The sequence below is a fragment of the Hydrogenophaga sp. IBVHS2 genome (assembly GCF_002127215.1).
In the GTDB taxonomy this organism is placed as follows: domain Bacteria; phylum Pseudomonadota; class Gammaproteobacteria; order Burkholderiales; family Burkholderiaceae_C; genus Hydrogenophaga.
The window spans coordinates 110,592-168,262 of sequence record NZ_NFUT01000004.1 but is presented as its reverse complement, the minus strand read 5'-3'; the positions used below and the strand labels follow the sequence as shown (position 1 = coordinate 168,262).

Genomic DNA, 57,671 nt, shown 5'->3' with positions numbered 1-57,671 from the left:
CATCAGCGTGGGCCAGACCCGGTCCGGTTGCGCCTGCAGGAAAGGGCGGATGGCGAACTCGGCGGTGGACCGCTGGGTGAGCGCGTGCAGACAGGCCAGGGCGCGCGGCCACAGCGCGGCATCCAGCGGCACACCGACCCGGGCCACCCATTCCCCCAGTGCCCAGATGCTCCAGCCGGCCAGCCCGCCGGCGTGCAGGGCCGAACCGGCCGTGACCGGCTCGCCGTGCTCGTCCAGTGGCAGGGGCGGGGCCAGCGCAGCCTCCACCGCATCGCAGGCCGTGCTGAAGTCGGGCGGCAGCGTGGCGGTCAGGGCATCCGCGATACGCAGGATGCGGGCCTTGAGTTCCAGCTCGTGCTGCTGGTGCAGGGCCAGGGCCTGGAAGCGCTCGGCATCGAAGCCGGGCGTGGCGCGGCCCAGGTGCTGCGCCATGTGCTGCACCGTGGCCGGCGAGATGAGGTTCTTGAACGGCTCGGCCATGGGATCAGCCGGCGGCGGTCAGCCCAGGCGGTGCAGCAGACCGGCCAGGGCATGGGCCACCGTGGCCTGCCGCACGGCGGCGCGGTCGCCGTCGAAGCTCACACATTCCGTCTCCACGCCCTGCGGGGTGGCCCAGCCGAACCAGACCGTGCCCACCGGCTTGGCCGCGCTGCCGCCGCCGGGGCCGGCCACGCCGGTCACGGCCACCGACACCTGCACCGGTGCATGGGCCCGTGCCCCGGCGGCCATGGCGCGCGCCACCGGCTCGCTCACGGCCCCGTGGGCGGCAATGAGATCGGCCGGCACGCCCAGCAGTTCGGTCTTGGCGGCGTTGGAATAGGTGACGAAGCCACGCTCGAACCAGTCGCTCGATCCGGCGCGGTCGGTGCAGGCCCCGGCGATGCGTCCACCGGTGCAGCTCTCGGCCGTGGCCATCATCCAGCCGCGTGCCGTCAGGGCCTGTGCCAGGCGTTCGACCAGGAGGGCGGTGTCGTGCGGCATGGTGGCGTGGGGTGCGGCGTCAGAAGCGCCAGAGCGCGATCACCAGCAGGGTGCAGAAGGCGGCAGCAAAGTCGTCGAGCAGGATGCCGAAGCCGCCCCGGGGTCCGAAGCCCTTGAAGGTCCGGTCGGCCCAGGCCATGGGGCCGACCTTGACCGCATCGAACAGACGGAACAGCGCAAAAGCCGCCAGCTGGCCCCAGAAGCCCGCCGGCATCACCAGCCACAGCACCAGCCAGAAGGCGACCACCTCGTCCCACACGATGTGGCCCGAATCGGCCAGGCCCATGTGGCGGGCGGTGACGGTGCAGGCCCACCAGCCCACCAGCGTGGCCAGGCCGATCAGCACACCCCAGCCCAGGGCCGACAGGTACGGGTCGAGCACCAGAAACGCCACCCAGGCCCACAGCGTGCCGGCGGTGCCGGGTGCCAGCCGCGACAGGCCGGCGCCGGCGCCCAGGGCAATGAAGTGCGCCGGATGGGCCAGCAGGAAGGCCAGGGTCGGACGCAGCACGGGTGGCTGAACGGCGGCAGGCGCCGGGGGCGGGTCGATGGGGCTGGCGTCGGGAAAGGGCATGGCCGGATTATCCGGAGGCGGCAGCACCGGGGTCCGACGGCCCGGCGCCGAAATGGTCGAAGCCACGCAGCGGCCAGTCCTGCAGCCGGCCGTCGGTGGTCTGCAGGCGCAGGCCGGGCGCGGCCTCCAGGCGGCCGATGCGGGTGACCGGCGTCCCGCTGCTCCGGGCCGCGGCCTCCACCTCGGCGCGGCGGGTCGGGTCGGCGGTGAACAGCAGTTCGTAGTCGTCGCCACCGTGCAGCAGGCATTCGCGGCGGTGGTCGGCATGAAGGCGGGCCAGGGGCGGTGCCATCGGCAGCATCGCTTCGTCGATGCAGGCGCCCACGCGGCTGGCGGCAAGCACATGGCCCAGATCGCCCGTCAGGCCGTCGCTCACATCGAGCGCGGCGCGTGCCACGCCGGCCAGCGCGCGGCCCAGCGCCAGGCGGGGTTCGGGCCGGTGCAGCCGGGTCTGCAGGTCGGCATCCTCGGCACCGGACAGCGCCAGCGCGGTGGCCCAGGGCCTGCCGAACTGCCGCTCCAGCGCCAGCCGGGCTTCACCGGTGCGGCCGGAGAGCCAGAGGTCGTCGCCGGCCTGCGCGGCATCGCGCCGCAGCGCCCGGCCCGGGGCCACGCTGCCGAACACGGTGATGCACAGGTTCAACGGCCCGGCGGTGGTGTCGCCGCCCACCAGCGGGCAGGCGTGCTGCTGCGCCAGGGCCAGCAGGCCGGCGGAGAAGGCGGCCAGCCAGGCGTCGTCCACCGCCGGCAGCGAGAGCGCCAGCGTGAAGCCCAGCGGGCACGCGCCCATGGCCGCCAGGTCGCTCAGGTTCACCGCCAGCGCCTTGTGGCCCAGGGCCTGCGGATCGGTGCCGGCCACGAAGTGCCGCCCCTCGACCAGCATGTCGCTGGAGATGGCCAGCAGCTCGCCCGGCGGGGGCTGCAGCAGGGCGCAGTCGTCGCCCACGCCCAGCACCACGGCACTGCCGGCCGGCGCTGCGCGCTGGAAGTGGCGCCGGATCAGCTCGAATTCACCCATGCGGCTGGCGTGGGGCATCGGCCGGGTCGGCGGGCTCGTCATCCTCGGGCGGGTTGGCCGGCGGCACCAGGAAGCTCATCGGGGCCACCCGCAGGCGCCGCCACAGCGCCGCGCGGATCAGCGCCCGGTTGACCTGGCTGACGTTCTGCGAACGCAGGGCGAGCTGGAAGGCCAGGTAGAAGCTGACCGTGAGGTTGATCGGACCGACCAGGACCACCGCCGCCACGGCCGACCAGAAGGCCGGCTCGGTCAGGACGTCCAGCCCCAGCGCGAAGCCGGCCGCCGTGATCTGCCCGGCCGACAGCGTGACGTGGCGTACGTCCAGCCCCAGACCGAAGAACTGGGCGAAGGCCGGTGTGAGGCCCAGCATGAAGCCCAGCGAGATGTTGGCCGTCAGCCCCGAGATGTTGCGCCGCATGAAGCCGGCCCAGCGGCCAGCCCGCTCGCGCCCCAGCACCCGGGTGAAGCGCGGGTTGTGGGCCATGGCCGAATCGAGCTTGTGCAGCACGAACCAGTTTTCCACCCAGCCGGCCACGATGCTGGAGGCGAACAGCAGCACGCCAGTGAAGGCCGCAAAGAACAGCGTGGGGCCCAGGATGCCCAGCCCGTGCAGCGTGTGTTCGGCCTTGTCCGCATCGATCATGGCGGTGCCGGTGCTGAAGTGCAGCAGCGCGCTGATCAGCAGCACCACCGGGATCACCAGGCCGATGTTGCCCAGGATGGCGGCCACCTGCGAGCGGAACAGGTTCGCCACCTCGTCGACGAAGCGGCGCACCGCGCCGGTGGCCTTGATGTCGCGCAGCTTGGCCACCATGGCCGGGGCCGTCACCGCGGGCTGCTTGGTGGCCACGGTGAAGTGCAGCAGCATGATCAGCACGAACGACGCCGCGTAGTTCAGGCCGGCGGCAAAGCCTGCCCAGAAGGCCGAGAGCGTGAGGCCGTACAGGCTGAACTTGATCCAGGTGGTGAACCCCAGCACCGCGCCACCCCCGGCCGCCTTGCCCAGCATGTCGCGGTACTCGGCCCGGTTGCGGGTGATGTAGTGCTCGCCGCTCTCGGCGCTGCGTTCGGCCACCTTGGCGGCGGTGAGGTGGGAGCTGGCGGCGATCAGGGCGCGGATGCTGCGGCTGTCCAGCCCCACCTGCACCAGGTCGGCCAGGAGCGCGGCGGTGGCCCGGCCGGGCTTGTCGCTCTGCAGGCAGTCCAGCAGCACCTTGATGCGCACGATGCGCTCGCGCAGCTGGCGCAGCCGGAACACGATGCCGACCGACACGCCGTGGTCTTCCAGGTGGGCATACACGGTGTAGGCCGCATGGCGGCAGGCGTCGAGCTGGCGATTGAGTTCCTCGGCCGCCTGCACCGCCTCGGCGCTGCGCGGCCCATGCTGCCGCACCGCCTGCCGCAGTGCCTCCAGCGTGGCCGGCAGGGCATGGAAGGCCCGCTCGCGTTGGGCCTGCGGCGACATGCGCACCCGCACCTCCGAGGCGAAGCCGGTGGCGCTGACCTGGCTCACGCAATAGGTCAGGGCGTCCATCAGCTCGGCGGTCCAGCGCGCGCTGTCGTAGGACTCCAGCAGCACGTCCTGCATGCGCTGCAGGGTGGCGGAATCGAGCGCCTTGATCCACTGCACATCGAACGGGGTGGGCAGCAGCAGGTTGAACAGCTCGGCCAGGTCGGTGGTCTCGGGCGTGCCGGGCAGCAGCTTGCGCCGCACCCGGTGGCCGAACTCGCTGAGGAAGGCGGTGCGCGGTGCGAAGCCATGGTCGGCCAGCAGCGGCGTGATGTCGACCGTCTCGTGGAACACGCGCCACCAGGCCCTCCAGCGCTGGCGCAGGGCAGGGTCGGCGTCCAGTGCATCCACCAGGGCACGCAGGCGCGCCACCGCGCCGATCACGTCGGATGCATCGCCACGCACCCAGCGCAGCGTGTCCATGAGCCAGAGATGGCGTTGCGCCAGCGGCGCTTCGGCGTCGAGGGTCTCGAGCAGGGTCTGAGGGGTCATGCGGTCAGGGGCGGTCGGAAGGGGGTTGCGCAGGCCGCCAGCGCAGATGAACGCTGCTCAGTGCAGCACGCGCGCAGGGACTTCGCCGGGGCCGGCGCCGTCGGCGCGCAGCGCGAACTCGGGCACCGGGGCCTCGAAACGTTCACCGTCTTCGGCCACACACAGGAAGCTGCCCCGCATGCTGCCGGTGGGCGTGGCCAGCCGCGTGCCGCTGGTGTACTGGAACGATTCGCCCGGCCGCAGCAGCGGCTGGTGCCCCACCACGCCCAGGCCCTTGACCTGCTCGGTGTGGCCGCGTGCATCGTCGATGATCCAGTGGCGCGCGATCAGCTGCGCCGGCACCTCGCCGGTGTTGGTGATGGTGATGGTGTAGGCGAACGCGTACTGGTCTTCCTCGGGCGCCGACTGCTCGCTCAGGTACTGCGGCTCGGCCTCGACGGTGAACAGGTATTTGGGCATGGCCGGCATGTTAACGCGCCACCGCAAGTCCCCGTAAGCCCTGCGAAAATGCGCCTTTTCCGGCCCGAAGGCCGGTCATCCATCAGGAAATGTCCATGTCCGCCCCCACCTACCGAATTGCCCCGTCCATCCTGTCCGCCGACTTTGCCCGCCTGGGCGAGGAGGTGCGCCACGTGGTGGCCGCCGGCGCCGACTGGATCCATTTCGACGTGATGGACAACCATTACGTGCCCAACCTCACCTTCGGCCCCATGGTGTGCCAGGCGCTCAAGCCGCACGCGAAGAAACCCGATGGCACGCCGGTGCCCATCGACGTGCACCTCATGATCCAGCCGGTCGATGCCCTGGCCGGCGCCTTCATCGAGGCCGGCGCCGACCTGGTCAGCTTCCACCCCGAAGCCAGCGCCCACCCGCACCGCAGCGTGCAGGCCATCAAGGCCCGGGGCTGCAAGGCCGGTCTCACCTTCAACCCGGCCACGCCGCTGGACGTGCTGGACTGGCTGATCGACGACATCGACCTCATCCTGATCATGAGCGTCAACCCCGGTTTCGGCGGCCAGAGCTTCATCGACTCGGCGCTGCGCAAGATCGAGCAGGCCCGCCGCCGCATCGAGGCCACCGGCCGCGACATCCGCCTGGAGGTGGACGGCGGCATCAAGCCCGACAACATCCGCCGCGTGGCCGATGCCGGCGCCGACACCTTCGTGGCCGGCAGCGCCATCTTCGGCAAGCCGGACTACAAGGCCGTGATCGACCAGATGCGGGCGGCGCTGGCGTGAGCGGGGGGCAGCGACCCGCGCAGCGGTGGAGCGTGGGGGCCGTCATCATCGATCTCGATGGCACCATGGTCGACACCCTGGGCGACTTCGATGTCGCCCTCAATGCCACCCTGAGCGACCTGGGCCGTCCCGGCGTCACCCGCGCCGACATCGAGCGCATGGTGGGCAAGGGCTCGGCCCACCTCATCCGTTCGGCCCTGCGCCACGGCGGGCTGGACGAGGCCGGCGCGGCTGCCCTGCAGGACGGCGCCTGGGCGCGCTACCAGGCGCACTACCGTGCCATCAATGGCGCGCACAGCGCGGTCTACCCTGGCGTGGAAGACGGCCTGCGGGCGTTGCGGGATAGGGGGCTGCCCCTGGCCTGCCTGACCAACAAGCCGCTGGCCTTCGCCCGTGACCTGTTGCAGGCCAAGGGTCTGGACCGCTACTTTGCCCAGGTGTTCGGTGGCGACAGCTTCGAGCGGGTCAAGCCCGACCCGCTGCCCCTGATCAAGACCTGTGAGGCCCTGGGCACACGGCCCGCGGCCACCCTCATGGTGGGCGATTCGCAGAACGATGCGCTGGCCGCCCGCGCGGCCGGTTGCCCGGTGGTGCTGGTGACCTACGGCTACAACCATGGCGAACCCATCGCCAGCGCACCGCACGATGCGCTGGTGGACTCGCTGGCCTCAGTTGCGGCGCTGCTGGCCTGACTTCTGCTGGCCCAGCAGCGCGTCCTTGAGCAGGTTGTCGGCCGGCTTGGGGCCCAGCCAGATCCGCATGAGCGCCTGGTGGAACTCCGGTTCCTTGAACGGCTCGCCCTCCACCTGGCCCTTGATGGTCAGCACCGTGCCGGTGCCGGGAATCCAGTCGATGTGGAAGGTGTCGCCGGCCACCAGCTTCTTGTGCCTGCTGAACACCTCGCTCATGCGCAGAACGCCGGGGATCAGGCGCGAGAAGGCGGCGCGCTCCATGTTGTCTTCCATGCCGCGCGAGAACAGCTTGCCGAGTTCGCCCGAGTCGATGTCGCGCAGCATGGTGATGGTCATGCGCTTGGGTCCGGGGGCGCTGAGCACCTCGTCCGGCGTGGTGGCCTTGCGCTCCAGGTACAGCCCGGCGGTGTAGACCTGGAACACCGCCTTGTAGCGGATGCCCGCGCCATTGAGCAGCAGCGGCGAGCCGGACAGCGTGATGCGGTCTTCCAGCTTCACGCCCGCCAGGTCGATGGTGGCGGCCTGGGCGCCCGCCAGGGCGGAGGCCAGCCCGAGGGCGATGAGGGGGCGCGCCAGCCGGCGCAGGTCGGACAGTTTCATGGCGAAAATCGAACGGTTGTGCTTTTTCAATTGTCTCTGTCGCCGCCGCCCTGCGGCACCGGGTTGCGCCTTAAGACAAAAGCATGGCCCGAGCAGACGCCGGAATGGCGTTTGATATAGTGCGCCGATCATGTCCAGCGCCTTCAAGTTCCTCTGCAGCGAGCTGCCGCGCCGCCCCGGCCGGGGAGCCTGGCCCTGGCGCAAGCCAGCCTGAACGCCCTTCCCCCTCTCGCGGGATGCCCCGGCCACCGGCCCGGCATCCGCCGCCCCGGCCCTGGGCCGGATTTCCCGGATCACCGCACCGCCCGCCACCGACCGCTGCGGCGGTGCCGCAGAAGAACCCGACATGATCACCGAACTCGAATTCAAGAGCCTGGCCCAGCAGGGCTACAACCGCATCCCCTTGATGGTCGAGGCGTTTGCCGACCTCGAAACCCCGCTCTCCCTCTACCTCAAGCTGGCCCATGGCCGGGGCGACGGTGCCCACAGCTTCCTGCTGGAGTCGGTGGTGGGCGGCGAACGCTTCGGCCGCTACAGCTTCATCGGCCTGCCGGCCCGCACCCTGCTGCGCGCCAGCGGTTTCGGTGACCAGGCGCGGACCGAGGTGGTGCGCGATGGTGTGGTGGTGGAGACGAACCACGGCAATCCGCTGGATTTCATTGCCGCCTACCAGCAGCGCTTCAAGGTCGCGCTGCGCCCCGGGTTGCCGCGCTTCTGCGGCGGCCTGGCCGGCTACTTCGGTTACGACGCGGTGCGCTACATCGAGAGGAAGCTCGAAGCGACCTGCCCGCCCGACACCCTGGGCACGCCCGACATCCTGCTGCTGCAGTGCGAGGAGCTGGCGGTCATCGACAATCTCTCGGGCAAGCTCTACCTCATCGTCTATGCCGACCCGGCGCAGCCCGAGGCCTACGCCGGCGCCAAGAAGCGCCTGCGCGACCTGAAGGAGGCGCTGAAGTACTCGGTGGCCGCCCCGGTGGTCAAGGCCAGCCAGGGGCATCCTGCCGAGCGCAGCTTCGCCAAGGCCGACTACCTGGCCGCGGTGGACCGTGCCAAGGACCTGATCGCCGCCGGCGACTTCATGCAGGTGCAGGTGGGCCAGCGCATCAGCAAGCGTTACACCGAGAGCCCGTTGTCGCTCTATCGCGCGCTGCGCTCGCTCAACCCGTCGCCGTACATGTACTACTACCACTTCGGCGACTTCCATGTGGTGGGGGCTTCGCCCGAAATCCTGGTGCGCCAGGAGCACACCGACGAGGGCGAGAAGGTCACCATCCGGCCGCTGGCCGGCACCCGCCCGCGCGGCGCCACGCCCGAGAAGGACAAGGCCACCGAAGCCGAGCTGCTGGCCGATCCCAAGGAACGCGCCGAGCATGTGATGCTGATCGACCTGGCGCGCAACGACATCGGGCGCATCGCCAAGGTGGGCAGCGTGAAGGTGACCGAGGCCTTCGTGGTGGAGCGATACAGCCACGTGATGCACATCGTGAGCAACGTCGAGGGCATCCTCAACGATGGCATGACCAACATGGACGTGCTCAAGGCCACCTTTCCGGCCGGCACCCTGACCGGCGCACCCAAGGTGCACGCCATGGAACTGATCGACCAGCTCGAGCCGGTCAAGCGCGGCATCTACGGCGGCGCCTGCGGCTACCTCAGCTATGCGGGCGACATGGATGTGGCTATTGCCATCCGCACCGCCGTCATCAAGGACCAGACGCTGCATGTGCAGGCGGCCGCCGGCGTGGTGGCCGACTCGGTGCCCGAGATGGAATGGCGCGAGACCGAACACAAGGCGCGCGCCCTGCTGCGCGCTGCCGAACTGGTGGAGGAGGGACTGGAATGAGCGCCCGAATGCAAGTCCTCATGGTGGACAACTACGACTCGTTCACCTTCAACATCGTCCAGTACCTGGGCGAACTCGGCGCCGAGGTGACCGTGGTACGCAACGACGAGGTCACGGTGGACGAGCTTCAGGCCCGGCTGGACGCCGGCCGCATGGACCGGCTGGTGATCTCGCCCGGCCCGTGCTCCCCGGCCGAGGCCGGCATTTCGGTGCCCGCCATCCGCCACTTTGCCGGCCGCCTGCCCATCCTGGGCGTGTGCCTGGGCCACCAGAGCATCGGTGCGGCGTTCGGCGGCACCATCGTGCGCGCGCAGGAACTCATGCACGGCAAGACCAGCGAGATCACCACCACCCAGCAGGGCGTGTTCGCGAACCTGCCGGCGCGCTTCACCGTCAACCGCTACCACTCGCTGGCCATCCGCCGCAGCGACTGCCCGGCCGAGCTGGAAGTGACCGCCTGGACCGACGACGGCGAGATCATGGGCGTGCGCCACAAGACCCTGCCCATCCAGGGCGTGCAGTTCCACCCCGAAAGCATCCTGACCGAGCACGGCCACGCCATGCTCAAGAACTTCCTGGAGCAGGCATGAAGACGGTCGATCTGCGCAGCGACACCGTCACCCAGCCCACGCCGGCCATGCGCGAAGCCATGATGACCGCGCCCCTGGGCGACGATGTCTTCGGCGACGACCCCACCGTCAATGCGCTGCAGGAACAGCTGGCCGCGCTCACCGGCAAGGAAGCCGCGCTGTTCATGGCCAGCGGCACCCAGAGCAACCTGTGCGGCATCATGGCCCACTGCGGCCGGGGCGACGAATACATCGTCGGCCAGAACGCCCACACCTACCGCTACGAGGGCGGCGGTGCGGCGGTGCTGGGCAGCATCCAGCCGCAGCCGCTGGTGCAGGACGCGCAGGGTCGCATGCAGCTGGCCGACATCGCCGCCGCCATCAAGCCCGACGATCCGCACTTCGCCCGCACCCGGTTGCTGTGCCTGGAGAACACCTGGAACGGCCATCCCATGCCGCAGGACTACCTGCAGCAGGCCACCGATCTGGCGCGTCAGCACGGGCTGGCCACCCACCTGGACGGCGCGCGCGTCTTCAACGCGGCGGTCTCGGATGCCGGCCCCGGCGGTGACGTGAGCGCTGCGCTGCGCCGTATCGTCGACCGCTTCGACAGCGTGTCGGTCTGCTTCAGCAAGGGCCTGGGTGCGCCGGTGGGCTCGGCCCTGTGCGGATCGCGCGAGCTCATCGACCGCGCCCGCCGCTGGCGCAAGATGGTCGGTGGCGGTCTGCGCCAGTCTGGCCTGCTGGCGGCAGCCGCCCGCCATGCGCTGGACCACCATGTGCAGCGCCTGGCCGACGACCATGCCCTGGCGCAACGCCTGGCCCAGGGCCTGCAGGGCATCGAGGGACTGCGGGTGCGTTCGGCCCAGACCAACATCGTGTTCGTCGATGTGGACGGTGGCCGCGGCCCCGACCTGCTGGCCCATCTGGCCCGCGACGGCGTGCTGGCCACCGGCCTGATCGGCCTGCGCTTCGTGACCCACCTCGATGTGGGCGCCGACGGCATCGACCGGGCCATCGCCAGCGTGCGTCGATTCTTCGACGCCGCCGTTCCGGCGTCATCCGGGGCGGCTGCCAGCGCCCCGGCGGTCTACTGAAAGCGGTTCCCATGCCCGACCTGCCGCAGCTGCTGTTGTTCATCGTGGCCGGCTGGCTGCTCAACCTCACGCCCGGCCCGGACGTGCTGCTCATCGTCAGCACCTCGCTGCGCCAGGGTGCGCGCGCCGGCATGGTGGCGGCGCTGGGCATCTTCGCCGGCTGCTTCGTGCACGTGGCGGTGGCCACCGTGGGGCTGGGCGCGCTGCTGGCGGCGTCTGCCACTGCCTTCACCGTGGTCAAGGTGATCGGTGCGGGCTACCTGGTGTGGATGGGCTGGCGTCTGCTGCGTTCGGCGCCCGGACAGTGGAGCCCGGACGCGTCTGCCGATTCGGTGCCGCTGAGCCGCGTGTTCTGGCGCGGATTCCTCACCAATGTGCTCAATCCCAAAGTGGCGCTGTTCTTCCTGGCCTTCCTGCCGCAGTTCATCGCCCCCGATGCCGCCGACAAGACGCTGGCCTTCCTGGCCCTGGGCCTGCTGTTCAGCGTCAATGCGCTGCCGGTCACGCTGGGCTACGCCTGGCTGGCGGCCTGGGCCGCGCGCCGCATGGACGGGGTGCGCCGTGCCATGCGCGTGATGGACCGTGCCAGCGGCGTGCTGTTCATCGGCTTCGGCGTGCGCCTGGCCCTGACTGATTCCCCTGCCTCATAACAGACCCCCTCCGGAGACCGCCCCATGCACAGCCACAAGATCACGCCGCAGGAAGCCCTGCAGCGCACCATCGAGCACCGCGAGATCTTCCACGACGAGATGCTCCACCTCATGCGCATGATCATGGGCGGCGAGATGTCGCCGGTCATGATGGCTGCCCTCATCACCGGCCTGCGCGTCAAGAAGGAAACCATCGGCGAGATCACGGCGGCCGCGCAGGTGATGCGCGAGTTCTCGACCAAGGTCAACGTGGCCGACAAGACGCACCTGGTGGACATCGTGGGCACTGGCGGCGACGGCTCGCACACCTTCAACATCAGCACCTGCAGCATGTTCGTGGCGGCGGCGGCCGGCGCCCGCGTGAGCAAGCACGGCGGACGCAGCGTTTCCAGCAAGAGCGGCAGCGCCGACGTGCTGGAGAGCCTGGGTGCGAACATCAACATGAGCCCCGAGGCCATCGCGCGCTGCATCGAGCAGGTCGGGGTGGGCTTCATGTTCGCGCCCAACCACCACCCCGCCATGAAGAACGTGGCCCCGGTGCGCAAGGAACTGGGCATCAAGACCATCTTCAACATCCTGGGGCCGCTGACCAACCCGGCCGGTGCGCCCAACATCCTCATGGGCGTGTTCCATCCCGATCTGGTCGGCATCCAGGTGCGTGCCTTGCAGCGCCTGGGCGCCGAGCATGCGGTGGTGGTGTATGGCCGTGACGGCATGGACGAGGTGTCGCTGGGGGCGGCCACGCTGGTGGGCGAGCTGCGCCACGGCGAGATCAGCGAGTACGAGATCCATCCCGAGGACTTCGGCCTGACCATGGCCAGCAACCGCGCGCTGCGGGTGGACACGCCCGAGGCTTCGCGCGGCATGCTCCTGGGCGTGCTGGAACGCCGGCCCGACCCGGCCCTGAAGGCCGCCACCGACATCGTCTGTCTCAACGCCGGCGTGGCGCTGTACGCCGCCAACGTGGCGCCCGACATGAAGGCCGGCATCGCGCTGGCCCGCCAGACCCTGGACAGCGGCGCCGCCCTGGCCAAGCTCGAACAACTCAAGGCCTTTGCCGCCTGAGAGGACCTGACATGAGCGACATCCTCAACCGCATCGTGGCGGTCAAGCACGAAGAGATCGCCGCCGCCCGCAGGAAGAAGCCGCTGGAACTGGTGCGTGCCGATGCCGAGAGCCGCGTGCTCACCCGCGACTTCGAAGGCGCGCTGCGCCAGCGCATCGCGCGCGGCCAGCCGGCCGTGATCGCCGAGATCAAGAAGGCCAGCCCCAGCAAGGGCGTGCTGCGCGAGGACTTCATCCCGGCCGATATCGCGCAGAGCTATGCCGAAGGCGACGGCACGCTGGGTGCGGCCTGTCTGTCGGTGCTGACCGATCGGCAGTTTTTCCAGGGCAGTTCGGATTACCTCAAGCAGGCCCGCGCCAGCTGCGACCTGCCGGTGCTGCGCAAGGACTTCATGGTGGATGCCTACCAGGTGTTCGAGGCCCGCGCCATGGGTGCGGATGCCATCCTGCTGATCGCGGCCTGCCTGGACGATGCGCAGATGGCCGATCTGGAGGCCATCGCCCGCAGCCTGCACATGGCGGTGCTGGTCGAGGTGCACGACCGGCCCGAGCTGGAACGGGCGCTGAAGCTCAGGACGCCGCTGGTGGGCATCAACAACCGCAACCTGCGCAGCTTCGAGGTCTCGCTGCAGACCACGCTGTCGATGAAGGCCGACGTGCCGGCCGACCGGCTGCTGATCACCGAATCCGGCATCCTCTCGCGCACTGACGTGCAGACCATGCGCGACGCCGATGTGCACGCCTTCCTGGTGGGCGAGGCCTTCATGCGGGCTCCGGAGCCCGGCCTGGCGCTGGCCGAGCTGTTCGCCTGATCGGCCCCGTGTTCCACGACCGGCTCATCGATGCCGATCTGGCGCACTGGCCGGTCGACCCGGGCTGGGCACCGCTGCGGGATGCTTTCGTCCGTTCGGCCGAGGGGCGGTCGCTGGTCAGCCACCTCACCGACCGGCTGCAGGCCGGTGCCGTGGTCTATCCGCCGCATCCCCTGCGCGCCCTCGCGCTGACACCGCCCGAGCAGGTGAGGGTGGTCATCCTGGGACAGGACCCGTACCACGGGCCGGGTCAGGCCGAGGGTCTGGCCTTCTCCGTGGCCCCGGGTGTCAAACCGCCGCCCAGCCTGCGCAACATCTTTCAGGAACTGCAGCGCGATGCCGGATCGGCGCCGCCCGCCAACGGGTCGCTGGTCCGCTGGGCCGGGCAGGGCGTGCTGCTGCTCAACACCTGCCTCACCGTGGAAGATGGCCAACCGGCCAGCCACGCCTGCCGAGGCTGGGAGGTGTTCACCGATGCGCTCATCCGCCACTGCAGCCAGACCGGCCCGGCCAAGGCCTTTCTGCTGTGGGGCGCCCATGCGCAGAAAAAGCGCGGCCTGATCGACACGGCCCGGCATGCTGTGCTGGAGGCCAACCATCCCTCGCCACTGTCGGCGCGTCGTCCCCCGGTGCCGTTTCTGGGTTGCGGGCACTTCTCGGCAGCCAACCGCTGGCTGCTGGCGCAGGGTCGCCCCCCCATCGCCTGGTGACTTGACCCCGGGATGTTCACGGGGGCTGCACGGCGTCAAAAAACCGTGGCATAATCAAAGGCTTCGCGACGGAGGGGTGCCCGAGTGGCTAAAGGGGGCAGACTGTAAATCTGTTGGCTTACGCCTACGCTGGTTCGAATCCAGCCTCCTCCACCAGCGACGAATCAGAAGATTGAGCAGAGATTGTTTGCCAGCGGTTGGTGCAACTGACAGCGCGGCGGGAGTAGTTCAATGGTAGAACCCCAGCCTTCCAAGCTGATGACGCGGGTTCGATTCCCGTCTCCCGCTCCAGTCTGCCGGATCGGCTGGCGTTGATTTTCAGATGACGGCGGCACTGCCGACGTCCTCGCCCATGTGGCTCAGTGGTAGAGCACTCCCTTGGTAAGGGAGAGGTCGCGGGTCCGATTCCCGCCATGGGCACCAAGTTTTCCTTTCCAGGTTCCTGTTTAGGTTTTGGTGTTTCGGCAAATTCGTTTTTGGAGCTGAAAGATGGCAAAAGAGAAATTCGAGCGGACCAAGCCGCACGTTAACGTGGGCACCATTGGTCACGTGGATCATGGCAAGACGACCCTGACGGCGGCCATCACCACCGTGCTGGCGGCCAAGTTCGGTGGCGCGGCCAAGGCGTACGACCAGATCGACGCGGCTCCGGAAGAGAAGGCCCGCGGCATCACCATCAACACCGCCCACGTCGAGTACGAGACGGCCAATCGCCACTACGCTCACGTGGACTGCCCGGGTCACGCCGACTACGTCAAGAACATGATCACCGGTGCTGCCCAGATGGACGGCGCCATCCTGGTGTGCTCGGCCGCTGACGGCCCGATGCCCCAGACCCGCGAGCACATCCTGCTGGCGCGTCAGGTGGGCGTGCCCTACATCATCGTGTTCCTGAACAAGTGCGACATGGTCGACGACGCCGAGCTGCTCGAGCTCGTCGAGATGGAAGTGCGCGAGCTGCTGTCCAAGTACGACTTCCCCGGCGACGACACCCCGATCGTCAAGGGCTCGGCCAAGCTGGCCCTGGAAGGCGACAAGGGCGATCTGGGCGAGCAGGCCATCATGCGCCTGGCCGATGCGCTGGACAGCTACATCCCCACCCCGGAGCGTGCCGTGGACGGCGCCTTCCTGATGCCGGTGGAAGACGTCTTCTCGATCTCGGGTCGCGGCACCGTGGTGACCGGCCGTATCGAGCGTGGTGTGGTCAAGGTCGGCGAGGAAATCGAGATCGTCGGCATCGCTGCGACCCAGAAGACCACCTGCACCGGCGTGGAGATGTTCCGCAAGCTGCTGGACCAGGGCCAGGCCGGCGACAACGTGGGCATCCTGCTGCGCGGCACCAAGCGCGAGGAAGTGCAGCGCGGCCAGGTGCTGTGCAAGCCCGGCTCCATCAAGCCGCACACCCACTTCACCGGTGAGGTGTACGTGCTGTCCAAGGACGAAGGTGGTCGTCACACCCCGTTCTTCAACAACTACCGTCCGCAGTTCTACTTCCGCACGACCGACGTGACCGGCTCCATCGAGCTGCCCAAGGACAAGGAAATGGTCATGCCGGGCGACAACGTGTCGATCACCGTCAAGCTGATCGCCCCGATCGCCATGGAAGAAGGCCTGCGCTTTGCCATCCGCGAAGGCGGCCGTACCGTCGGCGCCGGCGTCGTGGCCAAGATCATCGAGTAATTGCCGCCCGCAAGGGGCATCCGGCCAGTAGGGGTATAGCTCAATTGGCAGAGCGTCGGTCTCCAAAACCGAAGGTTGTAGGTTCGATTCCTACTGCCCCTGCCACCTGACGGTGATGTCGCAGAACTCAGGTTCTGCGCACCTTCAAGTGGTTCAACAAGCCCACCGAAGTCCGCGTGACCTCTGGTGGGCTTGCGTGTCTCAAGGTTTGACCTTTCCGGCACGCCGAGCGCCTCATATTTTTCTGGATCCACATGGCCACTTCCGAAGTTCAAACCGTACAGTCCGGCGCCGACAAGGCCAAGGTCGCTGCGGCCGTCGCCCTGCTGCTGGCCGGTTTCGTCGGCTTCTACCTGCTGACGGGTCAGGCGGCCTGGGTGCGCTGGATCGCGCTGCTGGCCGGTGTGGTCGCGGCGGTGGTCGTGTTCGGCGTGTCCGAGCCGGGTCGACAGCTGGTGGCTTTCGGCCGGGATTCGTGGCGCGAGGTCAAGAAGGTGGTCTGGCCGGCCCGCAAGGAAGCCATGCAGATGACCGCGTACGTGTTTGCGTTCGTGGTGGTCATGGCCCTGTTCCTGTGGCTGACCGACAAGACCCTGGAATGGGTGTTCTACGACCTGATCCTGGGCTGGAGAAAATGATGACCGAACAACAGAGCCCCGTGACCCCCGCCGAAGGCATGCGCTGGTATGTGGTGCATGCCTATTCCGGCATGGAGAAGGCCGCCGAGCGCAACATCATCGAGCGCATCAACCGCGCCGGCATGCAGGACAAGTTCGGCCGCATCCTCGTCCCCACCGAAGAGGTGGTCGAGATGAAGAACGGCCAGAAGCGCACCACCGAGCGCAAGTTCTTCCCGGGCTACGTGCTCGTCGAAATGGTGATGGACGACGACACCTGGCACCTGGTGAAGCACACCAACAAGGTGACCGGCTTCGTGGGCGGTGCCAAGAACCGCCCGGCCCCCATCTCCGAGGAAGACGTCCAGAAGATCGTCAACCAGATGCAGGAAGGCACCGACAAGCCCCGCCACAAGGTGGAGTTCGTGGTCGGGGAATACGTCCGCGTCAAGGAAGGCCCGTTCACCGACTTCAACGGCACGGTCGAGGAAGTCAACTACGAGAAGAACAAGATGCGGGTGTCGGTGACCATCTTCGGTCGCGCCACGCCGGTCGAGCTCGAATTCAGCCAGGTCGAAAAGACCTGATCCTTTCGGCTGCAGGCGGGTCGACCCGGCGCCTGCGGCCTTGATTCCATCCGGGTTTCAACCGCGAGGAGGTTGTCGTTCAGGCAACCGTCTGCACTCGCAGGAGCTGCATCATGGCGAAAAAAATCGTCGGCTTCATCAAGCTGCAAGTGCCAGCTGGTAAGGCCAACCCCTCCCCCCCGATCGGTCCGGCGCTGGGTCAGCGCGGCCTGAACATCATGGAGTTCTGCAAGGCGTTCAACGCCCAGACCCAGGGCGTCGAGCCCGGTCTGCCGCTGCCGGTGGTGATCACCGCGTTTGCGGACAAGAGCTTCACCTTCATCATCAAGACCCCGCCGGCCACGACCCTCATCAAGAAGGCCATCAAGCTGGACAAGGGCTCGCCGGTGGCGAACAAGCAGAAGGTCGGCAAGATCACCCGGGCCCAGCTCGAGGAAATCGCCAAGACCAAGATGAAGGACATGACCGCTGCCGATCTGGACGCCGCTGTGCGCACCATCGCCGGTTCGGCCCGTTCCATGGGCGTGATTGTGGAGGGCGTGTAAATGGCCAAGCTGACCAAGAAACAGAAAGCCTTCGAAGGCAAGGTTGACAGCAACAAGCTGTACCCGCTGGGCGACGCCCTGGCCATCGTCAAGGAATGCGCCAACGCCAAGTTCGATGAGTCCATCGACGTGGCCATCCAGCTGGGCGTGGACGCCAAGAAGTCCGACCAGGTGGTGCGCGGCGCCGTCGTGATGCCCAACGGCACCGGTAAGACCAAGCGCGTGGCCGTGTTCGCCCAGGGCGCCAAGGCCGAGGAAGCCAAGGCCGCCGGCGCCGACGTGGTCGGCATGGACGACCTGGCCGCCGACGTGAAGGCCGGCAAGATGGACTTCGACGTGGTGATCGCCTCGCCGGACGCCATGCGCGTCGTGGGTACCCTGGGCCAGATCCTGGGCCCGCGCGGCCTGATGCCCAACCCGAAGGTCGGTACCGTGACCCCGGACGTGGCCACCGCCGTGAAGAACGCCAAGGCCGGTCAGGTGCAGTTCCGCGTCGACAAGGCCGGCATCGTGCACGGCACCATCGGCCGCCGCTCGTTCAATGCCGAGCAGCTGCAGGGCAACCTGGCTGCGCTGATCGATGCACTGAACAAGGCCAAGCCGGCCACCAGCAAGGGTGTGTACCTGCGCAAGGTGGCCGTGTCCTCGACCATGGGCGTGGGCGTTCGCGTCGACACCCAGACCATCTCGGCGTGATCGCCTGAGAAGGTGAACGAATTCGGACCCCTCGGGGTCCGGGTGTGGTGGGCCCCGGGGCAGCGCAAGCCGCCCGGGGGGCCATCCAAGACCGTTGGTGCTGGCGCGAGCCGGCTTAATTGTGAAATGCCAACGCAGATGGCGATCCCGCTGCAGATGGAATCGGTTGATTTCTGAACACAGTTGGTCGCTGCAACGAGGCGTGTTCCGGGTCCTGCCCGAAACACATTGAAGGAGTAGACCTTGAGTCTGAATCGCAGTGAGAAAGAAGCGGTCATTTCCGAAGTGACCAGCCTCGCCGCAAAAGCTCAAACGCTCGTGATCGCGGAGTACCGCGGCATCACGGTGGCGTCCATGGACAAACTGCGCGTGACCGCCCGCAGCAATGGCGTGAGCCTGAGTGTTCTGAAGAACACCCTGGCCCGCCGTGCAGTGGCCGGCAGCCCGTTTGAAGTGGCCTCCGCCCAGATGACCGGCCCGCTCGTCTATGGCTTCTCCGAAGACGCTGTGGCCGCCGCCAAGGTGGTGGCCGAATTCGCGAAAACCAACGACAAGCTGGTGATCCGCGCAGGCGTTTACGGTGGCAAGGTCCTGGACGTCGACGGCGTCAAGCAACTGGCCAGCATCCCCTCCAAGGAAGTGCTGCTGTCCCAGCTGTGTGGCTTGCTCAAGTCGCCGATCTCCCGCACCGCTGTGGTGCTGGGTGCCCTGGCGGCCAAAAAAGGCGAAGGCGCTGCCGAACCGGCAGCCGAGGCGGCTGCAGCCTGATCGGCGCGGCACGTTCCCCCAACCGAAGTTTTTAGGAAATCAAAATGGCATTCGATAAAGACGCATTTCTGACGGCCCTCGACAGCATGACCGTCATGGAACTCAACGACCTGGTGAAAGCCATCGAAGAGAAGTTCGGCGTGTCCGCCGCCGCCATGGCCGCTCCGGCCGCCGGTGGTGCTGCTGGCGGTGGCGCTGCCGCCGCTGAAGAGAAGACCGAGTTCAACGTCGTCCTGACCGACGCCGGCGCCAACAAGGTGTCCGTCATCAAGGCCGTGCGCGAGATCACCGGTCTGGGTCTGAAGGAAGCCAAGGACCTGGTCGACGGCGCCCCGAAGAACGTGAAGGAAGGCATTGCCAAGGCCGACGCCGAAGCTGCCGTGAAGAAGCTGGTGGAAGCCGGCGCCAAGGCCGAACTGAAGTAATTCGGTTCCCGGCAGGGGCTGGAGTGCCTGAAAGGGCCTCCAGCCTTTGGTGCTTTCAGGACACCGATAAGCTGGTTCCCCGGAGCCGCCTTATCCGTGTCTTCTGACCCCGACTGCAGAAGACCACTTGGTTCGGGCCCGCGTGCAACGCGCGGGCCGTCCGCCAACGGCAGGTAGTGGCCTGCCGCCAAGAACGCCGCCGCGTGCCGCCCTGCGCACGGTCGTGCCGACAGTCGCCGAAGACCTCAAGCCCGGAGATCTCATGGCCACCGCATCGAAATACTCATACACCGAACGCAAGCGCATCCGAAAGAGCTTCGGCACGCGCGAAAACGTGCTGACGATCCCCTACCTGCTGCAGATGCAGAAGGATGCCTACACCGCCTTCCTGCAGGCCGATGTGGCTCCCAAGCAGCGCACCAACGAGGGTCTGCAGGCCGCCTTCCAGGCCGCCTTCCCCATCGTCTCGCACAACGGCTTCGTGGAGATGAAGTTCGTCGAATACAACCTGGCCAAGCCGGCGTTCGACGTGCGCGAGTGCCAGACCCGCGGCCTGACCTTCGCATCGGCCGTGCGCGCCCGCGTGCAGCTGATCATCTATGACCGCGAGTCCTCGACCGCGCAGTCCAAGGTGGTCAAGGAAGTCAAGGAGCAGGAGGTCTACATGGGCGAAGTGCCGCTCATGACCGACAAGGGTTCCTTCATCATCAACGGCACCGAGCGCGTGATCGTCTCGCAGCTGCACCGCTCGCCGGGTGTCTTCTTCGAGCACGACAAGGGCAAGACGCACAGCTCGGGCAAGCTGCTGTTCTCGGCCCGCATCATTCCCTACCGCGGTTCGTGGCTGGACTTCGAATTCGACCCGAAGGACGTGCTGTTCTTCCGCGTCGACCGCCGCCGCAAGATGCCGGTGACCATCCTGCTCAAGGCCATCGGCCTGACGCCGGAAACCATCCTGGCCAACTTCTTCGTCAACGACCACTTCCGCCTGATGGACAGCGGCGCCCAGATGGCCTTCGTGGCCGAGCGCCTGCGCGGCGAGGTGGCCCGCTTCGACATCACCGACAAGTCGGGCAAGGTGGTGGTGGCCAAGGACAAGCGCATCACCGCGCGCCACACCCGTGAGCTGGAGCAGTCGGGCACCACCCACATCAGCGTGCCGGAAGACTTCCTGATCGGCCGTGTCGTGGCCAAGAACGTGGTCGATCCCGACACCGGCGAGATCATTGCCAAAGCCAACGACGAACTGACCGAAGCGCTGCTGAAGAAGCTGCGCTCGGCCGGCGTGCAGGACCTGCAGTGCATCTACACCAACGAACTCGACCAGGGCGCCTACATCAGCCAGACCCTGCGCATCGACGAGACGGTGGACGAGTTCGCCGCCCGTGTGGCCATCTACCGCATGATGCGCCCCGGCGAGCCGCCGACCGAAGACGCGGTGCAGGCCCTGTTCCACCGCCTGTTCTACAACCCGGACACCTACGACCTCTCGCGCGTGGGCCGCATGAAGTTCAACGCCCGTGTGGGCCGCGACGACGCCACCGGCCCGATGGTGCTGTCCAACGACGATATCCTGGCCGTGGTGAAGATCCTGGTGGACCTGCGCAACGGCCGTGGCGAGGTGGACGACATCGACCACCTGGGCAACCGCCGCGTGCGTTGCGTCGGCGAACTCGCCGAGAACCAGTACCGCACCGGTCTGGCCCGCATCGAGAAGGCCGTGAAGGAGCGTCTGGGCCAGGCCGAGCAAGAGCCGCTGATGCCGCACGACCTGATCAACTCCAAGCCGATCTCTGCGGCGCTCAAGGAGTTCTTCGGTGCGTCCCAGCTGTCCCAGTTCATGGACCAGACCAACCCGCTGGCCGAGATCACCCACAAGCGCCGCGTGTCGGCCCTGGGCCCGGGCGGTCTGACCCGCGAGCGCGCCGGCTTCGAGGTGCGTGACGTGCACGTCACCCACTACGGCCGCGTGTGCCCGATCGAGACCCCGGAAGGTCCGAACATCGGCCTGATCAACTCGCTGGCCCTGTACGCCCGCCTCAACGAGTACGGCTTCATCGAGACCCCGTACCGCCGCGTGGTGGACGGCAAGGTCACCAACCAGATCGACTACCTGTCGGCCATCGAGGAAGGCAAGTACGTCATCGCCCAGGCCAACGCGGCCCTGGATGCCGATGGCCGCCTGACCGAGGAGCTGGTGTCGGCCCGTGAGAAGGGCGAATCCATCCTGACCTCGCCCGACACCATCCAGTACATGGACGTGTCGCCGGCGCAGATCGTCTCGGTGGCCGCCTCGCTGGTGCCGTTCCTGGAGCACGACGACGCCAACCGCGCGCTGATGGGCGCCAACATGTCGCGCCAGGCCGTGCCGGTGCTGCGTCCCGAGAAGCCGCTGGTGGGTACCGGCATCGAGCGCGTGGCCGCGATCGACTCCGGCACCGTGGTCACCGCCAAGCGCGGCGGCGTGGTGGACTATGTCGACGCCACCCGGATCGTGATCCGCGTGAACGACGCCGAGGCCGTGGCCGGCGAAGTGGGCGTGGACATCTACAACCTGATCAAGTACCAGCGTTCCAACCAGAACACCAACATCCACCAGCGCCCCATCGTCAAGAAGGGCGACATGCTGGCCAAGGGTGACGTGATCGCCGACGGTGCCTCCACCGACCTGGGCGAGATCTCGATCGGCCAGAACATGCTGATCGCCTTCATGCCCTGGAACGGCTACAACTTCGAGGACTCCATCCTCATCTCCGAGCGCGTGGTGGCCGACGACCGCTACACCAGCATCCACATCGAGGAGCTGGTGGTCATGGCCCGCGACACCAAGCTGGGCGCCGAGGAAATCACCCGCGACATCCCCAACCTGGCCGAGCAGCAGCTCAACCGCCTGGACGACTCCGGCATCATCTACGTGGGCGCCGAAGTGCTGCCGGGCGACGTGCTGGTGGGCAAGGTCACGCCCAAGGGCGAGACCACCCTCACGCCGGAAGAAAAGCTGCTGCGCGCCATCTTCGGCGAGAAGGCGTCCGACGTGAAGGACACCTCGCTGCGCGTGGACCAGGGCTCGCAGGGCACCGTGATCGACGTGCAGGTCTTCACCCGTGAAGGCATCACGCGCGACAAGCGCGCCCAGCAGATCATCGACGACGAGCTCAAGCGCTTCCGCCTCGACCTGAACGACCAGCTGCGCATCGTCGAGGCCGACGCCTTCGACCGGATCGAGAAGCTGCTGACCGGCAAGGTCGCCAACGGCGGGCCGAAGAAGCTGGCCAAGGGCACGACCATCGACAAGGCCTATCTGGCCGACGTCGAGAAGTACCACTGGTTCGACATCCGCCCGGCCGACGAGAGCGTGGCTGCCCAGCTGGAGTCCATCAAGAACTCCATGGAGCAGACCCGCCACAGCTTCGACCTGGCCTTTGAGGAAAAGCGCAAGAAGCTCACCCAGGGTGACGAGCTGCCGGCCGGCGTGCTCAAGATGGTCAAGGTGTACCTGGCCGTCAAGCGCCGCCTGCAGCCCGGCGACAAGATGGCCGGCCGCCACGGCAACAAGGGCGTGGTGTCCAAGATCGTTCCGGTCGAGGACATGCCCTACATGGCCGACGGCACCCCCGCCGACATCGTGCTCAACCCGCTGGGCGTGCCCTCGCGGATGAACGTGGGTCAGGTGCTGGAAGTCCACCTGGGCTGGGCCGCCAAGGGCCTGGGCCAGCGCATCGGTGACCTGCTGCAGCAGGAAGCCAAGGCCACCGAGATCCGCCAGTTCCTGGAGACCGTCTACAACCACGCCGGCAAGAAGGAAGACCTCTCGAACCTGTCGGACGCCGACGTGATCGAGATGGCCGAGAACCTGCAGACCGGCGTGCCGTTCGCCACTCCGGTGTTCGACGGTGCCTCGGAAGACGAGATCCGCGCCATGCTCAAGCTGGCCTACCCGGACGACATCGCCGAGCTCAAGGGCCTGACCGCCACCCGCACCCAGGCGCAGCTGTACGACGGCCGCACCGGTGACGCTTTCGAGCGCAAGACCACCGTGGGCTACATGCACTTCCTGAAGCTGCACCACCTGGTCGACGACAAGATGCACGCCCGTTCCACCGGCCCGTACTCGCTGGTCACCCAGCAGCCGCTGGGCGGCAAGGCGCAGTTCGGTGGCCAGCGTTTCGGCGAGATGGAGGTGTGGGCGCTGGAAGCCTACGGCGCCTCCTACATCCTGCAGGAAATGCTCACCGTCAAGTCCGACGACGTGCAGGGTCGCACCAAGGTGTACGAGTCCATCGTCAAGGGCGAGCACACGATCGACGCCGGCATGCCCGAGTCGTTCAACGTGCTGGTCAAGGAAATCCGTTCGCTCGGCATCGACATCGAGCTCGAGCGTTCGTGATTCACTGAAAAGGAAACTGACCCATGAAATCCTTGCTCGACCTGTTCAAGCAGTTCACGCCCGACGAGCACTTCGATGCGATCCGCATCGGCCTGGCTTCGCCGGAAAAAATCCGTTCCTGGTCCTTCGGTGAAGTCAAGAAGCCCGAGACCATCAACTACCGCACCTTCAAGCCCGAGCGTGACGGCCTGTTCTGCGCCAAGATCTTCGGCCCCATCAAGGACTACGAGTGCCTGTGCGGCAAGTACAAGCGCCTGAAGCACCGTGGCGTGATCTGCGAGAAGTGCGGCGTCGAAGTGACCCAGACCAAGGTGCGCCGCGAGCGCATGGGCCACATCGATCTGGCCGCGCCCTGCGCCCACATCTGGTTCCTGAAGTCGCTGCCCTCGCGTCTGGGCCTGATCCTGGACATGACCCTGCGCGACATCGAGCGGGTGCTGTACTTCGAAGCCTATGTGGTGGTCGACCCGGGCATGACCCCGCTGAAGAAGTTCAGCATCATGTCGGAGGACGATTTCGACGCCAAGAAGCGCGAGTTCGGTGACGAGTTCGTGGCCAAGATGGGCGCCGAAGGCATCAAGGAGCTGCTGCAGAACATCGATCTGGACATCGAGATCGAGAAGCTGCGCAACGACCTGACCGGCTCCGAGCTCAAGATCAAGAAGAACGCCAAGCGCCTCAAGGTGCTGGAAGCCTTCAAGAAGTCCGGCATCAAGCCCGAGTGGATGGTGCTGGAGGTGCTGCCCGTGCTGCCGCCGGACCTGCGCCCGCTGGTGCCGCTGGACGGCGGCCGCTTCGCGACCTCCGACCTGAACGACCTGTACCGCCGCGTCATCAACCGCAACAGCCGTCTGCGTCGCCTGCTGGAGCTGAAGGCTCCGGAAATCATCGCGCGCAACGAGAAGCGCATGCTGCAGGAAGCGGTGGACTCGCTGCTGGACAACGGCCGCCGTGGCAAGGCCATGACGGGCGCCAACAAGCGCGCTCTCAAGTCCCTGGCCGACATGATCAAGGGCAAGAGCGGTCGTTTCCGCCAGAACCTGCTGGGCAAGCGCGTCGACTACTCGGGCCGTTCGGTCATCGTGGTGGGCCCGACCCTCAAGCTGCACCAGTGCGGCCTGCCCAAGCTGATGGCCCTGGAGCTGTTCAAGCCCTTCATCTTCTCGCGCCTGGAAGCCATGGGCATCGCCACCACCATCAAGGCGGCGAAGAAGGAAGTGGAAACCGGCACGCCGGTGGTGTGGGACATCCTGGAAGAGGTGATCAAGGAGCACCCGGTGCTGCTGAACCGCGCACCGACGCTGCACCGCCTGGGCATCCAGGCCTTCGAGCCCATCCTGATCGAAGGCAAGGCCATCCAGCTGCACCCGCTGGTCTGCGCTGCGTTCAACGCCGACTTTGACGGTGACCAGATGGCCGTTCACGTGCCGTTGTCGGTGGAAGCGCAGATTGAAGCGCGCACCCTGATGCTGGCCTCGAACAACATCCTGTTCCCGGCCAACGGCGAACCCTCCATCGTGCCGTCGCAAGACGTGGTGCTGGGTCTGTACTACGCCACCCGTGAGCGCATCAACGCCAAGGGCGAGGGCATGATCTTTGCCGATCTGTCCGAGCTGCAGCGCGCGCTGGACAACGCCGTGGTGGAAATCACCGCCAGGATCAGTGTGCGCCTGACCCAGCAGTCGCTGGACAAGGCCACGGGCGAATGGGTGCCGTCGACCACGCTGGTGGACACCACCGTGGGCCGTGCGCTGCTCTCCGAGATCCTGCCCAAGGGCTTGCCTTTCGACGTGCTGAACAAGGCGCTGAAGAAGAAGGAAATCTCGCGCCTGATCAACACCTCGTTCCGCAAGTGCGGCCTGAAGGAAACCGTGGTGTTCGCCGACAAGTTGCTGCAAAACGGCTTCCGTCTGGCCACGCGCGCCGGTATCTCGATCGCCGTGGACGACATGCTGGTGCCCAAGGAGAAGCCGGCCATCATCGACCGCGCCGAAAACGAGGTGAAGGAAATCGCCCAGCAGTACGCTTCCGGTCTGGTGACCGCGGGCGAGCGCTACAACAAGGTGGTGGACATCTGGGGCAAGGCCGGTGACGAGATCTCCAAGGTCATGATGGCCCAGCTGGCCAAGCAGAAGACCATCGACCGCCACGGCAAGGAAGTGGACCAGGAGTCGTTCAACTCCATCTACATGATGGCCGACTCGGGTGCGCGTGGCTCCGCTGCGCAGATCCGCCAGCTTGCCGGCATGCGAGGCCTGATGGCCAAGCCTGACGGCTCCATCATCGAGACCCCCATCACGGCGAACTTCCGTGAAGGTCTGAACGTGCTGCAGTACTTCATCTCCACGCACGGCGCCCGAAAGGGTCTGGCCGACACGGCGCTGAAGACGGCCAACTCCGGCTACCTGACCCGCCGTCTGGTGGACGTGACCCAGGACCTGGTGGTCAACCAGCACGACTGCGGCACCTCCAACGGCACGCTGATGCGCGCCATCGTCGAGGGCGGCGAGGTGATCGAATCGCTGCGCGACCGCGTGCTGGGCCGTGTGACCGCCGAAGAGGTGATCCACCCCGAGACCCGCAAGACCCTGGTGCCGGCCGGCGAGATGCTGGACGAGGACCTGCTGGACGAGCTGGAAGCCGCCGGTGTCGACGAGGTCAAGGTGCGCACCGCGCTGACCTGCGAGACCCGCTTCGGCATCTGCGCCAAGTGCTACGGCCGCGACCTGGGTCGTGGCGGCTTGGTGAACATCGGCGAGGCGGTGGGCGTGATTGCCGCCCAGTCGATCGGCGAGCCCGGCACCCAGCTGACCATGCGCACCTTCCACATCGGTGGTGCCGCATCGCGTGCAGCGGTGGCCTCCAGCGTGGAAGCAAAGTCCAGCGGCGTGATCGGCTTCAACGCCACCATGCGCTATGTGTCCAACACCAAGGGCGAGCTGGTGGTGATCGCACGTTCGGGCGAGATCATCATCTCCGACGAGCATGGCCGCGAGCGCGAGCGTCACAAGGTGCCGTACGGCGCCATCCTGACCATCAAGCCCGACCAGTCCATCAAGGCCGGCACCATCCTGGCCAACTGGGACCCGCTGACCCGACCCATCATCACGGAATTCGCCGGTCAGGTGAAGTTCGAGAACGTGGAAGAGGGCCTGACCGTGGCCAAGCAGGTGGACGACGTCACCGGCCTGTCCACGCTGGTGGTGATCGATCCCAAGCGCCGCGGCGCCACCAAGGTGGTGCGTCCGCAGGTCAAGCTGGTCGATGCCAAGGGCCAGGAAGTCAAGATCCCCGGCACCGACCACTCGGTGACCATCGGCTTCCAGGTCGGCGCCCTGATCCAGGTGCGCGACGGCCAGGACGTGGGCCCCGGCGAAGTGCTGGCCCGTATCCCGATCGAAGGCCAGAAGACCCGCGACATCACCGGCGGTCTGCCGCGTGTGGCCGAGCTGTTCGAAGCCCGCAGCCCGAAGGACAAGGGTATGCTGGCCGAGATGACCGGCACCGTGTCGTTCGGCAAGGAGACCAAAGGCAAGGTTCGCCTGCAGATCACCGACCCCGAAGGCAAGGTGTGGGACGAGCTCATTCCCAAGGAGAAGAACATCCTGGTGCACGAAGGCCAGGTGGTCAACAAGGGCGAGAGCGTGGTGGACGGCCCGGCCGATCCGCAAGACATCCTGCGCCTCCTGGGCATGGAAGAGCTGGCCCGCTACATCGTTGACGAAGTGCAGGACGTCTACCGCCTGCAGGGCGTGAAGATCAACGACAAGCACATCGAGGTGATCGTTCGCCAGATGCTGCGCCGTGTGGTCGTGGACAGCGTGGGTGATTCGAGCTACATCGCCGGTGAGCAGGTCGAGCGTTCGGAGATCCTCAACACCAACGACGCACTGCGTGCCGAAGGCAAGCTGCCCGCGGTGTTCAGCAACATCCTGCTGGGTATCACCAAGGCGTCGCTGTCGACCGACTCGTTCATCTCGGCGGCCTCCTTCCAGGAAACCACCCGGGTGCTGACCGAGGCGGCCATCATGGGCAAGCGCGACGAACTGCGTGGTCTGAAGGAAAACGTGATCGTGGGTCGTCTGATCCCGGCCGGTACCGGCATGGCCTACCACGAGGCGCGCAAGGTCAAGGAGAAGATGGACGACGAGGAACGCCGTGCCATCGCCGAGGCCGACGCCCTGTCGCTGGCGGCCGACCAGGCCGACGCATCCAGCGCCAGCGAAGCCGCCGAGTGATCGTCGCATCCGCTGTCTGATCCGCTGACGCTCCAGGAGCCCCCGGCCGCAAGGCCGGGGGCTTTTTTGTGGCCGCAGCGGCCATGTCCCTGCGCTATATTGGCCCGCACCTTGTACCTACCCTTCGGGAGTTGTCCATGTCGATCACCCAATGGATCCTGCTGGCCGCAGGCCTTCTCGTGCTGTTCTGGGCGGTGGGCGCCTACAACCGCCTGGTGACCCTCAAGAACGCGATCGCCAACGCCTTCGGCCAGATCGACGTGCAGCTCAAGCGCCGGCACGACCTCATTCCCAACCTGGTGGAGGTGGCCCGCCAGTACCTGGTGCACGAGTCGCAGACGCTGGAGGCGGTGATTGCCGCCCGCAACCAGGCCCGCAGTGCCGAACAGACCGCCGCCGCCAGCCCGCTCAGTGCACAGGCGCTGGCCGCACTGGCGGGTGCGGAGCAGACCCTGGGTGCGGCCCTGTCCCGCCTGATGGTGGTGGTGGAGGACTACCCCGAGCTCAAGGCCGATCAGAACCTGCGTGAACTGAGCGAGGAACTGGCCAGCACCGAAAACCGCATCGGTTTTGCCCGCCAGGCCTACAACGACCAGGTGCTGCAGTTCAACGACGCCGCCAGCCAGTTCCCCACGCTGATCGTGGCCCGCATCTTCGGCCTGCTGCCGCAGGCCATGCTGGCGTCCACCACCAGCGAGGCCGAACGCCAGCCGGTCAAGGTTCAGTTCTGAGTCCGGCCGGATGCGGTTTTTCGAGTCCCAGGCCGAAGCCCGGCGCCAGACCCGCCGGCTGCTGGTGTGGTTCGCGCTCACCGTGCTGCTGCTGGTGGTGGCGGTCAATGCGGCCCTGGCGCTGGCCTGGGGACTGAGCTGGGGCTTCTGGATGCCCGGCCCGTTCACGCTGCCGGCGCGCTTCATCGAGATCAACACGGCGGTGGTGCTGCTCTTCGTGCTGGGCGGCTGGTGGCTGGAGACCTCGCGCCTGCAGGGCGCGGGCGGGGTCGCCCTGGCCCGCCAGATCGGCGCCCGCGAGGCGCGGCCCTCGGGTGACCTGCGCGAGCAGCGCTATGTGAACATCGTCGATGAAATGGCGATCGCCTCCGGTCTGCCCGTTCCGGCTGCGCTGGTGCTGCCGCGCGAAGGCGCCATCAATGCCCTGGCCGCCGGCTGGGACCCGGCCGATGCCGCCATTGCCGTCACGCAGGGCGCCCTGGACCACCTGACCCGGGAAGAGATGCAGGGCCTGGTGGCGCACGAGCTCAGCCACATCGGCGAAGGCGACACCCGCCTGAACATGCGCCTGTGCGGCATGGTGTTCGGTCTGGAGATGGTCTACCGGATGGGGCAGGACCTGTGGGAGGCGGACGACGAGGGTCGCCGCCACGCAGCGGCCCTGGCAGGCCTGGCCCTCATGGCCGCCGGCTGGCCGGGCTGGATGGCGGGCCATGCCCTGCAGGCCGCCGTGGCCCGCCAGCGCGAGTACCTGGCCGATGCCCGCGCCGTGCAATGGACCCGCAGCCGCGATGCCCTGGGCGGCGTGCTGCGCAAGGCCCTGGCCCAGCGCCAGCGCGGCGATGCCGACCGCACCGGGTCGGCCCAGGTCCAGCACATGCTGCTGCTGGGCAGCGAGGCCGGCGGTCTGCGCCACTGGTTCGATGCCCATCCGCCGCTGGTCCAGCGCATCCGCCGCATCTATGGTCGGCCCATGTCCCCGCTGCCACTGGCCGCGGACCCAGGCCGTACCGTCACCGACCCCACCGCATGACCGATTCACCCGTCAAGGCCCCGGGCACCGCGCCCGGGTTGTCCGTGCTGCTGCAGCACACCGCCGAGGCCGTCCGCCAGGTCCAGCAGGGCCGCTCGCTGGCCGAGGGCCTGCCCGACGTCCCGGCGCCCCTGCGTCCGGCCGTGCAGGCCCTGACCTTTCACGCCCTGCGCCACCTGGGCCTGGCCCGGGCCCTGGTGGATCGCCTGGCCGACCGCAGCCCCGAGCCGGTCGTGCAGGCCCTGCTGGTGGCCGCCGTGGCCCTGTTGGTCGCGCCGGCCGACGGCGTGCGGTATGCACCCCATACCGTGGTCAACCAGGCGGTCGAGGCGGCGCGCCAGCAGCGTCGCCTGCAGCGGCAGGCGGGCTTCATCAACGCCTGCCTGCGCCGCCTGCTGCGGGAGCAGACCGACCTGATGGCCGAGGTGGCCGATGACCCGCCGGCCCGCCACCACCACCCCCGCTGGTGGATCGACCGGGTCCGCCGGGACCATCCTCAGGACTGGGCGGCGGTGCTGCAGGCCAGCCAGGAGCCGGGCCCCATGACCCTGCGCGTCAACCGCCGCCGCATCGACCGCAGTGCCTATGCCCTGCGTCTGGCCGAGGCGGGCATGGCCAGCCTGCCCACCGGCGAGGACGGCCTGGTGCTGGCCCGGCCCTGTGCCGTGGACAGCCTGCCGGGCTGGACCGACGGACTGGTCTCGGTGCAGGATGCCGCGGCCCAGATGGCGGCCGGGCTGCTGCTGCAGGGGCAGGACTGGGGGCCGCAGCACCGCGTGCTCGACGCCTGCGCCGCCCCCGGCGGCAAGACCGCCCACCTGCTGGAGCGGGCCGATGTGCAGGTGCTCGCACTCGATGCCGACGCCGACCGGGCTCGCCGCATCGGCGACACCCTGCAGCGCCTGCAGCTGCAGGCCCGGGCGCAGGTGAAGGTGGCCGACGCTGCCGACACAGCCGCCTGGTGGGATGGCCAGCCCTTCGATGCCATCCTGCTGGATGCGCCCTGCACCGCCTCCGGCATCGTGCGACGGCACCCGGACGTGCGCTGGCTGCGTCGCGAGGCCGACGTGGCGGCGCTTGCCGCCCAGCAGCGCCGCCTGCTGGAGGCGCTGTGGCCCCTGCTCAGACCGGGTGGCCGGCTGCTGTACGCCACCTGCTCGGTGTTCCGGGCCGAAGGCGAGGACCAGGTGCAGGCGTTTCTTGCGCGCCACACCGACGCCCGGCAACACCCCTCGGCCGGCCATTTGCTCCCCGGTGCCGGCAGGCCGGTCGGGCAGTTCAACGACAATCCGCCGGGTGGACATGACGGTTTCTTCTACGCCCGGCTCGACAAGCCCGCTGCCTGAGGGCTGGCGGGTCCTCATCCGGGCGTGGTGCAGGGCCTCGGGGCGTGCCAGAGCCACTTTCTGGGCGGTGCTCGTCGGTCTGTGCCTGCTGGCCGACGCCCGCGCCAATCCGCAGGTCCAGCAGATGGCGCTGGAGCGCACCGCAGAAGGCCTCTACCTCAATGCCCGTCTGGGCCTGACCGCCACGCCGGTGGTGGAAGACGCGCTGGTGCGGGGCGTGCCGCTGTACTTCGTGTGGCAGGTCGATGTCAGCCGGTCGCGCTGGTACTGGTCCGACAAGCGTCTGGTCACGGCGGTGCGGGTGCTGCGCCTGGCCTACCAGCCCCTGACCCGACGCTGGCGCGTGAGCCTCTCCACCGATGGCGGTGGGGCGGGCGGCGGTGCCGGACTCCAGTACGCCGCCCACCAGAACCACGACTCGCTGGCCGACGCTCTGGCCAGCATCGGCCGGCCCGGGCGCTGGCGCCTGCTCGATGCCGCGCAGATCGAGACCGGCGAGACACACCGGGTGGAGGTGGCCTTCCGGCTCGATCTCAGCCTGCTGCCCCGTCCGTTCCAGATCGGGCTGGGCAACGACCCGGACTGGTCGGTGCAGTTCCTGCAGCGTCTGACCGTGCCCGACATGGTCGACGCCGATCGTTGAGCGCCCGCCCGTGAGCGCCGCACCCAACTCCCGTCGCCAGGCCGTGGCTGCGCGCTGGGCGGTCGGCGCAGCCCTGGTCTTCATGACCGGCGTGGGCATGGTGCTGCTCTTCCTGCTGACCCTGGCCACGCGCAACCGGGCGCTGTACGAGCAGAACTTCACCTGGCTGGTGGCGGTGAACGTGGCGGTGGCCGGCTTCCTGCTGCTGGTCATCGGCTGGCTGGCGGTGCGGCTGTTCCTGCGACTCAAGCGTGGCAAGTTCGGCAGCCGGCTGCTCATCAAGCTGGCCGGGATCATCGGCCTGGTGGGCGTGCTGCCGGGCCTGCTGATCTACACCGTGTCCTACCAGTTCGTGTCGCGTTCCATCGAGAGCTGGTTCGATGTGCGGGTGGAGTCGGCCCTGGCCGCCGGCCTCAACCTCGGGCGGACCACGCTGGACACGCTGATGGCGGACATGTCCAACAAGGCGCGCGTGGCCGCCGAAGGCCTGTCGCGCCTGTCCAGCACCTCGGCGGTCTTTGCGCTGGACGATGTGCGCAACCAGCTCGGGGCCAGCGACGTGGTGCTGTGGGGCGCCAGCGGCCGGCCGCTGGGCAGCGCCGGTGTCTCGCGCTTCGATCTCAGCCCCGAGCGGCCATCGGCCGCCTTGCTGCGCAATGTGCGCGAGGCCCGCGTGGTGGCCACGGTGGAAGGACTGGAAGAGGGCGCCGACAGCGAACTCGATGCCGCGCTGGCCGCGCGCGAGGCGCGCATCCGCGTCACGGCGCTGGTGCCCCCGCCGACCTTTGCGTTCGGCGGCGAGCCGCGCTACCTGCAGGCGGTGGCACCGCTGCCGTCTGCCCTGGTGGTGGACGCGCTGGCGGTGCAGCTGGCCAACCGCGAATACCAGGAACGTGCCCTGGCCCGCGAAGGGCTGCGCCGCATGTACATCGGCACCCTGACGCTGGCGCTGTTCCTGGCCGTGTTCGGTGCCGTGCTGCTGGCGGTGCTGCTGGGCAACCAGCTGGTGCGCCCGCTGCTGGTGCTGGCCGAGGGCATGCGCGAGGTGGCCGCCGGCAACCTCAGTCCCAAGCAGGCCCTGACCTCGCGCGACGAACTCGCCGGCCTGACCCGCACCTTTGCCCACATGACGCAGGACCTGTCGGACGCGCGCGCGGCCGTGCAGCGCAGCATGTCCGAGGTGGACGCCGCCCGCGACAACCTGCAGACCATCCTGGACAACCTCACCGCCGGCGTGGTGGTGCTGGACGAGGCCGGCGCCCTGCGCAGCGTCAACCCGGGCGCCGAACGCATCCTCCACATTCCGCTGGCGCTGCACATCGGCCGTCCGCTGGTGGAGCTGCCCGGCCTGGAGGCCTTCGGCAGCGGCGTGCTGCAGCAGTTCGAACGCTTCCTGGGCGACCAGACCCCGCACGAAGGGGGCTACTGGCAGCAGTCGTTCGAGCTGTCCGCCAGCGGCACCACGCCGTTCCAGCAAGGCATCACCCTGATCGCGCGCGGTGCCCTGCTGCCGCGCAACGAACGCCTGCTGGTGTTCGACGATGTGTCCGACATGGTGTCGGCCCAGCGCGCCCAGGCCTGGGGCGAGGTGGCGCGGCGGCTGGCGCACGAGATCAAGAACCCGCTCACGCCCATCCAGCTCTCGGCCGAACGGCTGGCCATGAAGCTGGACGGCAAGGTGGCGCCGCCCGAGCAGGCGGTGCTCGACAAGTCGGTGCGCACCATCGTCGATCAGGTCGATGCCATGAAGCGCCTGGTCAACGAATTCCGCGACTACGCGCGCCTGCCGGCGGCACAGCTGGTGCCGGTGGACCTCAATGCGCTGCTGCGGGACATCCTGGCCCTGTACGACCATGCCGCCGTACCGGTGCGTCTGGAGCTGGCCGACGACCTGCCGATGGCGATGGCCGATGCCCAGCAGGTGCGCCAGATCGTGCACAACCTGGTGCAGAACGCGCAGGACGCCATGACCGCCCAGCCGGGCGCCGAGGTGCTGCTGCGCACCCGCCGCTCCGACAGCGGCCAGTGGGTGCGGTTGAGCGTCCTGGACCAGGGGCCGGGATTCGCCGAGCACATCCTCAAGCGGGCCTTCGAGCCCTACGTCACGACCAAGAGCAAGGGCACCGGACTGGGTCTGGCGGTGGTCAAGAAGATCATGGACGAGCACGGCGGTCGGGTGGACCTGAGCAATCGCCTGGTGGAAGGACGCATCACGGGCGCCCAAGTCTCGTTATCATTCGCAGTTGCAAATTGACAACAGCCCATCCGGGCGGCAGACAGGGTGACATGGCAACGATTCTGGTGGTGGACGATGAACTGGGCATCCGGGACCTGCTCTCGGAGATCCTGAACGACGAAGGTCATGCGGTGGAGCTGGCCGAGAACGCGGCCCAGGCCCGCCAGATCCGGGCCAGCCTGCGGCCCGACCTGGTGCTGCTGGACATCTGGATGCCCGACACCGACGGCGTCACCCTGCTCAAGGAATGGGCCAGCAACGGGCTGCTGACCATGCCGGTCATCATGATGAGCGGCCACGCCACCATCGACACGGCGGTGGAAGCCACCCGCATCGGCGCCAGTGCCTTCCTGGAAAAACCGATCACGATGCAGAAGCTGCTCAAGGCGGTCGACCAGGGACTCAACAAGCTGCCCGCCAAGGCGTCGCCGGCGCTGGCATCGGCCGCGCGCCCCGGCCTGGCCGAGTTCACGGTGGAGCAGGCCATGACGGCGAGTCTGCCCAGCGCCGTGCTGCCCCTGGCTGCCGGTCTTGCCGACCTCGGTCCGCAGCCGCAGCAACTCTTCAACCTGGACAGCCCCCTGCGCGAGGCGCGGGACGGTTTCGAGAAGGCCTATTTCGAGTACCACCTGGCCAAGGAGTCCGGCTCCATGACCCGTGTGGCCGAGAAGACCGGCCTGGAGCGCACCCACCTCTACCGCAAGCTCAAGCAGCTCGGTGTGGATCTCGCCCGCAGCAAGCGCAACGCGCACTGAAAAGTCCACCCCGAAAATACTGCTATACTCGCGGTCTTTCCAAGGCCCGGTAGCTCAGTTGGTAGAGCAGCGGATTGAAAATCCGCGTGTCGGTGGTTCGATTCCGCCCCAGGCCACCAGATTCCTTCGCGGGAATAGCTCAGTTGGTAGAGCGCAACCTTGCCAAGGTTGAGGTCGCGAGTTCGAACCTCGTTTCCCGCTCCAGTTGCCATGGTTCCGGAACCATGCGGTCAGACGCCCATCCCAGTGATGGGCGTCTTGCTTTCCGGGGATCGCTTTTTCCCGAGGCCCGCCGGAGAATGCAGCCATGAATTCGATACCCACTCCTGTGTTGCTGTGCCTGCTTGTCGTGGCGGGTGCCTGGTCGTCCGATGCGCAGTCCCAGCAGGTCTACCGCTGCGAGCAGCCCGATGGCCGCGTGGCGTACGCCGACACGCCGTGTCCGCGCAGCGCCCGGCAGGCGCAGGTGGATGTGGCGCCCAACACGGTCGACACCGCCGCGGACCGCGAGATCCTGCTCAAGCAGGAGAACGAGCGCCTGCGCGACCAGCTGCGGCGGGAGCAGGCGGCCGCCTCGCGCCCGCAGCCCGTCGTGGTGCAGAACGCCGCACCGGCCGACCGCGTCAACACGCCGGAATGCCGCAAGGCGCAGGAAGCCTACGAGACTGCCGCCTCGGCCATGACCAACACCGAGGCCTTCATCGAGGCCAAGCGCTCGGCGTTCTTCGCCACCTGTGGCCTGGCCGAGCCGGACCGCACCGTGGCCGCGCCGGCCCCGGTGATCGTGGTGCGGCCCCAGGGCCGGCCGCCGGTGTACCCGCAGCCCAAACCGCACCCCCAGGTGGACAAGTGCCCCTCCGGGCCGGGCGATCTGCGCAATTGCGGCATCGTCAATGCCCGGGCCAAGGCGGCGGCCCAGGGCAAGCAGCCACCACCGTACTGACACCCGGTCGGGGCTCAGCGCCAGCCGGGCGACTTCTTCAGCAGGAAGTTCAGCACCGGTGCATCGGCCGGGCGGCCGTCGGCGGGGCGGCGGGTGCCCCGGAGTTCCAGCCCGCAGGCGGCCGGTTCCCCGATCCACACGGCGTCCAGATTCACCCCGTCGGACGATTCGTCGAAGTTGACCTCGCCGTCCACCACGTCGCCCGAGAGCACGGCCTCGCGGTCGTTGCCGGTGTCGCTGCGCTTGAGGCGTCCCCGCACGCTGCCGTCGTATTCGGGATGCCGTTCGAACAGCACGGCGCCGGTGGAGGCGGGCTGTGCCGTTGAACCGTTCTCGGGCCAGAGCGTGAGCTGCCACAGGCCGGACAGGCGAGCCGGCTCCATGAAGGCGGGTGTTTCGCAGGCGGGGGCGGCGGGTGCGACCGTCTGGGCCAGGGCGGCCGGCGCCAGCAGGCTCGACAGGGCCGACGGGACGAGCACGGCGGCCACGGCGCACAGCCGCCGTGCCGGGCGGTGGAAGAAGCGGGTCATGCGGGTCATCCTGTCGGTCGGTCGGCCTGTTCCTTGGCGCGTTGCGCGAACTCGGCGCGCAGCGCCTTGAGCTTCTCGCGCGGGTCTTCGCGCACCGTGGCCTGGTCGAGGGCCATCTCGGCAATGAAGCGGCTGGGGCTGCCGGGCACGCTCTCGCGGCCCTTCTTGCGCCGCTTGAGCCAGCTCACCGACAGGGTGCGCTGCGCGCGGGTGATGCCCACGTACATCAGGCGGCGCTCTTCCTGCAGCCGCTGGGCCAGGGCCTCGGCCGGCAGGTCGCTGTCGGCCGCGTCGGTCTTGAACGGCAGCAGCCCCTCGTTCACGCCCACCAGCATCACATGCGGCCATTCCAGGCCCTTGGAGGCATGCAGGGTGGACAGGGTCACGACGTTCTGGTCCTGCTCGCGCTCCGACAGGGTGGAGAGCAGGGCGATGGTCTGCACCACCTCCAGCAGGCTCTTGCGCTCGGACTCCACCGTGGCACCGGCCTCGTCCTCGATCTGGCCACCGCAGCGCCCGGCCACCCAGTCGCAGAAGTCGATCACGTTGGTCCAGCGGGCGGCGGCCACCTTGTCGTTGTCCTCGCTGTCCAGCAGGTGCTGCTCGTAGCCGATGTCCTTGAGCCAGTCGGTGAGGAACTGCCGCGCGGCCTCGGCACCCACGGTGTGGCGCGCGCGGTATTCCAGGTCGTTGATGCAGCGACCGAACTCGTGCAGGGTGGCCACGGCCCGCGCCGGCAGCGCCGCACCCAGCGAGTTCGAGAACAGCGCTTCGAACAGGCTGAGCTTGTACTGGGTGGCAAAGCTGCCCAGCTGCTGCAGCGTGGTGTGGCCGATGCCGCGCTTGGGCGTGGTGGCTGCGCGCATGAAGGCCGGGTCGTCGTCGTTGTTGACGATCAGCCGCAGCCAGGCGCAGAGGTCCCGGATCTCGGCACGGTCGAAGAAGCTCTGGCCGCCCGAGACCTTGTACGGGATGTTGGCCTTGCGCAGCGACTGCTCGAAGGCGCGGGCCATGTGGTTGGCCCGGTACAGGATGGCGAAGTCCCGCCATTCCTTGTGCGGGCTGGTGGCGCGCAGGCTCTGGATGCGGGCCACGGCGCGCTCGGCCTCGTGGTCCTCGTTGTCGGCGTCCACCACCCGCACCGGCTCGCCCTCGCCCAGGTCGCTCCACAGCGTCTTGGGAAACAGCTTGGGGTTGGGGCCGATGACGTTGTTGGCCGCGCGCAGGATGGCGCTGGTGGAGCGGTAGTTCTGCTCCAGCTTGATGACCTTGAGTTCGGGGAAGTCCTGCGGGAGGCGCTTGAGGTTGTCCAGCGTGGCGCCGCGCCAGCCGTAGATGGACTGGTCGTCGTCGCCCACGGCGGTGAAGCGGGCGCGTTCACCCACCAGCAGCTTGAGCAGCTCGTACTGGGTGGCGTTGGTGTCCTGGTATTCGTCCACCAGCACATGGCCCATCTTGCGCTGCCACTTCTCGCGCACGGTCTCGTGCTCGGTGAGCAGCTTCAGGGGCAGGCCGATCAGGTCGTCGAAGTCGACCGCCTGGTAGGCGGTCAGCCGCTCCTCGTAGCGGCCCATGATGGCGGCCGCCACCCGCTCGTTCTCGTCGCGCGCCTGCTTGAGCGCCTGCGCGGCGTTCAGGCCGGCGCTCTTCCAGGCGCTGATGGTCCACTGCCATTGCCGCGCCGTGGCCGCATCGGTGGTGCCGCCGCAGTCCTTGAGCAGGCTGGTGATGTCGTCGGTGTCCAGGATGCTGAACTGCTTCTTCAGGCCCAGCACCTCGCCGTCCTCGCGCAGCAGCCGTACGCCCAGGGCGTGGAAGGTGCAGATCAGCACCTTCTTCGCGTCGCGGCCCACCAGCTGCCCGGCGCGTTCGCGCATTTCGGCAGCGGCCTTGTTGGTGAAGGTGATGGCGGCAATGCGGTCGGCTGCCAGGCCGGCCTGGATGAGGCGCGCAATCTTGTGGGTGATGACCCGGGTCTTGCCCGAGCCGGCACCGGCCAGCACCAGGCAGGGGCCGCCGAGGTGGTTCACGGCTTCAAGCTGGGCGAGGTTCAGGCCGGCGGACATCGGGGCTCTCGGGCAAAGCCGTCGATGATACCGGGGGGTGTCCGGCGCTGCTGAGACAATCCCGTCCGTGCTCAACGTCCTGATCGTCACTTTCCCCTTCTTTGCACTGGTGCTGGCCGGCTACATCGCCGCCCGCCGCAAGCTGCTGCCGCTGGAAGCCATTCCTGGCCTGAACGGCTTCGTGCTGTTCTTCGCGCTGCCCTGCATGCTGTTCCGGTTCGGCTCCACCACGCCGATCGCCCAGCTGCTCGATGCCGCCGTGTTCGGCGTCTACCTGTTCTGTGCGCTGCTGATGGTGACCTTTGCCCTGGTCATCACGCTCAACGAGCGCATCCGCTGGAACGACGGCGCGCTGGGGGCGCTGGTGGCCGCGTTTCCCAACACCGGCTTCATGGGCGTGCCGCTGCTGGCGGCTCTGCTGGGCCCGCAGGCGGTGGGCACGGTGATCGTGGTGATGGTGGTCGACATGGTGGTCACCTCGTCGCTGTGCATCGCGCTGTCCCGGCTGGACGACGCCCAGGGCGATGGCGTGCATGCCATGCTGGATGCGGGCCGCAAGGCCTTGCGGGGCGTGCTGTCCAATCCGATGTCCTGGTCGGTGCTGCTGGGTGCAGCCGCCTCGGCGGTGGACTTCCGTTTCCCCGCGCCGGTCGAGAAAACCGTCTGGCTGCTGGCCGATGCGGCTTCGCCGGTGGCCCTGTTCACCATCGGTGCGGTGCTGGCCCGCTCCCAGATGCAGGCCAACCACCCCATGCCCTTGTCCGACTATGTGCCGGTGGCGCTCATGAAGCTCTTCCTGCACCCCCTGCTGGTGCTGGGCGTGGGCATGGGTGCCATGCAGCTGGGTGTGCCGCTGGAGCCGGCGGCGCTGACCGTGATGGTGCTGATTGCCGCGCTGCCGAGTGCCAGCAACGTCTCGCTGCTGGCCGAGCGGTTCGGCGCCGACAACGGCCGCATCGCACGCATCATCCTGGTGTCCACATCGGTCTCGTTCCTGACCTTCTCGGCAGCAGTCAACCTGCTGACCTGAGTTCGCCGCCTCAGAGCGCCAGCGGGTCCACATCCACCGCAAAGCGCAGCAGGCCCCGCGCCGCCGGATCGCTGCGGCAGGCCAGCAGGGCGGGCTGCCAGGCCGCCAGGAACCGCTGCAGCACCGGCCGGGAGACGGCTTCGATCAGCAGTTGCGCCCGCTCCACATTGGCCACGCGCTGGATGGTCAGCGGCACCGCCGGATAGAGGGTGACCTCCTCGGCACCCGGCAGGCCCGCGGCGGCACGCGCGGCCGCATTCAGAAACCCCTGCGCCGCCTCCTGGGTGCGGGCGTCGGCCCGCAGCAGCGCCTGGTGGGCGAAGGGCGGCATGCCGGCGGCTTCGCGCTCGGCCAGTTCGGCGGCGGCGAAGCCGGCGAAGTCGTGGGTTTTCAGATGGCCGAACAACGGGTGCGCCGGGTGCCAGGTCTGCACCCACAGCTCGCTGGCCCCGCTGTGCTGGGCGTCCCGTCCGGCCCGGCCACCGGCCTGCAGCAGCAGGGCGAACAGCCGTTCGGGGGCCCGGTGATCGCTGGCGAACAGCGCGGCGTCGGCGTTGAGTGCCGCCACCAGGGTGATGCGCCGGAAATCGTGCCCCTTGGCCACCATCTGGGTGCCCACCAGCACGTCCACCTCGCCGCTGTGCAGGGCATCGAGCTGGGCCTGCAGCGCTCCCTTGAGCCGGGTGGAATCGGCGTCCATGCGGGCCACCCGTGCCGGCGAGCCGTCGGGGCGGCGCACATCGACCAGCAGCTCGCCCAGCTGTTCTTCCAGCTGCTCGGTGCCGCGCCCCACCGGGGCAATGTCCAGATTGCCGCAGTCCGGGCAGGCCCGGGGCACCCGGCTGGCGGTGCCGCAGTGGTGGCACCGCAGCGTGCGGTCGATCTTGTGGAACACCCGGTAAGCGCTGCAATGCGGACAGCCGCTTTTCCAGCCGCAGGCATGGCAGGCCAGCACCGGGGCATAACCCCGCCGGTTGAGCAGCACCAGGCACTGCTCGCCGCGTGCCACCCGTTCGGTCATGGCCTGCAGCAGCGGCGGGGCCAGCGCAGCGCCCTTGGGCTGGTGGTTCATGTCGACCAGCCGCAGGCGCGGCAGGCTGCCGCCGCCGATGCGCGCCGGCATCAAGAGCCGCCGGTAGCGGCCCTGCTCGGCCGCATGCCAGCTCTCCAGCGATGGCGTGGCCGACCCCAGCACCACCCGGCAACCCTCCACCTTGGCCCGGTAGACCGCCAGGTCGCGCGCCGAGTAGCGTGCGCCGTCCTGGCTCTTGTAGCTGGGGTCGTGTTCCTCGTCGACCACGATCAGCCGCAGGCCGGGCAGGCTGGCGAACACCGCCATGCGCGTGCCCAGCACGATGCGGGCCCGGCCGGTGTGGGCCGCCAGCCAGCTGGCCAGGCGCTGCGCCGGCGTCAGGCCGCTGTGCAGACAGACCACTGCGCCGGCGCCGAAGCGGGTGTCGAACCGGGCCCGCAGGCGGGATTCGAGTTGCGGCGTGAGGTTGATCTCGGGCACCAGTACCAGCACCTGGGCATCCGGTCGGGCGGCCAGCTCGGCGTCGGCGGCCTGCAGGTACACCTCGGTCTTGCCGCTGCCGGTGGCGCCGAACAGCAGCACCGGCCGGTCGGCGGACTGCAGCCCGGCCAGCGCCGCGGACTGCTCGGGGTGCAGGGCTGGTGGGGTGTCGTGGCTGTCGGTCGGTCCGGACAGGTGCTTGTCCAGCCGCTTGAGCCGCCGGGCCAGCTGCACGGTGTCCAGGTCGCGCAGCGGGGGCGGCAGGCTGCCCAGCGCCACCTCGCCCATGCTGCGCTGGTAGTACTGGCCGGCAAAGCGCACCAGCTGCAGCCAGCCCGCCGACAGCGGGGGCAACGCATCCAGCACGCCGGACACCGGCCGGGCGCTGGCCAGGTCCAGATCGGCGGGGGGGCTGTCGGCGCAGTCCCGCACGATGCCCAGCACGTCCCGCGCGCCCAGGGGCACCCGGACCAGGGTGCCTGCAGGCAACACGGCGGGGTGTCGGTAGCTCAGGACTTCCCCCAGTCCGCTGTGCACCGGGGTGGCCACCAGAACGCTGGGCCAGGCTTCCATGATCAGGTCCTACACCTCACCCGGTACGGCGAAATCGGCGCTAAGTGCTTGATTTTTCAACCGCCGGAAACATATCCAGAGCTTCTGTGGATAACTTTGTTGATAGTTCGTGTCCGACCCGACAGAAGCCTTGAAAATCAAGGGTTTTCTTAGACTGCCTTCAAAATCGGCAATCTGCAAAGTCCAATGAAATCAACAACTTGGCGATACTGCCGGGGGAGTGAGCCGGTCCGGGGCACATCGCCAGGTCTGTCGCACCGCAGCACAAGTTTTGTGCATAAGTGAGGCGTGTCAAGTGATTTTTTGGCCCGTTTTTATGGTACGGGCCCGTTTTCAGGGGCGTGCCCGCATGCGGCGCGAGTGCGTGTGCACCGCCTCCACCAGCGCCGACACATGCTCCGGCGGGGTGAACTGGCTGATGCCATGGCCCAGGTTGAAGATGTGCGTGGCGCCCGGGCCTTCGCCCCGGTGCGGCGTGCCGAAGCTCTCCAGCACCTGCTCCACCTGGGCCTGGATGGCCGCCGGCGGTGCGAACAGCACGTTGGGGTCGATGTTGCCCTGCAGCGCCTTGCCTTGCGGGCCCTCGCCCACCAGGGCCCGGGCGCGGCCCAGGTTGACGGTCCAGTCCAGGCCGAGGGCATGGCAGTCGAGCGACTTCATGTCGTCCAGCCACAGGCCGCCGCCCTTGGTGAACACGATGCGGGGAATCTCCACGCCCTCGTGGGTGCGGTGCAGCTGGGCCAGCACCCGGCGGGTGTAGGCCAGGCTGAACGCCTGGAAGGCGCCATCGGCCAGCACGCCGCCCCAGCTGTCGAACACCATGACGGCCTGCGCACCGGCCTCGATCTGGGCATTGAGGTAGGCGGCCACGGCGTCGGCATTGACCGCCAGGATGCGGTGCATCAGGTCCGGGCGGCTGTACATGAGCGACTTCACCAGCCGGTAGTCGTCCGAGCCACCGCCCTCGACCATGTAGCAGGCCAGCGTCCAGGGGCTGCCGGAGAACCCGATCAGGGGCACGCGGCCATCGAGGGCCCGGCGGATGGAGGTGACCGCGTCGAACACATAGCGAAGCTGGTCCATGTCCGGCACGGCCAGCGTGGCCACGTCGGCTTCGGTGCGCACGGTGCGCGCGAACCGGGGGCCTTCGCCCACGGCAAACGACAGCCCCAGGCCCATGGCGTCGGGCACGGTGAGGATGTCGGAGAACAGGATGGCCGCATCGAGCGGATAGCGCTCCAGCGGCTGCAGCGTGACCTCGGTGGCGTAGTCGACGTTGGTGGCCAGTCCCATGAAGCTGCCGGCCTTGGCGCGGGTGGCGCAGTATTCCGGCAGGTAGCGGCCCGCCTGGCGCATGAGCCACACCGGGGTGTGGTCGGTGGCCTGGCGCAGGCAGGCCCGCAGGAAGGTGTCGTTCTTCAGGGGAGCAAAGGACATGGGCGGTTCCGTGACTGGGGGTATCCGGCCCATTATCCACACGGCCCGGGGCCGCCCCGCACCGGTCAGGCGGCGCTGCCCTTGTACTTGATGGTGCAGCCGTAGGGCCGGGTGGTGGTCTGGCTCAGCGGCTTTCCGGCGGCGATCTCGGCCATGGCCTGCTGGATGTAGGGCACCGCCTTGGGGATGTCTTCGACCCGGGCCGAGGCGATGCTGTCGATGCCGCCGGCATACACCAGCACACCCTGGGCATTGACGATGTACATGTGCGGCGTGACGCGCGCAGCAAAGGCCTCGCCGGCCTTGCCGCTTTCGTCCAGCAGCGTGGCGGTGGGGGCGGCCTTCTGTTCGGCGATCCACTGGCCCAGCCGCGCCGGCGGCAGGTAGTCCGGACTGCTCTCGGCGGTGGAGTTGATCACCAGCCAGGCGATGTTCTTGCTGGCTGCATCCTTCTGCAGCGACTGCATGTTGCCCTGGTAGTGCTTCTTCACGAACGGGCAGCTCGGGTTGGTCCATTCCAGCACCACGGCGCGGCCCTTGAAGTCCGACAGCTTCACCGGCTTGCCGGCGGTGTCCATCAGGGTGAAGTCGGGGGCGGGCTGGCCCACGGTGGCGGCGGCCCGGGCAGGCAGCGGTGCCAGGGTGGCGATGGGGGCGAGGGCGCCTGCGATCAGCAGGGGACGGCGTTGCATGTGACAGCTCCTGAAATGAATCGTTGGAATGACACGCCGCCGGCCCCGTCAGAGCGGTGCCAGCGCCGCGCGGACCTCCTCCACGCTCAGCACTTCGGACAGCACCACCGGGGCCTGCCCGTTCTTGTAGATCGCATACACCGGCACCCCGTTGCGGCCCAGCCCGGCCAGGGCCTGGGTCACCGCCGGGTCGCGCCGGGTCCAGTCGGCCCGCAGCAGGGCCATGTTCTTGCCCGCCATGTCGGCCAGCAGCGAGGCGTCGGCCAGCGTGGTGCGCTTGTTGAACTGGCAGGTCACGCACCAGGCGGCGGTGAAGTCGACGAACACCGGTCGGCCTTCGGCCAGGTACCGGGCCTGCACCTCGGGCGACCAAGCCTCCCAGACCCCGTCGCGGGCCGTGCCGGTGGCCGCCGTGGCTTCCATCGGCCGCATCACGCCCGGCCCCACCGTCACCCCCAGCCACAGCAGACCGGCGAGCGACAGGCCGCCCAGCACCAGGCGGCTGCGTCCGTGCAGCTTCAGGGTCCAGACCAGCAGCGCCAGCGCCACCAGCAGCATCAGCAGACCGGCGGCACCGTCGATGCCGGTCTGCTGACCCAGCACCCACAGCAGCCAGACCACGGTGGCGAACATCGGAAAGGCCATGAACTGGCGGAACCGTTCCATCCAGGCCCCCGGACGCGGCAGCGCGCGGGCCACCGCCGGCACCCAGCTCGCAGCCAGGTACGGCACGGCCATGCCCAGCCCCAGCACCGCGAAGATGGCCAGCGCCTGCCAGGCCGGCAGCGCAATCGCCAGTCCCAGCGACGCTCCCATGAACGGTGCGGTGCAGGGCGAGGCCACGGCGGTGGCCAGCACGCCGGTGAGGAAGGCGTCGCCGGTGGGGTGTCGGGCCTGCAGGGTGGCCACCGAACTCGGCAGCACCGAGCCGAACTCGAACAGGCCGGCCAGGTTCAGGCCGATCAGGGTGAACAGCACCGCCAGCCCCGCCACCACGCCGGGACTCTGCAGCTGGAATCCCCAGCCCAGCTGCTCGCCGGCTGCGCGCAGCGCCAGCAGCAGACCTCCCAGGGCCAGGAACGAGAGCACCACGCCGGCGGTGTAGGCCAGGCCCTGGGCCCGGTGGGCGGCCGCCGATGTGCCCGGGCGGGTGAAGCCCATCACCTTGATGGCCAGCACCGGGAACACGCAGGGCATGAGGTTGAGGATGAGCCCGCCGATGAGTGCGCCCAGCAGCGCCGCGCCGAAGGTGAGCGAACCGGCGCCCACCGGACCGCCGGCGGCGGCGCGGGCGGCATTGGCATCGAGTGCAGCCTGCAGGGCGGGCGATACCGCCGCCGGCAGCGGGGCTGCCGCCGGCCAGCTGCCCTGCACCGGCACCTCCAGCCGCACGCCGGGCAGTCCCGGACCCTGGCCCGGTGCGTCGGCCTGGGCCACCACCAGCGCCATCTGCGCCGGCGAGTCGCTGCGGTGGGGCGAGAGGGGAATGCTGGCGGTCCAGCGGTCGCCCTCCCAGGCCTGGGTCCAGGGAGCGCCCGGTTCGATCACGCCCGGGGTCTCGGGGAAAAACTCCAGTGTCTGGCCGCGCAGCGGCCGTGGCAGGCCATCAAGCACCACCTTCAGGCGGGATGCCTCGGGCTGCACCTGGCTGCCGCCGGCGGGCAGGTCGGCCGGGCGGGCCTGTCGTGCCGCGTCGAAGGCCGCAGCCGAGCCGGCCATGCTGCCGTCCACCGGCAGGCGCAGCTGGAAGCGGCCTTCTTCGGGAATGCACTCGCGCCGGCACACCAGCCACGAGGCCTGCAGCCCGATGTCGATGGCATCGCCCCGGAAATCCGGGCCGACGGTCAGGGTGACCGGCAGCAGCACCGTGCCGTCATAGCCGTAGTTGGCCAGGTTGCCGATCGGGAATTTGCGCGGTGTGGGCCAGTCGATGGGGCTGGCCGTCACCCCCGCCGGCAACGTCCATTGCAGCTCGGTGGGCAGGCCGGAGTCGCCCGCGTTCTTCCAGTAGGTGTGCCACTCGGGCGCATGGGTGATCTGCAGGCCGGCCTGCACGCGGGCGCCGGCCCGGGCGCCTGCGGGGGCGTGCACCAGCAGCTCGGCGCGGGCCTGGGGTGACTCCACCACGGTGGGCGAGACCACCCGGCTGCCGCCGGCGGCGGCCAGACCGGCCAGCGACACCGCTCCGGGCGGCGGCGCCGGCGGCAGGCCCTGCGCGAGGGCACCCGCCACCATCGCCAGACCGGCACCCAGACCCGCGAGCCGGCGGGTCCAGGCCGGCCAGCGCAGAGTGGGCCGGGCATCGGGGGTGGGCAAGGGGCGGGGCAGGGTCGGTGGCATGGCGAGTGACGGGGGCTGCAGGACAGGCCCGGTGGTAGGAGCGGCGCAGCCGGACGGAGTTCCTCCCGGGCCGGCTGCCGACTATACGGGGCCCCTGCGACAGGACGGCCCCTGACCGTAAGATGCACCCCATGCCCCCGATCCCGCCCGCTCCCCTGCCGCCCAGCCGTTTCTGGGCCGACCTGGTCACCGACGATTTCGCCGCCCTGGACCTGGACCGCGCCATCGCCGTGTTGCCGGTGGCGGCCACCGAACAGCACGGCCCGCACCTCCCCTTGAGCGTGGACGCCGACATCGCCCAGGCCGTGGTGCAGGCTTGCCTGCCCCACCTGCCGGGGGATCTGCCGGCCTTGTTCCTGCCGGTGCAGGCGGTAGGCTTCAGCCCGGAGCACCGGGCCTTTGCGGGCACGCTGAGCCTGTCGGCCGAGACCCTGATGCGGCTGTGGACCGAGATCGCCGAAGGAGTGGCGGCCAGCGGGGTGCGCAAGCTGCTGATCTTCAACACCCACGGGGGCCAGGTGGGCGCCCTGGACCTGGTGGCGCGCGACCTGCGGGCCCGGCGGGACCTGCTGGTCTACACCAGCAGCTGGTTCAACCTGCCGCTGCTGGACGCGAGCGGGCAGGACGTGATGACCCGCTTCTCGGCCCATGAGCACCGCTTCGGCGTCCATGCCGGCGAGATCGAGACCGCCCTCATGCTCGCCCTGCACCCGCAGCGCGTGCGCATGGACCGGGCCGGCGATTTCCGCTCCAGCAGTGAACAGCGTGCGCGGGACTTCAGCGTGCTGGGCAACGGCCGCAGCGCCAAGCTGGCCTGGCAGACCCAGGACCTCAACCCGTCCGGTGCCGTGGGCAACGCCGCCGCGGCCACCGCCGAGGACGGCCATGCGGTGCTCGATGCCGCCGGCCGGGCCCTGGCCCGGCTGCTGACCGAGATCGACCGGCTGCCGCCCGACACCCTCAGGCGTAGGTGATCCAGTCTGCCAGCGCCGGATCGTCCAGATGCGGCAGGGTGTTGTAGGTCAGCAGCGTGTGGCGTTTGGGGTTGAACTGGAATTCGCTGACCGCGCTGTTGCGGATGCGCATGTTGAGTTCGATGGTGGCCTCCGGGCTCATGCCCAGCACATGGCCCACGGCGGTGGAGATGGGGCCGCCGCTCGAGACGATCAGCACCTTCTGCCCCTGGTGGTGGGCGCGCACATGGTCCAGTGCACCGGTGATGCCGCGCACGAAGTCCTCGTAGGTGGGCATGCCGGCCGGGCTCACGGTGCCGGCCATCCACTGCGCCAGGCCGTCGCGCAGCAGCCGGAAATGGTGGCGGTAGAGCTCGGGGGTGTCAGGCCGGGCCAGCGGATGCGGATGCACCGTGCGGATGACGGCGTGGCTGTCGTATTCGTTCAGGCCCGGCCAGACCCGGGGTTGCAGGTCCAGACCGGCGCCTTCGGCGATGCCCTCCCAGGTCTGGGCATGCCGCCGCAACGAACCCATGAGCACCGCATCGGGCCGCCAGCCGCGCTGTGACCAGTAGCGCCCGAGCTGCACCGCCTGCCGGCGGCCCAGTTCGCTGAGCTGGTCGTAATCGTCGGCCCCGAAGGAGGCCTGGCCGTGGCGCACGAGGTAGAGCTGTCCCATGCGCCGGATTCTGGGTCAGCGGACCTCGGCCGATTTGTCCCGGCAGCGACTGCCAGGCCGGTGAGCGCCGGTGCGCAAGCCGCAGAGATCGGGCGGTTTTCCCCTGCGAATGAGGCATTGGCAACGCTGCGGCCTGTGCTCCAATCCCGGCATGAGCGTCTGCCCAGGAGCCCACCGTGTTTGATCTCGACACCCTGCTGTCCTTGCGGGTGGCGGTGGATGCGCTCATCGTGCTGGCGTTCTGGGCCCAGTCGCGTCGCTACCCGGCCATCGGGGGGCCGGGCTGGTGGGCGGTGGCCTCCTTCCTGTCCATCCTGGGATCGGGGGGGCTCTGGCTGCGCGGCACCGGTTCGGTGTTCTGGGCCATCGTGGTGGGCAGCACCATGCTGGTGGTGGCGGCCATGGCGGTCTGGCTCGGCCTGCGCAGCTACCTGGGTCTTGCCGCGCACCGCCGGCATCTGCTGCTGACCGGTCTGGCCTTCATCCTCGTCATGGCCTTCCTCACGTACGGCATCGACACCGCCAAGGGGCGCCAGGCGGTCTTCTCGCTGGTGGTGATCGGCATCGCCTGCGGTGCCCTGCGCGACCTGCTGCGGGCCGAGCGCGAGTCGCCCCGGGTGCCGGAGCTGCGGGCGGTGCGGTCGATCACCATGGCCGAACTGGCCGCCATGCTGGGCTTTGCCGTGTCGGTGCCGGTGCTGGGCTACACGCCGGACGAGGTGATGCCGGTCTACCTGTTCATCTTCCTCACCACCCTGCTGGTGCGCATGGCGCTGTACAACGCGCTGGTGTCGCACCGCCTGCGCACCGAGGGCGATCGGGCCCGCCAGGCGCTGCAGGTCCGCGAGGCCGATCAGCGTGCGCTGATCGAGAACCTGGGCGCCGGCGTCATGGTGTTCCGGCCGGACAACACGCTGACCAGCATCAACACAGCCGCGCGGCGGTTCCTGGGCTGGAGCGATGGCGGCGCCAATCCGGCCCTGCCGGAACCCACCTCGGCCGGGCATGCCTGGCAGCTGCTGGGCGAATCCGGGCAGCCGATGCGCCGGCACGAGCTCCCGTTCGATCGCGTGCTGGCCACCGGCCAGCCGGCCCGCGACATCGTCATGGGCGTGCCGGTGGGCGAGAGCGGCGAGGTGCGCTGGGCGCTGTGCAATGCCTATCCCGAAAACAGCACCGACGGCGGCCTGCGCCATGTGGTGCTGACCTTCATCGACATCACGTCGTTGCGCAATGCCCAGGCCGAGCAGAAGACCCTGCAGGCCCAGCTGGCCCAGTCGCAGAAGATGGAGGCGCTGGGCACGCTGGCCGGCGGCGTGGCCCACGACTTCAACAACATCCTGGCCGCCATCCTGGGCAACGCCGATCTGGCCCGTCAGGACCTGGGCACCGAACACCCGGCGGCCGAGAGCCTGGACGAGATCCGCACCGCGGCCCGCCGGGGGCGGGAGCTGGTGCGGCGGATCCTGGCCTTCAGCCGCCAGCAGCCGATGGAACTGGTCGAGATCGATCTGGCCGCCGTGCTGGCCGAATCCTGCGCCCTGCTGCGGGCTGCACTGCCATCGCATGTGGAGCTGGTGCAGTCCAGCGGCGGCCCGGCGCCCCGCATCCTGGCCGATCCGACCCAGATCGGACAGGTGTTCGTCAACCTGGGCACCAATGCCCTGCATGCGATGCAGGCCCAGGGTGGCCGGCTGGAGTTCCGCATCGACACGCTGCCGGTCCAGCACGCCGGCGTGCCGCAGGAGCTGGCCGTGATCTGCCGCCAGCGGCGGGTCGGTGTCGTCCGGGTTCAGGTGGTGGACACCGGCTCGGGCATGGACGAGACGGTGCGCCGGCGCATCTTCGAGCCGTTCTTCACCACCAAGGCGGTCGGGCAGGGCACCGGGCTGGGCCTGCCCATGGTGCTGGGCATCGTGCAGTCCCATGGCGGGGCCATCGATGTCCAGAGCCGTCCGGGTGCCGGCACCACCTTCACCCTGCTGTTTCCTGCCGCCGCGCCGGCCAATCGCGGCACAATGCCGGCGATCGGTCGTGCCACGGCCGCACAGCCCGTCTCTGCCGCTCCCCCAACCCCCACGGACGCCCGCGACACGATGCCCGAATCCACCGACGCCCCGATGCCCCATGTCCTGTACCTGGACGACGACGACACCCTGGTCTTCCTGGTGCGTCGCCTGCTGGAGCGCCGCGGCTTCCGGGTCACCGCATTCACGTCGCAGAACGAGGCCATCGAGGCGGTGCGGGCTGCGCCCGGAGCGTTCGATCTGCTGCTCACCGACTTCAACATGCCCGGCATGTCGGGGCTCGAGGTGGCGCGGGCCGTGCTGGCCATCGAGCCCACGCTGACCGTGGCCGTGGCCTCGGGCTACATCACCGACGAGATGCAGGCCGAGGCGCGCGCTGCCGGCGTGCGCGAGGTGGTGTTCAAGACCGATGCGGTCGAGACCTTCTGCGAGGTGGTGTCCCGCCTGGTGCAGCCGGCCGCCTGAGGCAGCGGTTCAGCGCACACCGGCCGGATGGTGCAGCGTCACCGGGCCGCGTGGCGTGTCCAGCGTGGCACAGAGGGCGGCCGATCGCACATCGGGGTCGTGATGCCACAGCGGCGTGGCATCCAGTGACCGCAAGGCCTCGGTCACGGCGCCTCCTTGTGCGCCACCGCCCCGCAGTGCCCGGATCGAGACCCCGGCCTGGGGCAATCCCTGTGCCGGGTGGCGCTCTCCCCACTGGATGAGGGTGGGCAGGGCACCCTCGCCCAGGCGGCGGCCGTCGTCGCGCACCGTGATCTTCCAGCGCAGCAGGCCATCCGGCGTGGGCCGGGAGGCTTCCAGGACCGGCCCGCGTTCCCAGCCTGCGCGGCCCAGCGCATCCCGGGCAACGTCGATGTCCGGCACCCGGGCCACCCAGTGCACCAGCTGCGGTCCGGCGTGCCGCAGCGACGCCTGCAGCGCGGTGTCGTCCAGATCAAACCACCTGCGCAGCGGAGGCGGGCGCAGCGGCGTGGCGGTCGGGTCGATGGCGATGATCTCCAGGTAGGCATCGGGTGCACCGGAGAGTTTCAGCAGGCGGTTGTGGGTGCCGAACAGCGCGTGGGCCCCGCCCGGGGCGGGAGTCACCCCGAGCACCGCCTCGCACCAGGCCACGCCCTGCTCCAGCGTGGCGGCGGCCACCACCAGGTGGTCCAGCAGCAGGCTCACAGGTCCACCCGGCCTTCGATGCAGGTGACCGCATCGCCGCCGATCCACAGCGTGCCGTCCTCCACCTGCTCGACATGCACCCGTCCGGCGCGCCGCAGTGCCGTGCCCTGCGCCGCCACGTAGCGGTGCGGTGCGCGTCCGCTGCCGATCAGCCACTGGGCCAGGGCCGCATTCAGGCTGCCGGTCACCGGGTCTTCGGTCAGGCCGTTCTGGCCGGGGAAGAAGGCGCGCACCTCGAACAGGGTGTCGGCGCCATCGGCCTGCGCCCCCACCACCCCCACCTTGCCCCGCGGCCCCACCACGCCGATGTCCAGCCCGGCCAGCACGGCGGCATCCGGTTGCAGCGCAAGCACCTGTTCGGCGCTGGCCAGCATGACCGCCCGCCATCCCGGGCCGTTGTCGCACCAGCTGTGGGCCACGATGTCGGTGCGCGGCACGCCCAGGCCGCGGGCGATCAGGGCCACGTCCGCCTCGTCCAGCGGCCCGCTGCGCCGCAGCGGCGGTGCGGCGAAGGCCAGCCGGTGGCCGTCGCGCCGGATCGGCACCAGGCCGACGCCGCATTCCTGCACCACATGGGCGCCCTTGGGCTGTCCGCCGGCACGCAGCCACGCGTGCGCCGTCCCCAGCGTGGGATGGCCGGCAAACGGCAGTTCGCGCCCGGGGCAGAAGATGCGCACCCGGTAGTCGGCCTCGGCCGTGGTGGGCGGCAGCACGAAGGTGCACTCCGACAGGTTCGTCCAGTCGGTGAAGGCCTGCATGGCCTCGGTGCTCAGACCGCTGCCGTCGAGCACGACGGCCAGCGGGTTGCCCCGGTAGGGCGTGTCGGTGAACACATCCACCTGGGCGAAGGGGCGGCCGCTCAGGCCGGCGGGGGCAGAACTCATGCAGTCACTCCGGAAGTCTGGGGTCGGGCCGCCGGCACGGCGGTCGGGCGGGGCAGCGCCTCGCGCACGGTGGAGGCCAGCGCGGCAATGCCCGAGCGTATCTGGTCTTCGCTGGCGGTCACGAAGCTCAGCCGCAGCGTGCGTGGATCGGGCTGGTCGGCATAGAACGCTCCGCCCGGCACATAGGCCACGCCGCGCGCCACGGCCTGGGGCAGCAGGGCGGTGGCGTCCAGTCCCTCGGGCAGACGCAGCCACAGGAACATGCCGCCCTGAGGCGCGTTCCATTGCACGCCGAGGTCGGCCATCTCGCTCGACAGTGCCTCCAGCATGGTCCGGCACTGCTGGCGGTACAGCGTCCGGATCGCGGGCACATGCCGCTCCATGAAGCCGTGGCGCAGCACCTCGTGGGCCAGCCGCTGGTTGAAGCCCGGGGTGTGCAGGTCGGCCGCCTGCTTGGCCTGCAGCAGCTTGGGGTGGATGGCTTTGGGTGCCACCACATAGCCCAGCCGCAGGCCCGGGGCCAGCACCTTGGAGAACGAACCGATGTACAGGCATCCGTCGGGGTGGCGGGCGGTCAGCGGGGCGGGCGGTGGCTGGTCGAACCACAGTTCGCCGTACGGGTTGTCCTCCACCAGCGGCAGGCCCAGGCGGGCCGCCTGCTGCACCAGGGCGTCCCGGGCGCCATCGCTCAGGCTGCGGCCGGTGGGGTTCTGGAAGTTGGGCAGCACGTACATGAAGCGGGCGCCTCGCGCCCGGCGCGCCAGGTCGGCGAGATCCGGGCCGTCCTCGGTGCAGGCCACCCCTTCGACCTCGGGCTCCATGGGCGCAAACGCCTGCAGCGCGCCCAGGTAGGTGGGCGTCTCCACCAGCACCCGGCTGCCGTTGTCGATGAGCACCTTGCCCACCAGGTCCAGGGCCTGCTGGCTGCCGGTGGTGATCAGCACCTGGGCCGGATCCACCGGCCAGGGCAGCTGTGCCGCCACCCATTCGCGCAGGGGGCCGTGCCCCTCGCTGGCGGCATATTGCAGGGCGGCCGGGCCGTCGGTGGCCAGCACCTCGGCGCAGGCCTGGGCAAAGGCGTCGACCGGGAAGGTCCGGGGCGAGGGCAGGCCGCCGGCGAGGCTGACGATGCCGGGCTGCTGGGTGAGCTTGAGGATTTCGCGGATCACCGACGGGTTCATCCGTTCGGCGCGGCGGGCCAGGGTCCAGGGGGTGCTCATGGGGATGGCTCCTTGCGGTGGAAATGAAGGGTCAGGCGGTCTGGCGCTGGGCGCGTCGGCCGGCCAGCACGGTGGCCACCACCGCGAGCCCGAACACCAGGGTCAGTCCGTCCACCGACTCGCCCAGCAGGGGCACGGCGGCTGCCATGCTCAGGAAAGGCTGCAGCAGCTGCAGCTGGCTCACCCGCAGGGCGCCACCGAGCGCCAGTCCGCGGAACCAGGCGAAGAAACCCGCCCACATGGAGAACACGGCCACGTACAGCAGGGCGAGCCAGGCCGTGATCGGCACCGGCTGCTCGGGCCAGGTGAGCAGGGCGCCCGGCAGGGTCAGCGGTAGGGCCATCACGCAGACCCAGCTGATCACCCGCTCGGCGCCGAGCGACGGCGTCACCTGCGTGCCGCCCACATACCCCACCGAGGCGGCCAGCACGGCGCCCACCAGGAGCAGGTCGGCCCAGGCCAGGTCGAACCCGCCGGCCTGCCAGGCGCGGATCAGGCTGTAGGCCACCACCAGACCGCTGCCCAGCGCCGCGAACAGCCAGAAGCCCAGACGCGCCCGCTGGTGCAGCAGCCAGGCGGCTGCCGCTGCGGTGGCCAGGGGCAGCAGGGCCGTGATGACCGCTGCATGGCTGGCACTGACGTGCCGCAAGGCCCAGCCCAGCAGCAGCGGATAGCCGATCACATTGCCCAGCAGGGACAGACCCAGCGGCCGGCACTGCGCCGCCGTGGGGCGGGGGGCCTGCACCGCCGCCAGGTAGGCCAGCGACAGCAGACCGGCCAGCGCGGCCCGTGCCCAGGTGACGAACCACGGTGACAGGGCGGGCGCCTCGGCGGTGCCGGTGGCCAGCCGCGTGGCCGGCAGCGTCAGCGCGAACACGGTGACCCCGACCAGGCCGAGCCACCAGCCCAGGCGGGCGTCGCTGGCCGAAGGGGAGTGGGCAGGCAGGGTCGGATGGGCGGTGTTCATGGCGGTCAATGTAGCTAGGCAAAGCAATACACAGCCAGTACAGTTTCGCTGTCACTCTGCAAACTGTATGGTCCGCAACCGCCATACAGCCTCGCCGCCATGCTCACCAAAACCGCCGCGCAGCCCCTCTCCGAACAGCTGGCCGATCGTCTGGCCCACCGCATCCGCGACCGTCTGCTGCCGCCGGGCGCCCGGTTGCCATCGGTGCGCGAATGCGCCCGGCTGCAGGGGGTGAGTCCTTCCACCGTGGTGTCGGCGTACGACAAGCTGCTGGCCCAGGGACTGATCGATGCGCGCAAGAACCGGGGTTTCTTCGTGCGCGAGCCACGCACCGCACCTGCCGGACCGCTCCCGTCCGCACGCCGCGAGCAGCCGGTGCAGATCGACGCCACGGCACTCATGCGCGGCATGTTCCACCGCGTCAGCGACAAGCCTCAGCCCGGCATGGGCGTTTTCCCGGCCGACTGGCTGGAGTCCGGGTTCATGCCGTCGGCGGTGCGCAAGCTCACCAGCGCCAAGGCCATCAACGAGGTGTCGCTCCATTACGGCGAGCCTGCCGGCGATGCCGGACTTCGTCAGGCCCTGGCCCGCAAGCTCGGCGACATGGGGCTGCCGCTGGAGGCCGGGCAGATCGTCACCAGCGTGGGCGCCACCCATGCGCTGGACATCATCAGCCGCACGCTGCTGCGCCCGGGCGATCCGGTGATGGTGGAAGAGCCCGGCTGGGCGGTCGAATTTGCCCGGCTGGCCGCGCTGGGCGCGCGGGTGCTGCCGGTGCCGCGAGGGCCGGATGGCCCCGATCTGGCGGTCATGGCCCGCTACTGCGAGGCCCACCGGCCCAAGCTGTACGTGAGCGTGAGCGTGCTGCACAACCCCACCGGCCACTGCCTGAGCCCGGCCAGTGCCCACCGGCTGCTGCAGCTGGCCGGCCAGCACGACTTCCATGTGGTGGAGGACGACACCTACAGCCACCTGGCGCCACCCCACGCCACCCGCCTGAGCGTGCTCGATGGCCTGCAGCGCACGCTGTATGTGGGTGGTTTTGCCAAGGTGCTGGCACCGAACTGGCGCGTGGGCTTTCTGGCGGCCCCGGCCGATCTGGTGGAGCCCCTGATCCACACCAAGATGCTCAGCACCCTCACCACGCCGGCCCTGCTGGAGAAGGCGCTGGCGCTGTGCATCGAGCAGGGGCAGCTGCGTCGGCATGCCGAGCGCCTGCGGGCCCGGCTCGACGGGGCCCGGGCCCGCAGCGTACAGCTGGCCCGCGCGGCCGGTTGCCGTTTCGTGGCCGAGCCGGCCGGCCTGTTCGGCTGGGTCGACACCGGCGTGGACACCGACGTGCTGGCCCAGCGGCTGCTGGACGACGGTTACATGATCGCGCCCGGCGCCCTGTTCCATGCCGGCCGGCAGCCGTCCACGCTCATGCGCATCAATTTCGCCACCACCCAGGACGCGGCGTTCTGGCGGGTCTACCGCCAGCGGGTGTCCGAGCTCTGAGCGGCTCGCTCAGAGTCCGCCCAGGGCCTCCAGCCGTTCGGCCGCGGCCATCCAGGCTGCTTCCACCTCGGCATGGCGCCGGGACAGTTCGGCGGCGCGGCCGGGATCGCTGGCGTACAGCTGCCCACCCTCGAGCTGGCGTTCGATGTCGGCCTGCTCGGCCTCAAGGGCAGCCATCTGCCCGGGCAGGGCGTCGAGCTCGCGCTGTTCCTTGTAGGAGAGCTTGCGGCGGGTCGTCGGGGGCGCCGGGGTGGACGGGGCTGCTTGCAGCGCTGCGGCCGGGGCGGGCGCGGCCACCGTGCGTGCTGCGTCTTCCTGACGCTGCAGGGCCGCGGCCCGGGCGGATTGCGTCAGCCAGTCCTGCACGTCGCCCACGTACTCGCGCCAGCGGCCACCGCCCTCGGCGACGATGGTGCTGGTGACCACGTTGTCCAGGAAGCGCCGGTCGTGGCTGACCAGGAACACCGTGCCCTCGAACTGCTGCAGCAGATCTTCCAGCAGGTCCAGGGTCTCGATGTCCAGATCGTTGGTGGGTTCGTCCAGCACCAGCACATTGGCCGGCCGTGCGAACAGCCGGGCCAGCAGCAGCCGGTTGCGCTCGCCGCCCGAGAGCGTGCGGACCGGGGCATTGGCGCGTGCGGGCGAAAACAGGAAGTCGCTCAGGTAGCTCTTGACATGGGTGCGCCGCTGGCCGATCTCGATCCATTCGCTGCCGGGGCTGATGAAGTCCTCCAGCGTCGCGTCCAGATCGATCTGGTCGCGCATCTGGTCGAAATAGGCCACCTGCAGGTTGCTGCCCTGGCGCACCGAGCCGCTGTCCGGGGCCAGCTCGCCCAGGATCAGCTTGAGCAAGGTCGTCTTGCCGGCACCGTTCGGCCCGATCAGCCCGACCTTGTCGCCGCGCAGGATGGTGGTGGAGAAGTCGCGCACGATGGCGCGCGGCTGGCCGTCGGCCCCCGGGTAGGACAAGCCGACCTTGTCCAGCTCCGCCACGATCTTCCCGCTGGCCGCACCGCTGGCCACCTCCAGCCGGACCTTGCCGACCGCGTCGCGGCGCTGGGCGCGCTGCTCCCGCAGCCGTTCCAGCCGCGTGATGCGGCCCTGCGCCCGCGTCCGCCGCGCCTCCACCCCCTTGCGGATCCAGACTTCCTCCTGTGCCAGCAGCTTGTCGGCCCTGGCATTGATCACGGCCTCCTGCGCCAGCTGTTCTTCCTTGAGCACCACGTACCGGGCGAAGTTGCCCGGGTAGCTGGTCAGGCGGCCCCGGTCCAGCTCGACCATGCGGGTGGCCACCCGGTCGAGGAAGGCCCGGTCGTGGCTGATGGTCACCACACTGCCGCCATACGCCAGCAGGAGTTCTTCCAGCCACTGGATGCTGTCCAGATCCAGGTGGTTGGTCGGCTCGTCGAGCAGCAGCACATCGGGCTTGCTGACCAGCGCCTGCGCCAGCGCCACCCGCTTGCGGTTGCCGCCCGAGAGCGATCCCACCGTCATGGCGCCATTGAGGTGCAGCCGGTCCAGCGTCTCCTGAACCCGTTGCTCCCAGTTCCACGCATCCAGCGCCTCGATGCGGCTCTGCAGTGCATCAAGATCGACGCCGGGCGCGTGGGCCAGATACAGGTCTCGTGCGTCCCGGGCATCCTTCAGGCCTTCGCTGGCCGCGTCGAAAACGGTCGCCGCTGCATCCAGCTCAGGTTCCTGGGGCACATAAGCGATCCGCAGACCGCTCTGCACCGAGATGTCCCCGTCGTCGACCTTCTCGCGCCCGGCCAGGATCTTGAGCAGAGAGGATTTGCCAGTGCCGTTGCGGCCGATGAGCCCGACCCGCTCTCCGATCTCCAGTGCGAAGTCGGCATGGTCCAGCAGCGGGACATGGCCAAAGGCCAGCTGGGCTTGCTGGAGAGAGATGAGAGACATGACGGGTCCTTGTTATATGAAGAGGCCCAGGAGCGCGCAGACCCGAGGGGCGCGGCATTATCGATGGCGGGCTTTCCCGGCCCCAGTGGCTCAGACGCCTGTCACCTCGCGTGACTGCAAAAATTTTTTGGCCCACTTTGACAAGGCCTCGAAAACTGGCATATACTGCAGGGCTTCGCTGATCACAAAGCGGCAGACGGCGCATCGCAAGGTGCACAGTCCTTCAGGGGCTCGTCTGCTTGACTGGCGAGACCGATGCAGATCGGGGTGCTGAAAAAACTTCTTCGAAAGTTTTGACAGCGACGAAAAATCTGTGTCATAATACGAGGCTCTGCTGATCGCAGCGGGGTGCAAGACAAGACGGAAAGCGGGTGCTGACCGGTGTCTTGAGGATCATTAAAAACATACAGCCGATAAGCGTGGGCGTTTGAAGGCGATTGCCAAGACTCTTCGGAGTCAAGTCGCAAGACTTTAAACGCTCATGAGAATAGAAGTGAAGTTCACTTCAATTCCGTTTTTATGAGTAATTTCAAGATCGAACTAAAGAGTTTGATCCTGGCTCAGATTGAACGCTGGCGGCATGCTTTACACATGCAAGTCGAACGGTAACAGGCCGCAAGGTGCTGACGAGTGGCGAACGGGTGAGTAATGCATCGGAACGTGCCCAGTCGTGGGGGATAACGCAGCGAAAG

The 57,671-nt window shown here is 68.8% G+C and carries 48 protein-coding genes and 6 tRNA genes (1 of these 54 only partly in view); 35 read left to right on the top strand and 19 right to left on the bottom strand.

What is annotated here, in order from left to right; all coding sequences use genetic code 11:
- The 6 genes in view from CAP38_RS11545 to apaG are tightly spaced (at most 57 nt apart) and all read right to left on the bottom strand, a layout consistent with a single transcriptional unit that may run on beyond the window.
- Positions 1-480, bottom strand: the beginning of a protein-coding gene (locus CAP38_RS11545) for a DNA alkylation repair protein (RefSeq protein ID WP_086121552.1). It extends 690 nt beyond the left edge of the window; only the first 480 of its 1,170 coding nucleotides appear in the window; the start codon lies at positions 478-480; the stop codon falls past the left edge of the window.
- A gap of 18 nt (positions 481-498) precedes the next feature.
- Positions 499-981, bottom strand: coding sequence for a CinA family protein (locus CAP38_RS11540; protein WP_086121551.1), 483 nt, complete (start codon positions 979-981; stop codon positions 499-501).
- A gap of 19 nt (positions 982-1,000) precedes the next feature.
- Positions 1,001-1,555 (bottom strand): phosphatidylglycerophosphatase A, encoded by a 555-nt coding sequence (locus CAP38_RS11535; RefSeq protein ID WP_086121550.1) that lies wholly within the window; start codon positions 1,553-1,555, stop codon positions 1,001-1,003.
- 7 nt (positions 1,556-1,562) lie between these two features.
- Positions 1,563-2,591 (bottom strand): thiamine-phosphate kinase, encoded by a 1,029-nt coding sequence (gene thiL, locus CAP38_RS11530; RefSeq protein ID WP_256924437.1) that lies wholly within the window; start codon positions 2,589-2,591, stop codon positions 1,563-1,565.
- Positions 2,566-4,575, bottom strand: a complete 2,010-nt coding sequence (locus tag CAP38_RS11525) for a site-specific recombinase (RefSeq protein WP_086121549.1) — start codon at positions 4,573-4,575, stop codon at positions 2,566-2,568. The genes thiL and CAP38_RS11525 overlap by 26 nt, the downstream gene beginning before the upstream one ends.
- Positions 4,576-4,632: 57 nt before the next feature.
- The gene (gene apaG / locus CAP38_RS11520; RefSeq protein WP_086121717.1) at positions 4,633-5,034 is read right to left on the bottom strand and encodes a Co2+/Mg2+ efflux protein ApaG; all 402 of its coding nucleotides are present in this window, start codon (positions 5,032-5,034) and stop codon (positions 4,633-4,635) included.
- 95 nt (positions 5,035-5,129) lie between these two features.
- Here apaG and rpe point away from each other — a divergent pair, with 95 nt between their 5' ends.
- Together rpe and CAP38_RS11510 are read left to right on the top strand one after the other, a co-directional pair.
- On the top strand, positions 5,130-5,813 hold the full coding sequence (gene rpe, locus CAP38_RS11515; protein ID WP_086121716.1) for a ribulose-phosphate 3-epimerase: 684 nt from the start codon (positions 5,130-5,132) through the stop codon (positions 5,811-5,813).
- A gap of 32 nt (positions 5,814-5,845) precedes the next feature.
- Entirely contained in the window at positions 5,846-6,505 is a 660-nt protein-coding gene (locus CAP38_RS11510) for a phosphoglycolate phosphatase (protein WP_256924436.1), read from the top strand.
- Here CAP38_RS11510 and CAP38_RS11505 read toward each other — a convergent pair.
- Positions 6,482-7,105, bottom strand: coding sequence for a chalcone isomerase family protein (locus CAP38_RS11505; protein ID WP_086121548.1), 624 nt, complete (start codon positions 7,103-7,105; stop codon positions 6,482-6,484). The two genes, CAP38_RS11510 and CAP38_RS11505, sit on opposite strands and share 24 nt — an antisense overlap.
- Positions 7,106-7,451: 346 nt before the next feature.
- On the opposite strand from CAP38_RS11505, the gene trpE reads away from it, so the two are divergent.
- From trpE to CAP38_RS11360, 29 genes are all read left to right on the top strand, one after another.
- The gene (trpE, locus tag CAP38_RS11500; protein WP_086121547.1) at positions 7,452-8,951 is read left to right on the top strand and encodes an anthranilate synthase component I; all 1,500 of its coding nucleotides are present in this window, start codon (positions 7,452-7,454) and stop codon (positions 8,949-8,951) included.
- Between the two features lie 8 nt (positions 8,952-8,959).
- On the top strand, positions 8,960-9,541 hold the full coding sequence (locus tag CAP38_RS11495; RefSeq protein ID WP_086121546.1) for an aminodeoxychorismate/anthranilate synthase component II: 582 nt from the start codon (positions 8,960-8,962) through the stop codon (positions 9,539-9,541).
- A complete protein-coding gene (gene ltaE, locus CAP38_RS11490) occupies positions 9,538-10,617 on the top strand; it encodes a low-specificity L-threonine aldolase (protein ID WP_086121545.1) in 1,080 nt (359 codons plus the stop codon). Before CAP38_RS11495 ends, ltaE begins: the two co-directional genes overlap by 4 nt.
- A gap of 11 nt (positions 10,618-10,628) precedes the next feature.
- Positions 10,629-11,267 (top strand): LysE family translocator, encoded by a 639-nt coding sequence (locus CAP38_RS11485; RefSeq protein WP_086121544.1) that lies wholly within the window; start codon positions 10,629-10,631, stop codon positions 11,265-11,267.
- 24 nt (positions 11,268-11,291) lie between these two features.
- Positions 11,292-12,332, top strand: a complete 1,041-nt coding sequence (gene trpD / locus CAP38_RS11480) for an anthranilate phosphoribosyltransferase (protein ID WP_086121543.1) — start codon at positions 11,292-11,294, stop codon at positions 12,330-12,332.
- Between the two features lie 11 nt (positions 12,333-12,343).
- On the top strand, positions 12,344-13,144 hold the full coding sequence (trpC, locus tag CAP38_RS11475; protein WP_086121542.1) for an indole-3-glycerol phosphate synthase TrpC: 801 nt from the start codon (positions 12,344-12,346) through the stop codon (positions 13,142-13,144).
- Positions 13,144-13,854 carry a uracil-DNA glycosylase gene (locus CAP38_RS11470; protein ID WP_373271415.1) on the top strand — a complete coding sequence of 237 codons (711 nt, stop codon included), beginning with the start codon at positions 13,144-13,146 and terminating at the stop codon, positions 13,852-13,854. Before trpC ends, CAP38_RS11470 begins: the two co-directional genes overlap by 1 nt.
- A 70-nt stretch (positions 13,855-13,924) precedes the next feature.
- Positions 13,925-14,010: transfer RNA gene (locus CAP38_RS11465), tRNA-Tyr, on the top strand.
- 61 nt (positions 14,011-14,071) lie between these two features.
- Positions 14,072-14,145: transfer RNA gene (locus tag CAP38_RS11460), tRNA-Gly, on the top strand.
- Between the two features lie 57 nt (positions 14,146-14,202).
- Positions 14,203-14,277: transfer RNA gene (locus CAP38_RS11455), tRNA-Thr, on the top strand.
- Between the two features lie 66 nt (positions 14,278-14,343).
- Positions 14,344-15,534: an elongation factor Tu gene (tuf, locus tag CAP38_RS11450; protein ID WP_086121540.1), complete on the top strand. Its 1,191-nt coding sequence runs from the start codon at positions 14,344-14,346 to the stop codon at positions 15,532-15,534.
- Positions 15,535-15,563: 29 nt separating this feature from the next.
- Positions 15,564-15,639 (top strand) — tRNA-Trp (locus CAP38_RS11445).
- A gap of 149 nt (positions 15,640-15,788) precedes the next feature.
- Positions 15,789-16,172 (top strand): preprotein translocase subunit SecE, encoded by a 384-nt coding sequence (secE, locus tag CAP38_RS11440; protein WP_086121539.1) that lies wholly within the window; start codon positions 15,789-15,791, stop codon positions 16,170-16,172.
- Positions 16,172-16,738: a transcription termination/antitermination protein NusG gene (gene nusG / locus CAP38_RS11435; protein ID WP_086121538.1), complete on the top strand. Its 567-nt coding sequence runs from the start codon at positions 16,172-16,174 to the stop codon at positions 16,736-16,738. Before secE ends, nusG begins: the two co-directional genes overlap by 1 nt.
- A gap of 113 nt (positions 16,739-16,851) precedes the next feature.
- On the top strand, positions 16,852-17,283 hold the full coding sequence (gene rplK, locus CAP38_RS11430) for a 50S ribosomal protein L11 (protein WP_086121537.1): 432 nt from the start codon (positions 16,852-16,854) through the stop codon (positions 17,281-17,283).
- Entirely contained in the window at positions 17,284-17,979 is a 696-nt protein-coding gene (rplA, locus tag CAP38_RS11425; RefSeq protein ID WP_086121536.1) for a 50S ribosomal protein L1, read from the top strand.
- A 243-nt stretch (positions 17,980-18,222) separates the two neighbouring features.
- A complete protein-coding gene (gene rplJ / locus CAP38_RS11420) occupies positions 18,223-18,747 on the top strand; it encodes a 50S ribosomal protein L10 (RefSeq protein WP_086121535.1) in 525 nt (174 codons plus the stop codon).
- A 44-nt stretch (positions 18,748-18,791) separates the two neighbouring features.
- Entirely contained in the window at positions 18,792-19,172 is a 381-nt protein-coding gene (gene rplL / locus CAP38_RS11415) for a 50S ribosomal protein L7/L12 (RefSeq protein ID WP_086121534.1), read from the top strand.
- 262 nt (positions 19,173-19,434) lie between these two features.
- The gene (gene rpoB / locus CAP38_RS11410; RefSeq protein ID WP_086121533.1) at positions 19,435-23,559 is read left to right on the top strand and encodes a DNA-directed RNA polymerase subunit beta; all 4,125 of its coding nucleotides are present in this window, start codon (positions 19,435-19,437) and stop codon (positions 23,557-23,559) included.
- Between the two features lie 23 nt (positions 23,560-23,582).
- Positions 23,583-27,797 carry a DNA-directed RNA polymerase subunit beta' gene (gene rpoC, locus CAP38_RS11405; RefSeq protein ID WP_086121532.1) on the top strand — a complete coding sequence of 1,405 codons (4,215 nt, stop codon included), beginning with the start codon at positions 23,583-23,585 and terminating at the stop codon, positions 27,795-27,797.
- Between the two features lie 137 nt (positions 27,798-27,934).
- Positions 27,935-28,528 carry a LemA family protein gene (locus CAP38_RS11400; protein WP_086121531.1) on the top strand — a complete coding sequence of 198 codons (594 nt, stop codon included), beginning with the start codon at positions 27,935-27,937 and terminating at the stop codon, positions 28,526-28,528.
- A 10-nt stretch (positions 28,529-28,538) separates the two neighbouring features.
- The gene (locus tag CAP38_RS11395) at positions 28,539-29,561 is read left to right on the top strand and encodes a M48 family metalloprotease (protein ID WP_086121530.1); all 1,023 of its coding nucleotides are present in this window, start codon (positions 28,539-28,541) and stop codon (positions 29,559-29,561) included.
- The gene (rsmB, locus tag CAP38_RS11390; protein ID WP_086121529.1) at positions 29,558-30,907 is read left to right on the top strand and encodes a 16S rRNA (cytosine(967)-C(5))-methyltransferase RsmB; all 1,350 of its coding nucleotides are present in this window, start codon (positions 29,558-29,560) and stop codon (positions 30,905-30,907) included. The genes CAP38_RS11395 and rsmB overlap by 4 nt, the downstream gene beginning before the upstream one ends.
- 67 nt (positions 30,908-30,974) lie before the next feature.
- Positions 30,975-31,550 (top strand): DUF4390 domain-containing protein, encoded by a 576-nt coding sequence (locus CAP38_RS11385; protein ID WP_179188533.1) that lies wholly within the window; start codon positions 30,975-30,977, stop codon positions 31,548-31,550.
- 10 nt (positions 31,551-31,560) lie between these two features.
- Positions 31,561-33,804: an ATP-binding protein gene (locus CAP38_RS11380; RefSeq protein ID WP_256924435.1), complete on the top strand. Its 2,244-nt coding sequence runs from the start codon at positions 31,561-31,563 to the stop codon at positions 33,802-33,804.
- 32 nt (positions 33,805-33,836) lie between these two features.
- A complete protein-coding gene (locus tag CAP38_RS11375) occupies positions 33,837-34,541 on the top strand; it encodes a response regulator (RefSeq protein ID WP_086121527.1) in 705 nt (234 codons plus the stop codon).
- Positions 34,542-34,584: 43 nt separating this feature from the next.
- A tRNA-Phe gene (locus tag CAP38_RS11370) sits at positions 34,585-34,660 on the top strand.
- A gap of 9 nt (positions 34,661-34,669) precedes the next feature.
- A tRNA-Gly gene (locus tag CAP38_RS11365) sits at positions 34,670-34,745 on the top strand.
- A 103-nt stretch (positions 34,746-34,848) separates the two neighbouring features.
- Positions 34,849-35,484: a DUF4124 domain-containing protein gene (locus CAP38_RS11360; protein WP_086121526.1), complete on the top strand. Its 636-nt coding sequence runs from the start codon at positions 34,849-34,851 to the stop codon at positions 35,482-35,484.
- 14 nt (positions 35,485-35,498) lie between these two features.
- On the opposite strand, the gene CAP38_RS11355 is transcribed toward CAP38_RS11360, so the two are convergent.
- Positions 35,499-36,014: a hypothetical protein gene (locus tag CAP38_RS11355; protein ID WP_143435818.1), complete on the bottom strand. Its 516-nt coding sequence runs from the start codon at positions 36,012-36,014 to the stop codon at positions 35,499-35,501.
- Between the two features lie 5 nt (positions 36,015-36,019).
- Positions 36,020-38,080 carry an ATP-dependent helicase gene (locus CAP38_RS11350; protein WP_086121524.1) on the bottom strand — a complete coding sequence of 687 codons (2,061 nt, stop codon included), beginning with the start codon at positions 38,078-38,080 and terminating at the stop codon, positions 36,020-36,022.
- A gap of 67 nt (positions 38,081-38,147) precedes the next feature.
- Between CAP38_RS11350 and CAP38_RS11345 the strand changes: the two genes are divergently transcribed.
- Positions 38,148-39,110: an AEC family transporter gene (locus CAP38_RS11345; RefSeq protein WP_086121523.1), complete on the top strand. Its 963-nt coding sequence runs from the start codon at positions 38,148-38,150 to the stop codon at positions 39,108-39,110.
- 10 nt (positions 39,111-39,120) lie between these two features.
- Here CAP38_RS11345 and priA read toward each other — a convergent pair whose 3' ends face one another.
- The 4 genes from priA to CAP38_RS11325 form a co-directional block, all read right to left on the bottom strand.
- Positions 39,121-41,196 carry a primosomal protein N' gene (gene priA / locus CAP38_RS11340; protein ID WP_086121522.1) on the bottom strand — a complete coding sequence of 692 codons (2,076 nt, stop codon included), beginning with the start codon at positions 41,194-41,196 and terminating at the stop codon, positions 39,121-39,123.
- Positions 41,197-41,529: 333 nt separating this feature from the next.
- On the bottom strand, positions 41,530-42,633 hold the full coding sequence (gene hemE / locus CAP38_RS11335) for a uroporphyrinogen decarboxylase (RefSeq protein WP_086121521.1): 1,104 nt from the start codon (positions 42,631-42,633) through the stop codon (positions 41,530-41,532).
- Positions 42,634-42,698: 65 nt separating this feature from the next.
- Complete coding sequence (locus CAP38_RS11330; protein ID WP_086121520.1) at positions 42,699-43,325, bottom strand: redoxin domain-containing protein; 627 nt, start codon at positions 43,323-43,325, stop codon at positions 42,699-42,701.
- Between the two features lie 48 nt (positions 43,326-43,373).
- Positions 43,374-45,560 (bottom strand): protein-disulfide reductase DsbD, encoded by a 2,187-nt coding sequence (locus CAP38_RS11325; RefSeq protein ID WP_086121713.1) that lies wholly within the window; start codon positions 45,558-45,560, stop codon positions 43,374-43,376.
- Between the two features lie 236 nt (positions 45,561-45,796).
- On the opposite strand from CAP38_RS11325, the gene CAP38_RS11320 reads away from it, so the two are divergent.
- A complete protein-coding gene (locus CAP38_RS11320; RefSeq protein WP_086121519.1) occupies positions 45,797-46,639 on the top strand; it encodes a creatininase family protein in 843 nt (280 codons plus the stop codon).
- On the opposite strand, the gene CAP38_RS11315 is transcribed toward CAP38_RS11320, so the two are convergent.
- A complete protein-coding gene (locus tag CAP38_RS11315) occupies positions 46,626-47,297 on the bottom strand; it encodes a histidine phosphatase family protein (protein ID WP_086121518.1) in 672 nt (223 codons plus the stop codon). The two genes, CAP38_RS11320 and CAP38_RS11315, sit on opposite strands and share 14 nt — an antisense overlap.
- 176 nt (positions 47,298-47,473) lie before the next feature.
- On the opposite strand from CAP38_RS11315, the gene CAP38_RS11310 reads away from it, so the two are divergent.
- A complete protein-coding gene (locus CAP38_RS11310; protein WP_086121517.1) occupies positions 47,474-49,789 on the top strand; it encodes an ATP-binding protein in 2,316 nt (771 codons plus the stop codon).
- Positions 49,790-49,798: 9 nt separating this feature from the next.
- On the opposite strand, the gene CAP38_RS11305 is transcribed toward CAP38_RS11310, so the two are convergent.
- From CAP38_RS11305 to CAP38_RS11290, 4 genes are read right to left on the bottom strand one after another with little or no spacing between them, the layout of a single operon-like run.
- The gene (locus CAP38_RS11305) at positions 49,799-50,494 is read right to left on the bottom strand and encodes a VOC family protein (RefSeq protein ID WP_086121516.1); all 696 of its coding nucleotides are present in this window, start codon (positions 50,492-50,494) and stop codon (positions 49,799-49,801) included.
- Positions 50,491-51,357: a PhzF family phenazine biosynthesis protein gene (locus CAP38_RS11300; protein ID WP_086121712.1), complete on the bottom strand. Its 867-nt coding sequence runs from the start codon at positions 51,355-51,357 to the stop codon at positions 50,491-50,493. The genes CAP38_RS11305 and CAP38_RS11300 overlap by 4 nt, the downstream gene beginning before the upstream one ends.
- Positions 51,358-51,374: 17 nt before the next feature.
- A complete protein-coding gene (locus CAP38_RS11295) occupies positions 51,375-52,598 on the bottom strand; it encodes a PLP-dependent aminotransferase family protein (protein ID WP_086121515.1) in 1,224 nt (407 codons plus the stop codon).
- A gap of 31 nt (positions 52,599-52,629) precedes the next feature.
- Entirely contained in the window at positions 52,630-53,565 is a 936-nt protein-coding gene (locus CAP38_RS11290; RefSeq protein ID WP_086121514.1) for a DMT family transporter, read from the bottom strand.
- 99 nt (positions 53,566-53,664) lie between these two features.
- Here CAP38_RS11290 and CAP38_RS11285 point away from each other — a divergent pair, with 99 nt between their 5' ends.
- Positions 53,665-55,062 (top strand): PLP-dependent aminotransferase family protein, encoded by a 1,398-nt coding sequence (locus CAP38_RS11285; RefSeq protein ID WP_086121513.1) that lies wholly within the window; start codon positions 53,665-53,667, stop codon positions 55,060-55,062.
- Between the two features lie 9 nt (positions 55,063-55,071).
- On the opposite strand, the gene CAP38_RS11280 is transcribed toward CAP38_RS11285, so the two are convergent.
- Positions 55,072-56,979: an ATP-binding cassette domain-containing protein gene (locus tag CAP38_RS11280; RefSeq protein WP_086121512.1), complete on the bottom strand. Its 1,908-nt coding sequence runs from the start codon at positions 56,977-56,979 to the stop codon at positions 55,072-55,074.
- Positions 56,980-57,671 lie beyond the last annotated feature (692 nt).

Coding starts and splice junctions, on each gene's coding strand:
- CAP38_RS11315 (WP_086121518.1), bottom strand. CDS start 47,297: ATGGGACAGCTCTACCTCGTGCGCCACGGCCAGGCCTCCTTCGGGGCC.
- secE (WP_086121539.1), top strand. CDS start 15,789: ATGGCCACTTCCGAAGTTCAAACCGTACAGTCCGGCGCCGACAAGGCC.
- nusG (WP_086121538.1), top strand. CDS start 16,172: ATGACCGAACAACAGAGCCCCGTGACCCCCGCCGAAGGCATGCGCTGG.
- CAP38_RS11350 (WP_086121524.1), bottom strand. CDS start 38,080: ATGTCCGCCGGCCTGAACCTCGCCCAGCTTGAAGCCGTGAACCACCTC.
- priA (WP_086121522.1), bottom strand. CDS start 41,196: ATGGAAGCCTGGCCCAGCGTTCTGGTGGCCACCCCGGTGCACAGCGGA.
- rpoC (WP_086121532.1), top strand. CDS start 23,583: ATGAAATCCTTGCTCGACCTGTTCAAGCAGTTCACGCCCGACGAGCAC.
- thiL (WP_256924437.1), bottom strand. CDS start 2,591: ATGCCCCACGCCAGCCGCATGGGTGAATTCGAGCTGATCCGGCGCCAC.
- tuf (WP_086121540.1), top strand. CDS start 14,344: ATGGCAAAAGAGAAATTCGAGCGGACCAAGCCGCACGTTAACGTGGGC.
- trpD (WP_086121543.1), top strand. CDS start 11,292: ATGCACAGCCACAAGATCACGCCGCAGGAAGCCCTGCAGCGCACCATC.
- CAP38_RS11540 (WP_086121551.1), bottom strand. CDS start 981: ATGCCGCACGACACCGCCCTCCTGGTCGAACGCCTGGCACAGGCCCTG.
- CAP38_RS11535 (WP_086121550.1), bottom strand. CDS start 1,555: ATGCCCTTTCCCGACGCCAGCCCCATCGACCCGCCCCCGGCGCCTGCC.
- CAP38_RS11285 (WP_086121513.1), top strand. CDS start 53,665: ATGCTCACCAAAACCGCCGCGCAGCCCCTCTCCGAACAGCTGGCCGAT.
- trpE (WP_086121547.1), top strand. CDS start 7,452: ATGATCACCGAACTCGAATTCAAGAGCCTGGCCCAGCAGGGCTACAAC.
- CAP38_RS11280 (WP_086121512.1), bottom strand. CDS start 56,979: ATGTCTCTCATCTCTCTCCAGCAAGCCCAGCTGGCCTTTGGCCATGTC.
- CAP38_RS11495 (WP_086121546.1), top strand. CDS start 8,960: ATGCAAGTCCTCATGGTGGACAACTACGACTCGTTCACCTTCAACATC.
- CAP38_RS11485 (WP_086121544.1), top strand. CDS start 10,629: ATGCCCGACCTGCCGCAGCTGCTGTTGTTCATCGTGGCCGGCTGGCTG.
- hemE (WP_086121521.1), bottom strand. CDS start 42,633: ATGTCCTTTGCTCCCCTGAAGAACGACACCTTCCTGCGGGCCTGCCTG.
- ltaE (WP_086121545.1), top strand. CDS start 9,538: ATGAAGACGGTCGATCTGCGCAGCGACACCGTCACCCAGCCCACGCCG.
- CAP38_RS11320 (WP_086121519.1), top strand. CDS start 45,797: ATGCCCCCGATCCCGCCCGCTCCCCTGCCGCCCAGCCGTTTCTGGGCC.
- rsmB (WP_086121529.1), top strand. CDS start 29,558: ATGACCGATTCACCCGTCAAGGCCCCGGGCACCGCGCCCGGGTTGTCC.
- rpoB (WP_086121533.1), top strand. CDS start 19,435: ATGGCCACCGCATCGAAATACTCATACACCGAACGCAAGCGCATCCGA.
- CAP38_RS11375 (WP_086121527.1), top strand. CDS start 33,837: ATGGCAACGATTCTGGTGGTGGACGATGAACTGGGCATCCGGGACCTG.
- CAP38_RS11360 (WP_086121526.1), top strand. CDS start 34,849: ATGAATTCGATACCCACTCCTGTGTTGCTGTGCCTGCTTGTCGTGGCG.
- trpC (WP_086121542.1), top strand. CDS start 12,344: ATGAGCGACATCCTCAACCGCATCGTGGCGGTCAAGCACGAAGAGATC.
- CAP38_RS11325 (WP_086121713.1), bottom strand. CDS start 45,560: ATGGTGGCGGGTGCCCTCGCGCAGGGCCTGCCGCCGGCGCCGCCGCCC.
- rplK (WP_086121537.1), top strand. CDS start 16,852: ATGGCGAAAAAAATCGTCGGCTTCATCAAGCTGCAAGTGCCAGCTGGT.
- CAP38_RS11355 (WP_143435818.1), bottom strand. CDS start 36,014: ATGACCCGCTTCTTCCACCGCCCGGCACGGCGGCTGTGCGCCGTGGCC.
- CAP38_RS11395 (WP_086121530.1), top strand. CDS start 28,539: ATGCGGTTTTTCGAGTCCCAGGCCGAAGCCCGGCGCCAGACCCGCCGG.
- rpe (WP_086121716.1), top strand. CDS start 5,130: ATGTCCGCCCCCACCTACCGAATTGCCCCGTCCATCCTGTCCGCCGAC.
- apaG (WP_086121717.1), bottom strand. CDS start 5,034: ATGCCCAAATACCTGTTCACCGTCGAGGCCGAGCCGCAGTACCTGAGC.
- rplA (WP_086121536.1), top strand. CDS start 17,284: ATGGCCAAGCTGACCAAGAAACAGAAAGCCTTCGAAGGCAAGGTTGAC.
- CAP38_RS11330 (WP_086121520.1), bottom strand. CDS start 43,325: ATGCAACGCCGTCCCCTGCTGATCGCAGGCGCCCTCGCCCCCATCGCC.
- CAP38_RS11295 (WP_086121515.1), bottom strand. CDS start 52,598: ATGAGCACCCCCTGGACCCTGGCCCGCCGCGCCGAACGGATGAACCCG.
- rplL (WP_086121534.1), top strand. CDS start 18,792: ATGGCATTCGATAAAGACGCATTTCTGACGGCCCTCGACAGCATGACC.
- CAP38_RS11525 (WP_086121549.1), bottom strand. CDS start 4,575: ATGACCCCTCAGACCCTGCTCGAGACCCTCGACGCCGAAGCGCCGCTG.
- CAP38_RS11290 (WP_086121514.1), bottom strand. CDS start 53,565: ATGAACACCGCCCATCCGACCCTGCCTGCCCACTCCCCTTCGGCCAGC.
- CAP38_RS11505 (WP_086121548.1), bottom strand. CDS start 7,105: ATGAAACTGTCCGACCTGCGCCGGCTGGCGCGCCCCCTCATCGCCCTC.
- CAP38_RS11400 (WP_086121531.1), top strand. CDS start 27,935: ATGTCGATCACCCAATGGATCCTGCTGGCCGCAGGCCTTCTCGTGCTG.